Annotated in this window: 49 protein-coding genes, 4 pseudogenes and 1 riboswitch (2 of these 54 only partly in view); of the genes and pseudogenes, 31 read left to right on the forward strand and 22 right to left on the reverse strand. The window is 38.2% G+C overall.

Annotated elements, in window-relative coordinates; all coding sequences use genetic code 11:
- Window positions 1-1,306: the 5' portion of a lysine-sensitive aspartokinase 3 gene (lysC, locus tag AAFX60_001685; protein XDF77950.1), read on the reverse strand. Its footprint begins 47 nt before the window's first position; only the first 1,306 of its 1,353 coding nucleotides appear in the window; it begins with the start codon at window positions 1,304-1,306; its stop codon lies beyond the left edge, outside the window.
- Window positions 1,307-1,371: 65 nt separating this feature from the next.
- Window positions 1,372-1,546, reverse strand: a riboswitch (Lysine riboswitch).
- Window positions 1,547-1,757: 211 nt separating this feature from the next.
- On the opposite strand from lysC, the gene AAFX60_001690 reads away from it, so the two are divergent.
- Window positions 1,758-2,870, forward strand: coding sequence for an alanine--glyoxylate aminotransferase family protein (locus tag AAFX60_001690; GenBank protein ID XDF77951.1), 1,113 nt, complete (start codon window positions 1,758-1,760; stop codon window positions 2,868-2,870).
- Window positions 2,871-2,921: 51 nt separating this feature from the next.
- Here the strand turns inward: AAFX60_001690 and AAFX60_001695 are convergent, their stop codons facing one another.
- The 13 genes and pseudogenes from AAFX60_001695 to AAFX60_001755 form a co-directional block, all read right to left on the reverse strand.
- Window positions 2,922-4,682, reverse strand: coding sequence for a PglL family O-oligosaccharyltransferase (locus tag AAFX60_001695; protein ID XDF77952.1), 1,761 nt, complete (start codon window positions 4,680-4,682; stop codon window positions 2,922-2,924).
- Between the two features lie 96 nt (window positions 4,683-4,778).
- A pseudogene (gene uvrA / locus AAFX60_001700) lies at window positions 4,779-7,603 on the reverse strand (excinuclease ABC subunit UvrA).
- Between the two features lie 168 nt (window positions 7,604-7,771).
- Entirely contained in the window at window positions 7,772-8,641 is an 870-nt protein-coding gene (galU, locus tag AAFX60_001705) for a UTP--glucose-1-phosphate uridylyltransferase GalU (GenBank protein XDF77953.1), read from the reverse strand.
- A gap of 331 nt (window positions 8,642-8,972) precedes the next feature.
- A complete protein-coding gene (locus AAFX60_001710) occupies window positions 8,973-9,224 on the reverse strand; it encodes a hypothetical protein (protein ID XDF77954.1) in 252 nt (83 codons plus the stop codon).
- Window positions 9,211-10,330, reverse strand: a pseudogene (locus tag AAFX60_001715) (glycosyltransferase family 4 protein). The gene AAFX60_001710 and the pseudogene AAFX60_001715 overlap by 14 nt, the downstream one beginning before the upstream one ends.
- Window positions 10,331-10,345: 15 nt before the next feature.
- A complete protein-coding gene (locus AAFX60_001720) occupies window positions 10,346-11,551 on the reverse strand; it encodes a glycosyltransferase family 4 protein (protein XDF77955.1) in 1,206 nt (401 codons plus the stop codon).
- Window positions 11,548-12,546 carry a glycosyltransferase gene (locus AAFX60_001725; GenBank protein ID XDF77956.1) on the reverse strand — a complete coding sequence of 333 codons (999 nt, stop codon included), beginning with the start codon at window positions 12,544-12,546 and terminating at the stop codon, window positions 11,548-11,550. The genes AAFX60_001720 and AAFX60_001725 overlap by 4 nt, the downstream gene beginning before the upstream one ends.
- Window positions 12,539-13,916 (reverse strand): annotated as a pseudogene (locus AAFX60_001730) (capsular biosynthesis protein). Before AAFX60_001730 ends, AAFX60_001725 begins: the two are co-directional and overlap by 8 nt.
- Before the next feature lie 2 nt (window positions 13,917-13,918).
- Complete coding sequence (locus AAFX60_001735; GenBank protein XDF77957.1) at window positions 13,919-15,124, reverse strand: capsular biosynthesis protein; 1,206 nt, start codon at window positions 15,122-15,124, stop codon at window positions 13,919-13,921.
- A 4-nt stretch (window positions 15,125-15,128) separates the two neighbouring features.
- Entirely contained in the window at window positions 15,129-17,309 is a 2,181-nt protein-coding gene (locus tag AAFX60_001740) for a polysaccharide biosynthesis tyrosine autokinase (GenBank protein XDF77958.1), read from the reverse strand.
- Window positions 17,310-17,312: 3 nt separating this feature from the next.
- Window positions 17,313-17,900: a polysaccharide biosynthesis/export family protein gene (locus tag AAFX60_001745; GenBank protein ID XDF77959.1), complete on the reverse strand. Its 588-nt coding sequence runs from the start codon at window positions 17,898-17,900 to the stop codon at window positions 17,313-17,315.
- A complete protein-coding gene (locus AAFX60_001750) occupies window positions 17,901-19,217 on the reverse strand; it encodes an outer membrane beta-barrel protein (protein ID XDF77960.1) in 1,317 nt (438 codons plus the stop codon).
- Window positions 19,201-20,613: an undecaprenyl-phosphate glucose phosphotransferase gene (locus AAFX60_001755; protein XDF77961.1), complete on the reverse strand. Its 1,413-nt coding sequence runs from the start codon at window positions 20,611-20,613 to the stop codon at window positions 19,201-19,203. Before AAFX60_001755 ends, AAFX60_001750 begins: the two co-directional genes overlap by 17 nt.
- Before the next feature lie 312 nt (window positions 20,614-20,925).
- Between AAFX60_001755 and AAFX60_001760 the strand changes: the two genes are divergently transcribed.
- Window positions 20,926-21,459, forward strand: a complete 534-nt coding sequence (locus tag AAFX60_001760; GenBank protein ID XDF77962.1) for a single-stranded DNA-binding protein — start codon at window positions 20,926-20,928, stop codon at window positions 21,457-21,459.
- 84 nt (window positions 21,460-21,543) lie between these two features.
- Here the strand turns inward: AAFX60_001760 and AAFX60_001765 are convergent, their stop codons facing one another.
- On the reverse strand, window positions 21,544-22,233 hold the full coding sequence (locus tag AAFX60_001765) for a hypothetical protein (protein XDF77963.1): 690 nt from the start codon (window positions 22,231-22,233) through the stop codon (window positions 21,544-21,546).
- Between the two features lie 206 nt (window positions 22,234-22,439).
- Between AAFX60_001765 and csrD the strand changes: the two genes are divergently transcribed.
- The 28 genes and pseudogenes from csrD (at window position 22,440) to tldD (ending at window position 51,665) form a co-directional block, all read left to right on the forward strand.
- A complete protein-coding gene (gene csrD, locus AAFX60_001770) occupies window positions 22,440-24,419 on the forward strand; it encodes an RNase E specificity factor CsrD (GenBank protein ID XDF77964.1) in 1,980 nt (659 codons plus the stop codon).
- Window positions 24,420-24,538: 119 nt separating this feature from the next.
- Window positions 24,539-25,492 (forward strand): hypothetical protein, encoded by a 954-nt coding sequence (locus AAFX60_001775; protein XDF77965.1) that lies wholly within the window; start codon window positions 24,539-24,541, stop codon window positions 25,490-25,492.
- On the forward strand, window positions 25,483-26,001 hold the full coding sequence (locus AAFX60_001780) for a hypothetical protein (protein XDF77966.1): 519 nt from the start codon (window positions 25,483-25,485) through the stop codon (window positions 25,999-26,001). Before AAFX60_001775 ends, AAFX60_001780 begins: the two co-directional genes overlap by 10 nt.
- Window positions 25,994-26,632, forward strand: a complete 639-nt coding sequence (gene pilO / locus AAFX60_001785; protein ID XDF77967.1) for a type 4a pilus biogenesis protein PilO — start codon at window positions 25,994-25,996, stop codon at window positions 26,630-26,632. Before AAFX60_001780 ends, pilO begins: the two co-directional genes overlap by 8 nt.
- A gap of 1 nt (window position 26,633) precedes the next feature.
- Entirely contained in the window at window positions 26,634-26,975 is a 342-nt protein-coding gene (locus AAFX60_001790) for a type IV pilus, mannose-sensitive hemagglutinin D (MSHK) (GenBank protein XDF77968.1), read from the forward strand.
- Window positions 26,976-26,986: 11 nt separating this feature from the next.
- Window positions 26,987-28,627: a pilus (MSHA type) biogenesis protein MshL gene (mshL, locus tag AAFX60_001795; protein ID XDF77969.1), complete on the forward strand. Its 1,641-nt coding sequence runs from the start codon at window positions 26,987-26,989 to the stop codon at window positions 28,625-28,627.
- A 12-nt stretch (window positions 28,628-28,639) separates the two neighbouring features.
- Complete coding sequence (locus AAFX60_001800; GenBank protein ID XDF77970.1) at window positions 28,640-29,488, forward strand: AAA family ATPase; 849 nt, start codon at window positions 28,640-28,642, stop codon at window positions 29,486-29,488.
- Window positions 29,485-30,465, forward strand: a complete 981-nt coding sequence (locus AAFX60_001805; protein XDF77971.1) for a tetratricopeptide repeat protein — start codon at window positions 29,485-29,487, stop codon at window positions 30,463-30,465. Before AAFX60_001800 ends, AAFX60_001805 begins: the two co-directional genes overlap by 4 nt.
- Window positions 30,459-30,617 (forward strand): hypothetical protein, encoded by a 159-nt coding sequence (locus AAFX60_001810; GenBank protein XDF77972.1) that lies wholly within the window; start codon window positions 30,459-30,461, stop codon window positions 30,615-30,617. Before AAFX60_001805 ends, AAFX60_001810 begins: the two co-directional genes overlap by 7 nt.
- Window positions 30,617-32,341, forward strand: a complete 1,725-nt coding sequence (locus tag AAFX60_001815) for a GspE/PulE family protein (protein ID XDF77973.1) — start codon at window positions 30,617-30,619, stop codon at window positions 32,339-32,341. Before AAFX60_001810 ends, AAFX60_001815 begins: the two co-directional genes overlap by 1 nt.
- 9 nt (window positions 32,342-32,350) lie before the next feature.
- Complete coding sequence (locus AAFX60_001820; GenBank protein ID XDF77974.1) at window positions 32,351-33,577, forward strand: type II secretion system F family protein; 1,227 nt, start codon at window positions 32,351-32,353, stop codon at window positions 33,575-33,577.
- Window positions 33,578-33,579: 2 nt separating this feature from the next.
- Window positions 33,580-34,035, forward strand: coding sequence for a type IV pilus, mannose-sensitive hemagglutinin protein MshF (locus tag AAFX60_001825; protein ID XDF77975.1), 456 nt, complete (start codon window positions 33,580-33,582; stop codon window positions 34,033-34,035).
- An 86-nt stretch (window positions 34,036-34,121) separates the two neighbouring features.
- Window positions 34,122-34,685 carry a prepilin-type N-terminal cleavage/methylation domain-containing protein gene (locus tag AAFX60_001830; protein XDF77976.1) on the forward strand — a complete coding sequence of 188 codons (564 nt, stop codon included), beginning with the start codon at window positions 34,122-34,124 and terminating at the stop codon, window positions 34,683-34,685.
- A gap of 165 nt (window positions 34,686-34,850) precedes the next feature.
- Entirely contained in the window at window positions 34,851-35,315 is a 465-nt protein-coding gene (locus AAFX60_001835) for a type II secretion system protein (protein XDF77977.1), read from the forward strand.
- A 126-nt stretch (window positions 35,316-35,441) separates the two neighbouring features.
- Entirely contained in the window at window positions 35,442-36,038 is a 597-nt protein-coding gene (locus tag AAFX60_001840; GenBank protein ID XDF77978.1) for a type II secretion system protein, read from the forward strand.
- The gene (locus AAFX60_001845) at window positions 36,035-36,616 is read left to right on the forward strand and encodes a type II secretion system protein (GenBank protein XDF77979.1); all 582 of its coding nucleotides are present in this window, start codon (window positions 36,035-36,037) and stop codon (window positions 36,614-36,616) included. The genes AAFX60_001840 and AAFX60_001845 overlap by 4 nt, the downstream gene beginning before the upstream one ends.
- On the forward strand, window positions 36,616-37,341 hold the full coding sequence (locus tag AAFX60_001850) for a type II secretion system protein (GenBank protein ID XDF77980.1): 726 nt from the start codon (window positions 36,616-36,618) through the stop codon (window positions 37,339-37,341). Before AAFX60_001845 ends, AAFX60_001850 begins: the two co-directional genes overlap by 1 nt.
- The gene (locus AAFX60_001855) at window positions 37,331-37,765 is read left to right on the forward strand and encodes an MSHA biogenesis protein MshP (protein ID XDF77981.1); all 435 of its coding nucleotides are present in this window, start codon (window positions 37,331-37,333) and stop codon (window positions 37,763-37,765) included. Before AAFX60_001850 ends, AAFX60_001855 begins: the two co-directional genes overlap by 11 nt.
- Window positions 37,765-38,223 carry a hypothetical protein gene (locus AAFX60_001860; GenBank protein ID XDF77982.1) on the forward strand — a complete coding sequence of 153 codons (459 nt, stop codon included), beginning with the start codon at window positions 37,765-37,767 and terminating at the stop codon, window positions 38,221-38,223. The genes AAFX60_001855 and AAFX60_001860 overlap by 1 nt, the downstream gene beginning before the upstream one ends.
- Before the next feature lie 191 nt (window positions 38,224-38,414).
- Entirely contained in the window at window positions 38,415-40,817 is a 2,403-nt protein-coding gene (locus tag AAFX60_001865) for a DUF6701 domain-containing protein (protein ID XDF77983.1), read from the forward strand.
- Window positions 40,818-40,939: 122 nt separating this feature from the next.
- Window positions 40,940-41,983 carry a rod shape-determining protein gene (locus tag AAFX60_001870; GenBank protein XDF77984.1) on the forward strand — a complete coding sequence of 348 codons (1,044 nt, stop codon included), beginning with the start codon at window positions 40,940-40,942 and terminating at the stop codon, window positions 41,981-41,983.
- A 23-nt stretch (window positions 41,984-42,006) separates the two neighbouring features.
- A complete protein-coding gene (gene mreC, locus AAFX60_001875) occupies window positions 42,007-42,858 on the forward strand; it encodes a rod shape-determining protein MreC (GenBank protein ID XDF77985.1) in 852 nt (283 codons plus the stop codon).
- The gene (mreD, locus tag AAFX60_001880) at window positions 42,848-43,339 is read left to right on the forward strand and encodes a rod shape-determining protein MreD (protein XDF77986.1); all 492 of its coding nucleotides are present in this window, start codon (window positions 42,848-42,850) and stop codon (window positions 43,337-43,339) included. The genes mreC and mreD overlap by 11 nt, the downstream gene beginning before the upstream one ends.
- 10 nt (window positions 43,340-43,349) lie before the next feature.
- Window positions 43,350-43,925, forward strand: coding sequence for a Maf family protein (locus tag AAFX60_001885; GenBank protein XDF77987.1), 576 nt, complete (start codon window positions 43,350-43,352; stop codon window positions 43,923-43,925).
- An 18-nt stretch (window positions 43,926-43,943) separates the two neighbouring features.
- Entirely contained in the window at window positions 43,944-45,413 is a 1,470-nt protein-coding gene (gene rng / locus AAFX60_001890) for a ribonuclease G (GenBank protein XDF77988.1), read from the forward strand.
- An 11-nt stretch (window positions 45,414-45,424) separates the two neighbouring features.
- Complete coding sequence (locus AAFX60_001895) at window positions 45,425-49,294, forward strand: YhdP family protein (GenBank protein ID XDF77989.1); 3,870 nt, start codon at window positions 45,425-45,427, stop codon at window positions 49,292-49,294.
- 14 nt (window positions 49,295-49,308) lie between these two features.
- Window positions 49,309-50,127 carry a carbon-nitrogen hydrolase family protein gene (locus AAFX60_001900; protein XDF77990.1) on the forward strand — a complete coding sequence of 273 codons (819 nt, stop codon included), beginning with the start codon at window positions 49,309-49,311 and terminating at the stop codon, window positions 50,125-50,127.
- 93 nt (window positions 50,128-50,220) lie between these two features.
- Window positions 50,221-51,665 (forward strand): annotated as a pseudogene (gene tldD / locus AAFX60_001905) (metalloprotease TldD).
- 81 nt (window positions 51,666-51,746) lie between these two features.
- Here the strand turns inward: tldD and yjgA are convergent.
- Window positions 51,747-52,277 carry a ribosome biogenesis factor YjgA gene (yjgA, locus tag AAFX60_001910; GenBank protein XDF77991.1) on the reverse strand — a complete coding sequence of 177 codons (531 nt, stop codon included), beginning with the start codon at window positions 52,275-52,277 and terminating at the stop codon, window positions 51,747-51,749.
- 118 nt (window positions 52,278-52,395) lie between these two features.
- Between yjgA and pmbA the strand changes: the two genes are divergently transcribed.
- The gene (gene pmbA, locus AAFX60_001915; protein XDF77992.1) at window positions 52,396-53,739 is read left to right on the forward strand and encodes a metalloprotease PmbA; all 1,344 of its coding nucleotides are present in this window, start codon (window positions 52,396-52,398) and stop codon (window positions 53,737-53,739) included.
- An 84-nt stretch (window positions 53,740-53,823) separates the two neighbouring features.
- Here pmbA and mgtE read toward each other — a convergent pair whose 3' ends face one another.
- The 6 genes from mgtE to AAFX60_001945 form a co-directional block, all read right to left on the reverse strand.
- Window positions 53,824-55,179 carry a magnesium transporter gene (mgtE, locus tag AAFX60_001920; GenBank protein XDF77993.1) on the reverse strand — a complete coding sequence of 452 codons (1,356 nt, stop codon included), beginning with the start codon at window positions 55,177-55,179 and terminating at the stop codon, window positions 53,824-53,826.
- A 150-nt stretch (window positions 55,180-55,329) separates the two neighbouring features.
- Window positions 55,330-55,608, reverse strand: a complete 279-nt coding sequence (locus AAFX60_001925; protein XDF77994.1) for an HPr family phosphocarrier protein — start codon at window positions 55,606-55,608, stop codon at window positions 55,330-55,332.
- A gap of 18 nt (window positions 55,609-55,626) precedes the next feature.
- Window positions 55,627-56,481: an RNase adapter RapZ gene (gene rapZ, locus AAFX60_001930; GenBank protein ID XDF77995.1), complete on the reverse strand. Its 855-nt coding sequence runs from the start codon at window positions 56,479-56,481 to the stop codon at window positions 55,627-55,629.
- 23 nt (window positions 56,482-56,504) lie between these two features.
- Window positions 56,505-56,948, reverse strand: coding sequence for a PTS IIA-like nitrogen regulatory protein PtsN (ptsN, locus tag AAFX60_001935; protein XDF77996.1), 444 nt, complete (start codon window positions 56,946-56,948; stop codon window positions 56,505-56,507).
- Window position 56,949: 1 nt separating this feature from the next.
- A complete protein-coding gene (hpf, locus tag AAFX60_001940) occupies window positions 56,950-57,237 on the reverse strand; it encodes a ribosome hibernation promoting factor (GenBank protein ID XDF77997.1) in 288 nt (95 codons plus the stop codon).
- 19 nt (window positions 57,238-57,256) lie between these two features.
- Window positions 57,257-57,671 carry the 3' end of an RNA polymerase factor sigma-54 gene (locus AAFX60_001945; GenBank protein ID XDF77998.1) on the reverse strand. 1,055 nt of this gene lie beyond the right edge of the window, so the window shows 415 of its 1,470 coding nt (coding positions 1,056-1,470); its start codon lies beyond the right edge, outside the window — the gene reads right to left on this strand; it ends in the stop codon at window positions 57,257-57,259.

A 57,671-nucleotide genomic window follows, 5' to 3' on the forward strand; every position in this document is an offset into this window, starting at 1 on the left:
ATTCAGACTCATGAAGTAAGAAACATAAGTTATGTTGACTCGCACCATAACAAATCATACGTAAATTAAACTCTTCTAAAGTACCAAACACTTGTTTTGCTGAGCCTTTTGAATGACTCATTTTGTTACCTATTAATGCTATTAAACAAAGATTATGTTCAACTTCAACAGTACACAGCTCTTCTAATTCTTTTTGTGCTTCAAGTGGAAGTTCTGGTGCTTTACCATTGGTGTTTGTTTGATCTAAAGTAAGAGCAACGCTTACTTCTGAAGTTGTAATTAAATCTACAGAAATTTGGTATTTAGCTAAAATCTTGAAAACTTCAGCTAAGAAGCCATATGCATGGAACATACTTGGGCTATGCAGTGTTACCATCGTTTGGTTACAACGAAGGGTTAGCGCCCTAAATAAAGGAGTACTATCAACTTTTTCTTTAATCCAAGTCCCTCCTTTTTCAGGTTCTTTTGATGAACCAACAAAAACAGGAATCTGATGACGAAGCGCAGGGAGAAGTGTTGATGGGTGTAAGATCTTTGCACCGTAATTTGCCATTTCAGAGGCTTCGCTAAAGCTAATTTCTGGAATCGGTGACGCTTTGGGAGCAATGCGAGGATCCGTGGTATAAATCCCTGGTACATCTGTCCAGATTTCTAATCCGCATGCATCTACAGACTCAGCAATCAGTGCAGCACTATAATCACTGCCACCACGACCCAAAGTTGTTGTATTTCCTTCGCTATCAGAACCAATAAACCCTTGAGTCACCACAATCTGTTGTTGACAAAGAGGAGTCAGTTTTTCTTGAGCTAAACGAGATATATCATTAAGTTGTGGTTCACCTTTTCCAAAACGAGAATCAGTGCGCAAAACAGTGCGAATATCAAAACGTACTGCAGGGTTTCCTCGTTCAATGAGTAATTGAGTGAATAAGTGAGTAGACATGAGCTCACCACAAGATACTAGATGATCGGTTAATTTATCATTTGATTGAGATGCTGCCGTTTCTGCTGTTTTTTCAATATCATCCAATATATCTAAGATAGCTTGCTCTGGAATAAGTGGATCTGCGAGCTGATCTAACACAGAAAAATGAATGGTTTTTAATTCTTCAAGAATTGCTTTTTTTCTGTGATTATCTTGAACGCCATTAGCAAGCTCAACAAGAAGATTCGTAACGCCAGAGCAGGCGCTAATCACTACAAGGTGAGTATTTGGATTTTGTTCAATGACACTTGCACTTTTCGTCATTGCTTCGAAATTTGCAACGCTAGTACCGCCAAATTTGGCAACATTAATAGGGTTCACTATCCTGTCTCCCGACTACATCCAGTGTAAAAATAAAGGTGAAGAAGCGATAGCAATAAGAGTGGTTTGCTAGAAGCTCTTCACTTAATAAATTAAGTGACAATCGTTAGGATTCAGCCTAAACGACCGACAATCCTACTCCCAATAGGATCATCTCGGCATTACTCTCCCTCACTTATTTGTGTAGGAGTTTGGGCTCCACAAATTAAGCTACCTAGGTAATGCTCCTCTTCTTTATATTTCAAAAATGAAATACGTTTCAATAATGTGCTTTTTTATGAATCAAATGTCAATTGTTGGTAATGTTTTTTTTACTTTTCTTTTGTTTTAAGTGAAAAGTACCTTTATAGGGCTATTTTTCGTAATTAAGTCACTCTAATCAAATAGTCTAATTGAGTTTAATTTTTCTTATGTCTATTCTTTAATCACCTCATATTGATAGGAGTTTATAATGCAAAGTTTTATACCACCGAAAAGAACCCTTATGGGACCTGGTCCTTCTGACATTTCTCCTCAAGTTTTACAAGCATTAAGCCGTCCCACTATCGGTCACCTTGATCCATTATTTATTAAAATGATGGATGAAGTTAAAGAGCTACTCAAGTACGCATTTCAAACTAAAAATGACTTTACTATTGCGGTTTCAGCTCCAGGTAGTGCAGGGATGGAAACATGCTTTGTGAATTTAGTTGAAGAAGGCGAGAAAGTACTCGTATGTCGTAATGGTGTATTTGGTGAACGAATGCGACAAAATGTAGAACGCTGTGGTGGTATTCCTATTATTATCGATGATAAATGGGGTGAACCTGTTTCATTAGATAAAGTCGCGCAAGCATTGGAAGAAAACCCTGATATTAGCGTTGTTGCTTTTGTGCATGCGGAAACATCTACTGGAGTTCTTAGTGATGCAAAAGCGATTGCACAAATTGCGAGACAATATAATTGTTTAACCATTGTGGATGCAGTGACTTCGTTAGGTGGCGTACCTTTGTTAGTTGATGAGTGGCAGTTAGATGCGGTTTATTCTGGTTCTCAAAAATGCTTATCTTGTACTCCTGGATTATCTCCTGTTACTTTTTCTGATAAAGCAGTTGCTAAAATGAAATCGAGATCCTCGGTAGTACAAAGTTGGTTTTTAGATCAAAGTTTGGTTCTTGGGTATTGGAGTGGAGAAGGAAAGCGCAGTTATCACCATACTGCACCAGTAAATAGTTTATATGCTTTGCATGAATCACTGTTAATGCTTAAACATGAAGGAATTGAGCAGGCGTGGCAGCGTCATGCTGATTATCACCAAGAGTTAAAACAAGGCCTTGAAGCGTTAGGGATTAAGTTTATTGTTGATGAAGAATATCGTTTACCACAATTGAATGCTGTATATATACCGGCAGGTATTTCTGATACTCAAGTTAGAGAGCAGTTGTTAGAGGAATATAATTTAGAGATCGGTGCTGGTTTAGGTGAACTGGCTGGTAAGGCATGGCGTATCGGTCTTATGGGATACGCAGCAAAAAAAGAGAATGTCGCATTGTGCTTAAAAGCATTATCTGATGTTTTAAAGTAAATATTAAATAAAACAGCCACTAAATTCCGTGGCTGTTTATGCTAATAGTTTTTAGTTAGTCATCCGTAATTTCTTATCGAGTTGTACGGATTCAAATTTACTTTTTGGAAAGAGGAATATGGCTTCTCTTCTTATATCTTCCGCTCTTTTTTCATCTCCCAACGCTTGATAAGCAATGATTAAGTTTTGATAAAAAGCAGGTCTTGGTTTGGTTTTTATTAATTCTTGTGACCACTCAATATAGGGTTTAATTAGTTCTGGTTTTTTATTAATAATACCGATTTTTAATTGTGTCGAAAGTACGTCCCAATTGAATCTATCCTCCCACACAACAGGGTTGGTTACTCGACTTAAAATGTCTGGATTCATTGGTTTTGTGGTTTCAAATTGAGTTAATACCCAGTTTGTATGTAGTGTTGATAGCATATAAAAACCAGTCACAATCGGTAGCACTAATGAACTGACACGTAGGGTGATTTTACTGATATCACTGATTCGATATTTTTTGTATTTACAGCTTAATTGGTCAATCCAAAATAAAAGAATAATAAAAGTAAACCAATGAATCATTGAATGATAAAAAGGGTACTCTAACTGACTATGAATAAAAATAGGGGCAATTAAAGCAAGTAGAGCAAATTGAGTATCCAGTTTACTTCGTCGTATTTTGGCTAAGACACCGCCAGCGGCAAGTAATAAACCTAAAATAGCGACAATACCACCTTCAACTCCCCAGTATAAGATCTCGTTATGAGGGTGATCCATTGAAGGTAGACCTGGTTTGTAGTCAGAAGATAATTGATGCTGTTTCGCTGTATAAAGAATGTATTCAGCTTCGTAATTACCGTAACCATAACCTGTGACGGGTTTTTCTAAAAACATATCTAGAGCTTGGGGGAAGGTGTATCTTCTTGGACTATCTAAATCTGCTTTTTGGCTAGCAAGTGATACCTTTGAAATATCATCATTTTTGGATACATCGAGTAGAGCAAAACTCCCACTAAAACCAATTAATAGCGCTAACAACCAAGAAATAAAACGCGGTTTAGTACAGTATTTCCACATATAAGGAACAAGTAGAACTAAACTAAAAGTCGCTGATAACCAACCAGTACGAGAAGCTAAAACAACAATTAAAGGTAGAGTGAATATGATTGTTGCGTAGAGCAAGGTTAATGCAATGATATTTTCTCGATACTTTATAGGCTGTCTTGCAAGGAAATAAGAGGCAATGGCCAAACCGGTTACAAGAAAGCTCGCCATAACATTGGGTTGTTGGAAAATGCCATAAGGGCGATTTGCTATTACGTTATAACCGAATGAATTCCCAGCCTCTAAAAAAAGATATTGAATATAACCAAATAGAGTTTCAATAAGAACTGAACCAATGATGCACCATAACAGCCATTGCTTCTGCTTATTTGAAAATGAAAATTGTTGTAGAGTAATAAAAAAGAGTAATCCAGCCCATAGGCCTAAAAACTTTCCGGTAGCAAGATGTGGGGACGCCTCTTGATAAAGTAACGGAATTGATAATAAACAGACCGAGATGAATAGTACGATGCTTAATGTCGAAAATTTAAGTATGCCTTGCTTTGCTATATGAAAAAGAGCGATGGCTATGGCGATACTCGCAGGGATCCAAGAAGCGGCATTAAATGCAAGGTGAAGGCCTGAACCGCCAGGATTTGGCTGAAAAAAGTGGGCACAAAAAAAGAAAAGAATGGTAAGGCTGAGTAAAAAAGATTTGGTTAGAGGCTTTTTGATTTTTTTTGCTTCTAATAGGGTGCCTTGAGTTAAGAGCGTAGCCATTTTCCAACTATTTCCTTATATAATAAAGCCAACAAAAATGTTGGCCTTATTCTATCTTATCCATAGGTGAAAGTGCGGACTTTCTGCTGAGTTACGTTATTTTAGCATCGGTTTTAAGAAGCGTGCCGTATGAGAGCCCTCAACTTGTGCAACATCTTCAGGTGTGCCTTCTGCTATGATCTCACCACCGCCTTGACCGCCTTCTGGACCTAAATCAACAATCCAGTCAGCTGTTTTCACTACATCCAAGTTATGCTCAATTACGACAATTGTATTGCCTCGTTCACGCAGACGATGAAGAACCGTTAATAATTGTTGTATATCATGAAAGTGAAGACCTGTTGTTGGTTCATCAAGGATATACAGTGTTTTACCTGTATCTCGTTTTGAGAGTTCTCTTGCTAGTTTTACACGTTGAGCCTCACCACCCGAAAGAGTGGTGGCTGCCTGACCTAAGCGAATATAAGAAAGTCCAACATCCATTAAAGTTTGTAGCTTACGAGCAATAACAGGAACTGGCTCAAAGAAGGTATGAGCATCTTCAATGGTCATTTGAAGGACTTCATCAATACTCTTTCCTTTGTATTTTACTTCTAATGTCTCACGGTTATATCGCTTGCCTGCACAAACATCACATGGAACATAAACGTCTGGCAAGAAGTGCATTTCTACTTTGATAACACCATCCCCCTGGCATGCTTCACAACGTCCACCTCGAACGTTAAAGCTAAATCGGCCAGGTTTATAACCACGAGAGCGTGATTCTGGTGTTCCAGAGAAAAGCTCACGTATCGGTGTGAAAATACCAGTATAAGTTGCTGGGTTTGAACGAGGTGTTCGACCTATTGGGCTTTGATCAATATCGATAACTTTATCAAAATGTTCGATACCTTTAATTTTTTTATACGGAGCTGGCTCTGATGTGGTGGCTCCGTTCAATTGAGTATGAGCAATTTTAAAGAAAGTATCATTGATTAAGGTTGATTTACCTGAACCTGAAACCCCCGTGATACATGTAAACAATCCTACAGGCAGCTTTAATGTCACGTTCTTTAAGTTGTTTCCTGTGGCTCCAATAAGTTCTACTTGTTTCTTCGGATCAGCTTTAACACGCTCATTTGGTACCGCTATTTCTTTTGTTCCATTTAAATATTGGCCAGTTAATGATTCTGGGTTTGAAATGATGGCCTCATAATCACCTTCGGCAACAATATGACCACCATGAACACCAGCTCCTGGTCCAATATCAATAATATGATCGGCACTGCGAATAGCATCTTCATCATGCTCTACTACGATAACCGTATTCCCTAAGTCTCGGAGATGATTTAGCGTCTTTAATAGGCGTTCATTATCTCGTTGATGGAGACCAATAGATGGTTCATCAAGAACATACATTACACCAACTAGGCCGGCTCCGATTTGACTGGCTAAACGAATACGTTGGGCTTCACCACCGGATAAGGTATCGGCACTGCGTGATAAATTGAGATAATTAAGGCCAACATTAACCAAAAAGTGAAGGCGTTCGTTAATCTCTTTCATTACTTTATCGGCAATTTGTGCTTTTTGCCCTTGTAACGTTAATGAACTAAAGAAAGCCATTGAGTCTTGAATACTCATTTCGCAGATTTCAGGCAATGTGGTATCACCCACAAACACATTTCTCGCTTCTAAACGTAAGCGTGTACCGTGGCAACTTGAACAAGATTGAGTTGAAATATATTTGGATAGATCATCTCGAACAGCACTTGATTCCGTTTCTTTATAGCGACGATCTAGGGTGTTTAATATTCCTTCGAATGGGTGACGTTTGACTCGTAAATCACCACGATCATTACTGTATTGAAATTCAATTTCCTCATTACCTGAGCCGTTAAGAATAATGTTTTGGAATTTCTTTGAAATGGATTTAAATGGTGCGAATAAATCAAAACCATAATGTTTAGCAAGTGAACCTAGCATTTGGAAATAGTAATAATTTTTTGATCCCAACCTTTAATAGCACCTTCTGCGATACTTAGCTTATCGTCTAAAACGACTCTGTCGGCATCAAAATATTGTTGTACGCCTAAGCCATCACAAGTGCCACAGGCCCCAGCTGGATTATTAAAAGAGAACAGACGAGGCTCAAGTTCTTGCATGCTATAACCACAATGTGGGCAGGCAAAGTTCGCAGAGAAGATTAAAGGATCGTGTTCGCTGTCATCCATATAATCGACAACTGCAATACCGCCTGTTAATTCCAAAGCGGTTTCAAATGATTCTGCGAGGCGTTGTTGAAGATCATCTCTGACCTTAAAGCGATCAACGACAACTTCAATAGTATGTTTTTTATGTAATTCTAATGTCGGAGGATCAGAAAGATCGCAAACTTCACCATCAATACGTGCACGAATAAACCCTTGCGCAGCTAGGTTTTCAAGAGTTTTAACATGTTCACCTTTGCGCTCTTTAACAATAGGAGCTAATAGCATCAGCTTTGTGCCTTCAGGTAGCTCTAATGCTTTGTCTACCATTTGACTGATAGTTTGTGCGGTTAACTCAACATGGTGCTCAGGGCAGCGAGGCTCACCAATACGGGCATAAAGAAGACGCAAATAATCGTAAATCTCGGTAATAGTTCCAACCGTTGATCTAGGGTTATGAGAGGTGGACTTTTGTTCTATTGAAATAGCAGGAGAGAGACCTTCAATGTGGTCTACATCTGGTTTTTCCATTAGAGATAAAAATTGACGAGCGTACGCAGATAAAGATTCAACATAACGTCGTTGGCCTTCTGCATATAAGGTATCAAAGGCTAAAGAAGACTTACCTGAACCTGAAAGTCCTGTAATTACAATCAACTTATCTCTTGGGATAGTTAAGCTGATGTCTTTTAGGTTATGGGTTCTGGCCCCTCTAACTTCAATTTTATCCATGGGAGTCTCACTGCAATAAAAATAACTAAGGGTTAAGTATTGCACAGAGTAAGAAAACAGAAAAGCATTTTACTGGATAAAAAAACAGTGTAGTGGTGGTGGAATAGAAAGATAAAAAAACGCCCCATGTCTAAACATAGGGCGTTATTATTTATTTAAGTATTAGGGTTATTTTTTTCCCGTTACTTTTTTTGCTAATTCTGATGATTTTTTATCTTTTAGATAAATGTTTTCATAACAGTGGTTTGTTGCTTCGATATAACCTTCAACGCTGCCACAGTCAAAACGCTTACCTTTAAATTTATATGCTAAAACACAGCCTGATTGTGCTTGTTTTAGTAGGGCATCGGTGATTTGAATTTCACCACCTTTACCTGGTTCTGTCTGCTCGATTAACTCAAAAATATCAGGAGTTAGGATGTAACGACCAATAATAGCTAGGTTGCTTGGTGCTGTTCCTGGCTCTGGTTTTTCTACCATGTTATCAACACGGTATAAATCATCTTTGATCATTTCACCAGAAATCACACCGTATTTGTGTGTTTCGTTGTCTGGTACTTCTTCTACAGCAACGATAGAACAACGGAATTGCTTGTATAAAGCAACCATTTGAGCCAATACACCTTGCTCTTCGTTCACACATAGGTCATCAGCAAGTACAACTGCGAAAGGTTCATCACCTACAAGTTCACGACCTGTTAAAATTGCATGACCTAAGCCTTTCATTTCACGTTGACGAATATAAGTGAAGTGAGCTGAATCAATCAGTTCGCGAACATCTTCAAGAAGTTCTTCTTTGTTTGTACCACTGATTTGGTGCTCTAATTCGTAGTTTTTATCAAAGTGATCCATTAAAGAATGTTTACCACGGCCAGTAACAATACACATACCGTCCATGCCTGCATTGATTGCTTCTTCAACACCGTATTCAATAAGAGGCTTGTTTACAACAGGCATCATTTCTTTTGGCATTGATTTTGTTGCTGGTAAAAAGCGTGTGCCGTAGCCTGCGGCAGGAAATAAACATTTTTTGATCATAATTCAGTCCTAGAAAGACAATATTTAAAAATTTAGCGGAGGCTTCATTTTGAGCCTCATTATTATCGACGCAGTTTATCGACTTAGGTGCATGAAATGAAGTGCTTTCATCAAAAATAGAGCTCCGTATCATTATTAATGTGATTTTCTCTTTAATAAGCATGAAAACCACATGTAAAACTAATGCTGCATTAACTCTTTAAACCAATCCCAAACACCAAAAGAAAAGTTATGGAAAATATCAATACCTAAGGCCGATTTGATTAGATACAAAGCAAAAATGGCCAGTCCTAATATACAAAAATGCCGATAGATATAAGAAAGGTAAGCATTAATAATGCAAAAGGGACTCTTTACGTAACTGTTGTCGATAATCTCGCCCTAGAAGGAAAACAAAAAAATAGCGCTTATTAAAAACAGAAATACTTTTTCTAATATCAACACGATTATTTGAACCTAACCCCGTCGCAATGATCGCGCGTTCAATGGATTCTTTTTGTTCTTCAGAGAGCTCATCAATGACATTTTCATCTAAAGAAGAATAGAAATGCTCAAGTAACTTTTGTTGTCTATGATTGCTCACTTAATACCTTCTTAGTTAATGCTCTTTGGTAAACAGCCATGGTTTGAGTCGCTATTTTTTCCCAGTCGTAATATTCAAGATAGGATGCATAATTGACGTTGCTATATTCATTTTTAGCATGCTGAGCGAGTTGTAGTGTTAATTCTTCGGTATTACCAACAGAAAAATACGTATCTGGAGTTAGTTTTACCTCTAAGTTAGCCGGAATATTACTTACAATTGCAGGTAAAGAATACGACATAGCTTCAAGTAGAGCGATAGGCAAGCCTTCATGATATGACGGCATTACAAACGTTTTTGCTTGAGAGAAAATGGCTTGCAGTTCTTCACCTTTTAAAAGCCAGTAAGAATAACTCCGTCAACATTTTTTGCCTGTTGTTTGAGTTTTTCACTATAAGGCGTAGGGTGATCGGTATCTCCCATAATAACCAATGGAATATTAAGGTTCGCTTGTTGATAAGCGTCAATGAGGTCATGAAACCCTTTCTCTTCTACAAAACGACCTACCGCAACAAAGTAATTTCCTGCAGTGAGTGCAAATTTAGATAGAGTTGAGTCTATTTTTTCTTGTGGCAATTGTGTAGGTAGTTTTACACCATTATAAATAAGGTGAGCATCGTATCGATTGTATTTTTCTTTAATGATGTCATTGATTACTTCTGAAATAACAATAACTTCATTTGCGTAAGTAGCCGCTAACTTTTCACCTAGCTGAAGAATGCGTTTGGCAAACCCTCCCATTTTTGACGGTCATAATCAGGACCATGGTGGGTGAAAACGACTTTTTTTCCTAATAAGCGTAATAAAGGAACAACTAACCCAGGTCCTATTGCGTGTACGTGCACAACTTTAGAACTGTCAAATAATGTGGTTAACGATGCGAGTGTTGAGTGAATTATCGCTTCAAGGGATTTTTTCTTAGGAGCCCAAACGGCTTTGGTTTGAACCCCTTGATATGAGGATATTTTATAGTCCACATAAGGTGAGCGTGCTATTACGCAGATATCATTATCAAATTGACGATGAATTTCAGGATAAAGGTGTTGGCAATGAGTTTCTACGCCACCTAATACATTAGGGATGCCTCTAGTGCCAATGACGGTGATTTTTCTGTCATGTTATTATCCTTTCAATAGTTCTTGATATAGATTTAGTAAATCGTTTTTATGTTTAGTTAGCGTGTACTTACTTAAAAAACGCTCTCTTGCATTTTTTCCCATATCAATGGTTTTTACAGGTTCCTTCACCAGTAGATCCAATTTATCAGCAAGCGCTTGAGCATTACCAGCCTCAAATAAATAGCCGTCAATCCCATCTCTAATTTGTTCTGGTATTCCACCAATTTTTGAACCTATAACCGGTTTCCCATAAGACATGGCTTCTATCACTGACATCGAGCAGTTTTCATAACACTCTGATGGGACAATCACGGCTTTAGCTTCTTTAATTAGCGTTAAAAGCTCTTTACCACTTTTGAAACCAAGTAGCTCTGCTGTGGGGTAATTCTCTTTTAATTGATTAAATTCAGGGCCATCTCCAACGATTTTTAAGCCTGCTTTCTCTGTCATCAATTGATGAGCTTCTGCTAGCGTAGGAACACCTTTCTCTTGACTTAAACGCCCAAGATAAAGGTAGTAACCATTATCTTTTATTCCCTCTAAAGAAACGTTTTCATCAATGCCATTAACGATGACTTCAATGCGGTTATGTGGCAGTTTTTGTTGAATGAATCGTCCTAAAAAGCGACTTGGAGAAACGATAGCATCTAAATATTGATAATTTTTGCTGATTTTTTGATATATCGCTTCTAAAGACAATAAAAGGCTTTTACTTAGAGAGCCTTCTTGGCAGCGATACTTAGTCGCATTCCAAACTGAGCCATGAACACACGCTTCACATGTATGGCCATTGCGGTACATTGTGTAGCTTGGACAAGCTATTTTAGTATCGTGGGCAGTAAGTACTGTTTTACAGCCAAACTGCTTAGCTACTTTAATAATTGATGGTGTGAGCTGATGATAGATATTATGAAAATGCACCAAGTCGGGCTTTTCTTGCTCTAATAGAGCTTGCAACTTTTCACATGCTTGTCGGTTATGAATAAAATTAATGGCTGTAGCTAGTTTGTCTTTTATGGTTTGCTTCTGATAATAATCGACATTTTGAACAAAAAACTCAGAGTATTCAGATTCAATATTTTTCTCATGCTGCATCGAGAACTCAACAATCTTTACTCCTTCAGAAAGGAGCATATCTCGCTCTTGGAAGTAAACCGTTTCTGCGCCACCTTTCATAAAAAAGAATTTATTAACTAATAGAATTTTCATTTTTTACCCTCGTTAATAACGGTATGTGGTGGTGGTGTTTTTGGATCTTTTAAAGGAATAAATAGCCCTTTAATTAAGCCTGCCGCAAAGACTGAAAGATTTAACACGCTTTGAAGAGCATCTCTAATAGAACGATTTTTTATTGTTTTTAATCCGATGAAAGCGAATAAAGGTAAGGAAGTCGCTCCAATTAACATTGGATTAAATGAAAGTAATGAAGCAAATAAAATGAATAAATAGACTGCAAAGATAGCTTCATTCTTAATGGTTTTTAGGGCGTGTGAAAATAAGGGCGTACCAAAAGCGCCTTTCACTAATTCTCCAGGAGCAAAAAGGTAGCCGCCTTTCCAACGATGTTTCATTAATGCTAATGACGACATGGTGTAGGATGTATGGAAAAAATAAGGAACATCAAGACGATGCAATTTATACCCTGCGTGAGTTAAACGCATTCCTAGTTCTGATTCTTCGTAAGCATGAAGGTTACGATTGGTTAAATAGCCAATTTCATCAATGGCCGCTTTTCGATAAAGGCCTCCGCCACCTAAATGTGAGCAATCACCAATAGGATAAATTTGATGAAGGCGCTGTTTGCGAGATTTAAACTCATAACTATCAACATCATCCATTTCGACAGAGCCCGCAACACCTGCATATTGAGTGTTTTCAAGTAAGAAGGATACACCTCGTTCAATAAATCCTGATTCCAATTCCATATCACCATCAAGAAGTAGCAGGAAATCGCCTTCACTATAAAGGTAACCAAGCTGATGCCCGACACCGCAGCAACGATCCTCTGGCTCAGTAAGAGAAACAACCGTTACGTTCATTTTTGTAGCGATATCTTGAGTGTTGTCGGTAGACAAACTATCAGCAACAATAATTTTATGAGGGAATACCCCCATATTTTTTTTGATGCTGGAGATAGTTTTCTCTATGCCTGCTTCTTCATTATAAGTCTTGATAATGACTGAGATAAATGGAAGTTTAGTCATGGTTTTCTGCCGCCGTGATCAGTGATTTTCGGATCACTAGGTTTGAGCCTAATGATAAGTAAAAAAGAAATTGAAGCATGGGAACAAGCATCAATATTTGACTATATGGAAGGCTTAATAAACACCCAATGGCAAATGCATTAAATGCTGGTGGATAGCTCATTAACCTGATGTCTTCTTTGGCTACATCCTTGCGATTAAATAAGGGGTAGGTTTACAGACCTTAAGGATATAAATTGTCATTGAAATGAAAAAAAGCGTACCTATGATGCCTAATTCCCACAAAAGAACACTGAGAGCTGTTGAATCGAGAATGACATTAAAAACCACATTTAAAAAACCGGGAGCTACAGCACTACCGTGGTTGGTGGTATTTAACCCATAACCAAATAGCGTACTTGGTAAACCGAATAAATCGTTATGCTCTAACCAAAAGAAGATAGTGGTCATTCGACCTAGCTCACCTGATGGCATTATGTAGTTGGGATCAAAAATATATTCTAATGAATCAATAAATATATCTAACGGTCCTTTGGTTGGATCGCTACCAAAAGCGGATGAGTAAGAAAGAGAAAGCAATAAGATAGCAATACTCATAAGTAGTAGCATGCCGCTCACAATAGCTAAGATAATTTTAATATCATAACTTTTCATGCCCTTAATATAACTTGGAGCGAGCCATACATAAGCCAGTAGTATAGGGGATAGTAAAATAACAAATTTAATCTCACCTAAAATACAGAGAGTGAACGCGGCACCAATATGTAAAATTGTTGATTTTATTGTTGTTAAACCATGTTTATATTCTGAAAGTTTTAATAGCATTATCAATAAGCAGAATAATCCCATTGCAGCGGTATTTCCTCCCCCATAGGGTCGCCGCCAAAGGTTCCTACGACGGAATCCCACTTTTCAAACTCACCTTCAGATGCAACCCGTTGGGGTAAAATAACAAACACTTGATATAAGACGACGGGAAATTGAGCATAGAAAATCCAATAGAGTGTTTTCGTGACTCGATAGATTTGTGATTCGCGACAAAATCGAAGTAATAAACAAAACAGTATTAATGAGAGTGCAAGTTCATTCTTTAGACCAACGATTGTTATCGTAACTCCGTTTTGTAAGTAAGTACTAACTAATGCAATGCCAAAAAAACCAAGAAAGAGTATCAATATGATCATTTCTTTATGGTCTAAATTCAGGGGAGAATAACGAACTTGTAGTAATAATAACCCCGTCATGGCGAAAGCGAGCAAAAACGGTAACCATAAAACTGCAGAAACACCTGTGAAATATTGTGTCGAACCGCAAAAAACAAGAGTAAATATGGCGTAGATTTGAAGATATAAGCCCGTATTCATTTTCATTATTAAGCATCTTCCTTAGCTAAAAGGTGTGCTCTTTTGTTTACTTTTAAATAAATAAAGGCGTAACGAATAAAGGATAAAACCGCAAATAATAAAACAGAATAAGCGTAATCTTTGTGGAAGTAAGGAAATACAACAAAAGCGAGCACGATTACTAGTAATTGCTCAATTTGAATGCGAAGGAAATATTTTGGTGAACCAAATACCAATTCAATTACTGTTAGAGGACACACTGCCAGTGCCGGTAATAAATAAGGAAGCATATATCGAGAGGTTGGTACCGAGCTTAGCCATTCATCATTAAAGCCTAATTGCATGATTAAAGGATAAAAAATTAATACACCAGCGGTCGCGATTAAACCTAATACCAATAACATTAAGCGAACTTTTTTAAACTCTTGGAAATTGAAAGTGTTATTTCGAAAATCAATGGACCACTTTGAAAAAATAGAGTTTCTAACAGCATTACCAACAATAGTCACTGGAGCCAAACAAAAGCGATTAACAACAGCAAAATAGCCAGCGGTTAATGGAGAAAACCAAAAGTTAATTAATAGTGTAGGTAGATTATTGTTAGCCATAGCAAGTACTTCAGCACTCCCTATCCCTGATAAATGACTTCGGTTTTCTTTAATAAATGCTAAATTATTTGAAAGCGAAAAGTGAGATATTGAAATTTGAGTAAATGAGACTGAATAGGTCAGCCATGCACAGATAAGGAATAATAATCCGGCAGCCCAACAAAAATAGAATGACTCGATATTAGGAGTAAGGAATATAGCGCCGATAACCAATAATGAAACAGAGATTCGTTGGAAGGCTAATAAACGGATATTTTCTACGCGTAGCAATAAGTTTTCAGATACAAGAATCCAAGCATGACAAAGCGTTAGAACATAGAGTATGTATCCATTTTGCTCAAAAAATAGCGTCATGATGTAGCTGTAAGGAAGAGCAATAAGCATGCTCTGAAGTAATGAGAATACGATATTTTGCGATAAAGTATGGTCATTTTGCTTTGGTAACAATAACTGGGATGCAAAAGTACAAATTTGTGCCCCAATTAAAACAATACTGTACACAAGCGCGTAAATGCCGACTTGTGACATATTGTATTTATGAGATATTAGCCAAATTGAAACAGCACCAATGATCTGAGAAATCACTGATGCTCCTGCTATCGTAGTAATACTTTTTAGCAAGCTCATATTATTAACCTAAAATGTCATCATTTTGGTGGATTAATTGCTGCTTGGCTTCTTCTGTTTCTAATTCGTCGTTTTGAACATCAGTAAGTATTACACCCATAATTGGTGTTTGAACTTGTTTAACTTTTTCAATGTTAGTAAGGATATGATTAGCACTTAGTTCACCTGCTTGCACAGTGTAAATGACACCGGATAGATGACGAGCGATTAGTTGAGCATCTTTGCTTTCTGTCATTGCTGGTAAATTAACGATAACTTGTTCAAATTGTTTGCTTAACTCTTTTAGTTGGCTACCTAGCTCTTCTGAAGCTAAGGTGATTAATGGTGTTTCTGTTAATGTGCCACGAGGTAAAAATGTTAAGTTATTTTCAATTTTTATTAGACAATCGTTGATTGGGTGTTTTTGTTCTAATGCCTCTGCTACACCCATTACTGTGGATGTTGGGACTGTTTCGAAATCATCACTATTCTCTGCTTTTTTAGCATCAATCTCGTTTTTTTTCTGCATTAGGATTGCTTCAGTTAACGAAATTTCCTTTCTATAATCTAAATCAATAAGTAAGGTTGAGCGGTCTTGTGAGAATGAATATGCAAGTAGATAGCTATTTAGTTCATTGCTTTCAGTCGATTCAGTCGATGTTAAACCAATGATAGGCCAAGGCTTATCATCTAAAAGAATGGTTGTACGAATAGCATGAACAGTTTCTGCTGAATAACTATTTTTAAAGAAGTTTTTAGTAAATAAAGCCAACTCATCAATATAATCTAGACTGATTAACTCCCCTATACCTTGTAAGCCTAAGCGAGTATTAACTTGGGTTAAGTTATTGATTGATTTGTTTAATGCTGATTTTATGATGATAAATAGAAGACTAAAAATGATCGTCATAGCACAAACCATAATTAGCAATAGTGCTTTATTAGGTTTACTTGGTTTGTGAGGTGGTGTAGCAGCATCAAGTAAACGAGCAACCGGTTCACGATATAAAACGGTTAGTTCTTGTTCTTTGCTGCGTAAAAATATTTTTTCATACAGTTCTTGAGTCTTATCAAGATCTGCTTTCATTGTATTATAAGTATCTTTTTTTGCTGCTAATGCAGTGAAGTCTTTTTTCTGCTCAGCAAGTAAAGCTCTGTATTTGTTCTCTCTCTCAATCGCAGCTTGGTATTCTTTGTATAACCCTGTTTTAAGTTCTTTTAAAAGAGCGGTTGTTTGGAGTTCAATCGCTTTTATTTGAGCGTTAGCTTCTAATATTTGACGGTTTTTAGGACCATACATTTTTTGAAGATCGAATAAGGTGCGTTTTGCTTGAATTAACGCAATTCGAAGATCTTGTAATTGAGCGTGGTTAGAAATACTTGGTAAAGTAGCTACGTCTTCTAGGGGGTAACCGAGAGCTTCGCTTATTGTGTTGTAATTAGCTTTGGCTGTGATCCGTTTTTCTTTTGCGGTTGCAAGTCGATCGTTAACTAACGCTAGTTGTTCTGTTTCAAAGCCATCGACACCTTGATAGGTAAGTAACCCATTATCTGACAAGAATTTATCAATATCGGCTTTTTGTTGTTTAATTTTCTCTTTTAGTTCGCTCATACGAGTGTTATTCCACTGTTGAGCTTGTTGAGTTTTTTCTATTTTTCTTTGTTCTTGCTGCTCGATATAGCTTTCAACGACAGCATTAGCAACTAATGCTGACATATCGGAGTCTTTAGATTCATAAGAAACATGAACTAATTGGCTAAAACGTACTGGAGAGATAGAGAGCTTTTTCTTTATTGCTTTTACTATTGAATAGAGGTGCTCTTCTTCGGATTGAGGGATATTTTCGTCTTTATCCTCGGCTTCGAAGATCGGGCTATTAATAAGATCTAATTTTTTAGCTGCTGCTTCAATAACGGTTTTTGATTGAAGTAACTCGGCTTGAGTTGGGTAATATTCAGCTTGCGTTGCATCAAAATCTTCCACTTGGTCAATTGGAGTGGAGTTATCTGTTTTGGCTTTTAAAACGATAGTTGCCGTTGCTGTATATTGAGGTGTCATTCCGTTAATTAGCGGAAACGCAGCCAATGTTATAGCTAAAACAACGAGTAGCACGCGCAGACGATATTTTTTAAACTCTTTTAAAAAGTTCGAAAAATCGATTGTACTTTCTAGCTTTTTGCCATTTTCAATAATTGATAGTGCCATAATTTAGAAAAAACTCTGTTCAATGATAACTACATCGCCCGGACCTACAGGATAGGTTGGAGCCACATCTTCGATTAACTCATTTGTTGCTGCTGAGCGTACGTTTATAGAATCTCGATCTGATCTGTCTGTGAAGCCACCAGCCATAGCAATAGCTTGCTCAACAGTTAAACCAGGCTGAAATTCGTACCCATTTGGGTTTGCCACTTCACCACTGATAAAGAACTTACGAAATGCTTCAATGCTGACGGTTACCATTGGTTGTAGAATATAGCCGTCAGCTAATCTTGCTTCGATATCTTCTTCAATTTGCGTCGGGGTTCTACCAGATAATTTAATTTCACCAAGGTAAGGGAAATTAACATAGCCTCCACGGTGTATTTTTAGGCGTGTGGTCATTTCTGGCTCTTTGAAAACTGAGATTTGAATAGTGTCTCCGGCACCTAAAATATAACCAAGATCTTCTTTCTGTTGGGATTGTTCAGTTTTTGCTTTTTCTTGTGTATCAGAAGGCGTGTCTTGAGCTTCAGATGCAAATGCATTAGAAACAAAAGATAGAAATAGGCAAAAAGAAATAAATAAGGGTTTCATCTAAATTTGCACCTTAGTTGTAAACATAATAAGTGATTTATCATAGCCTAACGTTTGAGTAACCGTTTCGACTGAATTAATGGTGAAATCATCGAATTCCTTATTGGACTCATTCACAAGTTGTTGGTAGCTCAGTTCAAATTGAATCGAAGGTCTAAATTTATAGGTAATTTTAGCTATAGCTTCTGTTTTTGTTTCAACTTTATCTGAGCTTTTATCTTTATCTGCGCTGGTTTTATAGCGGTAACCCAATGTGGTGGAAAGTCTACTCGACCACCAAAAATGTTCCCAGTTAGTTCCATATTCAGTATTTAGAACATAACCACCAACTTCTGTTGGATCCTCTACTGATTGATCTGTGTAAAAGTGAAAGCTAGAGTGTCTTACTGGGCTCCATTTGATGTCTATATCCCAGTTTAATCCCCCAAAATTCTCTGAGTCAGGGTTGTTGGGGAAATCTTTATAAAGCCAAGCAATATTGGCATCTATTGTTGTTTTTCCTGTTCTGATCGTTTTAATGCCAGCGATAAAAAACGTTTCATTAGTGTCTTTAAGGTTATTAATTTTGTAGTGCCTTAAGTTACTAACGATAGAATAACGAAACCGAGTTCGACTGGATGCTTGATCAAATAGTTCAATAGTGAATGTTGTTTGATCCCACTCTTGATCTTCGATGTATTGGTTAAAGTTATAGATACTTCCAGATGTAAAATTGGAAGTTCTGTCATCATAAGTAAAGTCTTTGTACTGAACTGCAAAGCTTAACTTTCCAATACTATCTTGCTTATCAATACTGTAGCGTAATTCAGTATGAAACATGTTTGTTTCTAAAACATCAGTAATACCATATTTTTGAAACTGTTCAGCTGATAAACCATCAGTTAATCCTTCGCCTCGGTTTTCATGACCAATCGTATTTTCTATGGTGAAAAGTAAATCGTTGTTCAATCCTTTTTTCCAAGCACCAATCAATGCAATGTGGTGGTCATAGTAATCATCGGATGTATTATTTTCTTGGTATTGTCTATAGTCGCCTGTGTATTGCAAGGTATAGACATCTGCATTATGAACCCCTTTTAGTTGCACAAATGGCTTAACATTAAAGAAATCAGATTGTACATGTGGTGTATGGTCTGACTGATAATTTACGTTATCATCATAGCCATAATCTACAGCTACATTACTTTGGTATTCTACGCCTGCCGGGCCGATATGTGGTTTTGGTGTTAAATAAGCATAACAAGAACTGCTTACTAATGAAGTAGTAAGCAGTATAAGTTTGTTGAAAGATATTGGCGTTTTAGTAGGCCGTATCACTCACAAATCCTTTGAAAACAGTTAAGAAAATAATCTTAAGATCCATTGATAAAGACCAGTTTTGTAAGTATTTAATATCATACTCTACACGCTTTTCCATCTTATCTAATGTATCGGTTTCTCCACGGTAGCCATTGATTTGTGCTAGCCCAGTAATACCGGGTTTAATTTTATGTCTTACCATGTAATTGTCGACTAACACGCGGTACTCCTCATTATGTGCAACAGCATGAGGTCGAGGGCCAACAATAGACATACTTCCTTGTAATACATTAATAAACTGTGGGAGTTCATCTAATGATGTTCTGCGGATAAAACTTCCAAAGCGAGTAACCCTAGGATCATTTTTAGTTGCTTGAGTAACTACTTCAGAATTTTCCATTACTTTCATTGAACGGAACTTCCATACTTTAATTTTTTTACCACCTAGGCCATACCTGTCCTGTTTAAATAGAATAGGACCTGGAGAGCTTAATTTCACACCTAAAGCGACAAGACACAGAACTGGTAGAATTAATAATGTGATCAATGAACCGATAACAATATCTTCAATGCGCTTAATGACAGCTCCCAACCCTTCGAATGGTGAACTGAAAATACTAAATGTATGTACATTTCCAATGCGCTTTATTTGCGAAACACTTAACTTATAAGTATAGAGATCTGGAACAATGTAAGCATTCACCGTCGAGTTTGATAATTGGTGAATGATGTCTTTTATACGATCTTTAGCCACCATAGGCAGTGCAATATACACACTTTGAATTTCGTCATTTTTTACTTTTTCAATCAGTTCTGACACTTTACCGGCATAACCACTTTTATTTACATAACTAAAGCGACTGCTTGAACGGTCATCATAAAATTCAATACTAACTTTTTGATTCTTATATTTTGAAATTAACGCTTGCTCAATTGAAAGACCTGCTGGGGTTAAACCAATAATCGCGATCTTATTTATCTTTAATCTCGGTATGACAATAAAGGTGTAGCTTAAGGTGCAAATTGTTCGAGAAAGAGAGAGAGCACCCCAAACACAAATATACCAAAGAAGGGATATATGAGAGTTTAGGTTGCTGATCTTCATGCCTTCTAAATTTGCAAGGCGAAGCTTTAATATAAAAAATACTGATACTGTAAGGAGTAAAGAGAAAGTTAGTCTTAAAAGATATTTCTTTAACTCAACTTTTGTATTGATGGTGTACAGACCTGAGTATTCACTAAGCAGTAAAAAAATAGTAGAAAATAAAAGGCCAGCAGAGAGATCGACTGCTGTTTCCTCAAGTCCGTGAACAGATAGGATAAAGGTCAGCAATAAGTTAATTGCTATAAAGTCAAATGCCTTTGTTAAGGTACGATAACTATCACTTATCATTTTTATATTTTGTTGTTTCATATCGCTCCTGGGCATTAGGGGGAGTAATCACCATTATAAATGATGAATAAACTTTTAAAGTTAGCTTTTCGTCAAAAAAATGGCATCATATATTTTGATAGTTGGGAGCGCAATCTCATCTTTTGCGAACTTGATGAATTTTCTAATAAATTGAACGTTAAATTGTGAGAAATTACTCTCTAATTTTTATTACTATAGTATGCTTTCTCCGTTTAGGGGTATCAGATTTCACAACGAACGTGTTAGACTGATGACTACTGTATATATAACCGGGTGAAAACCGTTTTCCCCCTTAATAATCTGGAGCAAACTATGGCCAGCCGTGGTGTTAATAAAGTTATCCTTGTTGGTAACTTAGGGCAAGATCCTGAAATCCGTTACATGCCAAGTGGCGGTGCGGTAGCGAATATTACAATTGCAACGTCTGAAACTTGGCGTGACAAGGCAACTGGTGAGCAACGTGAAAAAACAGAATGGCACCGTGTTGCTCTGTTTGGCAAATTAGCAGAAGTTGCTGGTGAGTACTTACGTAAAGGCTCTCAAGTTTACGTTGAAGGTCAATTACAAACACGTAAATGGCAAGACCAGAATGGTCAAGACCGTTTTACAACAGAAGTAGTTGTTCAGGGCTTTAACGGTGTAATGCAAATGCTTGGTGGTCGCGGACAAGGTGCTCCAGCTGGCGGTCAACAACAGCAAGGTAATTGGGGCCAGCCTCAACAACCGGCACAGCAGAATAATTTTGCGCCTCAACAACAGCAGGCTCCTCAACAACAAGCTCCACAAGCTGCTCAACCTCAATACAATGAGCCGCCAATGGATTTTGATGATGACATCCCGTTCTAATAATTGGACGTGTGTTAACTGATTTAAAATAAAAAAGCCTCGATAATATCGAGGCTTTTTTCTATCTGTTAGTTATCTAGTGTTCTAATCTTTAATTTGAACAGAAAGAGTTGGAAACTGCTCAGATATATAGGTTGTTGCTGTGTAGATTAATGTTGCAATGCCTAGCATCTCAAGTGTTTCTTCGATAGTGTAGCTGATGGCATATATCAATGCATCGGTACCGTGTTGTTCTGCAATTTTACCGCCGATAAGCTCCATAACTAGAGCTCCAGAAACATAAATAATACCAGCAAGAATTAATCGGTTTCGAGTATTGGTAGGAAGTCTAAATAAAAATTTGAAATAGGTTAAACCAAAAACCAAAAGTAGTGCTGCATAAGGGATTACCCATGCAAAATAAAGAATACCTGTTGTATTTAGAGAATTACGAACTGGTCCTACTAACATCTCATGCAACTCAGTCATTTCATCTAAAGCTAAAAACAGAAAGATAGCACTTAATCCTGCCCAAGCTAGGTATTGTTCATTTTTATTGAAGTGCACGTAGGCTATTAGTGCTAATAACACACTCGCGAAAATCATAGCGCAAGATGAATACAGGGTTGGAACGTTCATTTCTTTATCGACGTTAAAGAGACGAATAATAGTTTCCATATGAGAGTATGATAAAAAATGCTCAGAAATAATGGCAAAGCCATTTGCGATAACAAGGAATACGATAATTGAAATAAAAAACATCAATAGCTTTTTCGAGTTAAGTTCAATATTCACGTTAATACCTTAAATGTGTAGGTTGATTAATTGAGTAGAATTACTCTGGTTTATGTAAAGTTTAGTGTTAGCAACGGTGCGTATTGTATAGAGTTATTAGTAAAATATTTGTATTATATCTAATACGTATTTAGAGAATGTTCTAAATTTATCAATGAATTTGTGTATATATTCACAATCTATTTTCTTCAAGGAAGAAGAGGTTAATGAGAAAAACGCCTAGTTTACGTTTAAGTAACCGCTTAATTTCGTTTGTTACTTTGATGGTTTCTGCCGCAATATTTATATTATTTATTGGGGGTACTATCTCAGTTAAGCAAATTGGTACAGAGTATCTAGATCATTATTTAACAGGGGTTGTTACCGTTGTTGATGAAGAGTTAGTCAATCCTGAAAAAGCGAAATCCATGGAAACGTGGCTACCAAAACTGCTGAAAGCCAGTAATGTGGTTAGCATGGAGCTGTCTTCTTCTACTGGGCCTGTATACTCTTTTCAAAGCTTAGCTATTATTCCTGATGATAGTTTGTTGTACCATAAAACACTTCCACTACAAATCAATAAAGGATATGAAATTTCCTTTAAGTCAGTACCTCCTTACAGTGCTTTTACTTATTCATTGGGAGCTCTATTTTCTATTACTGCTGCCATTGCAGTTATCGTTGTTTCACTCTTATGGGGTGTTGTTTGGCTGAGAAAACAATTACATGGTTCTGAGTTATTAGAAGAAAGAGGTCGGATGCTATTGGCTGGGAAACTTGACGATTACTCTATCGGTAGCGAAGAAGAATGGCCAGCCACAGCAAGTTTAGCATTAGATAATATTATTGCGGAATTAAAAGATGCAAGAAAAGAACGCAGCCGTTTTGATACCTTTATTCGAACTCATACTTTTTTAGATCAATTAACTGGCTCAGCGAATAGAGTGTTATTTGATAGTAAATTAGAGTCTATTTTGCAGGAATCTCAAAGCCAAGGGGTTCTATTATTACTCCGTATTAATGGCTGGGAAGAATTAGTTGAAGAGCAAGGAAGTGCTGTTGGTGATGAATTAATTGTTGAGGTAGGAAAGCAATTAAATAATATAATGCAACGTTACAGTGATAGTGTTCTTTCTCGTTATTATCAATCAGACTTTGCTTTATTGGTTCCCCAACAATCATTGAAAGAGGCGAAATCACTAGCTGCTCAATGCCTAAAATTAATAGAAAAAATTAATCCACCTCGTAGCTTGGACCGTGATAACTGGTGTCATATTGGGGTGAGTATGTTTGTAAGCGGCGAACGACGTGGCCGTTTGATGGAAGAGCTTGATATGGCTCATCGTAGCGCCTTACTTCAAAACAATAACACTTGGTCGTTATTTAAAAAGCAGCAGCAATTAGCAGAGAGCTTGGGTAGCGTTCGATGGAGAACCTTATTTGATGCTATTTTTCAGCAAGATAAATTAATTATTTATAAGCAGCCAACTTTTTTATTTGAGGGTAATGAACTTGTACCTCTTCATTTAGAGTTATTTTCACGCATAAAAGATGAAAATGGTGTTCAAATTAAGGCTTCACGTTTCTTACCTGCAATTAAACAAGTAGGGTATCAAGTCAAACTTGATAGTGCGGTCTTAAAACAAGTGTTCCCTTTATTAAGTGACCCTGAATTAAATCATCATTCGTTCTCAGTTCATTTACAGGTTAAGAGCATTACTAATGCGGCATTTATCCGTCAATTAAGAAATCGTTTATTGCAAACGCCAAGAGCACAGCTTCAACGACTAAGTTTTGAGTTAATTGAAGGTCAGGTTGTTACCTATTTAGATGCTGTAAGACCCGTCGCAAAAATGTTAAAAAGTTTTGGTTGTCAATTGGTCGTAGAGCAAGCGGGAAGAACGATTGTAAGTACTCATTATATTAAAGATTTGAATGTTGATTTTGTAAAACTCCATCGTAGTTTAATGAAGGACATTCATCAGAGATATGAGAATCAGTTGTTTGTTCGTAGCTTGTTAGGAGCGTGTGAAACCACGGGAGCTCAAGTAATTGCTGTTGGTATAGAAAAAGAAAAGGAATTTAGATTATTAAAAGATCTTGGCGTTGAAGGTGGGCAAGGGCGGTTTTTTGAATCAGAAACGGCTCTACATCATCGCCAAGAAAAGGTATCTATACCTAAGCGAAGAAGCCGTTGGGGTAAATAAAATTCTCTTATTTTGTTAATAACGGTCGTATCCTAAAAGAATAGAATGTTGTATGATTGCGCGTCACTTGTGTTCTTTATGAGAACGTTGTAAGTAAAGTAAGAAAAGTCGAGCAATCAATGAAAATTATGGATGCACTGAAAAAGCTGAAACTATCTCGTTCAGTAAAAACCACCACGTCAATTGTGATTTTACAAGGTGGTGTTTATATTGCGAAAAGTGATGGATTTGATGAGCTTCAAGAGCATTATTTTACGCCAATAAATCAACCTCAATCATGGAAAGATGTGATTGTTGAAGCGTGCGAGAAAGCTGGAGTAACCAATTCTAGTGCCAGTGTTATTTTAGGTTCTCACCTGTATCAATCTTTTCAAATAGATAATCCTAATTTACCAAAAGAAGAGTTGGCTGGAGCGTTACCTTTCTTAGTGAAAGATCTTATTACCGATCGTATTGCTGATATTGTTGCTGATGGTATAGAAACGATAAATGGCAAGCTTCAGGTTTATATATCTCAAGTTACTACGCTTCATACATTGATTGACTCATTAAGTCCTCTATCGATTCAAATAAATAATGTGACGCCAGATGAACTACTTTGGGCTTACTCTCAGCCTGAAGACGGTAGCTTTATGTTATTAAATCATAGCCAGTCTGCTGATTTTAAATTATTGGCGTTTAATAATGGTCACTTACATTTAAACCGCTCTTTACGTGGTATTACTGCACCATTAACTGGGGAGCAAGCTAATAGTTTTCAAATGGACAGCTTGGCATTAGAGCTACAGCGCTCACTTGACTACTTAAGCTCTCAATTACATGGCGTAAGCATTAATAATTTGTTTTTTCGTTGTGATGATGAAGACGATGCCCTTCTTGCTCTTGAGTTGCAAAATCGATTAGGCGTAAAGGTTGCTTCATTACTTGTTGATGAACCAAGAGCTTTTCGTTCTGGAGAAGTTTTGGCGTGGTTAGCTTTATTTAATACGCCAAGTATCAATTTGTTTCATGAAACGTTAAAACCTAAAACAGATTATTTTACATTACAAAATGTGATGATCAGTTGGGGGTAGGGTTAGCGTTAAGTATTGCTGTTGTTGGGTATTACCAATGGCAAATTTACAATTTAGAGACAACGATAAACGCAAATTCATTAAAAGAAAGTAATTATAAACAAGAATTAGCTACGTTAAATAAGAAATTAGAGAGTCACAAACCTTCGGCAGCTAAGTTAGCTGCGATTAAGCGATTAAATGATGATATTCAATCGAAAAAAGCTTCATTAAAGGTGATTGATAATTTTGACGAGGGAATGCAAGTTGGTTACTCGGGAGTGATGAGTAGCTTGACTCAATTAGGTAAAGGAAACATCTCGCTTAATAAAATCTATATTTCTGGCGATAAGGTTAACTTTGCTGGTTATGCTCGTACGCCTGATGTTATTCCTCGCTGGGTTCAGAGCTTTGATAGTGAATTGCATTTAGTTGGACGTACTTTTGATCAACTTGAAATAAAAACAGACGATAAAGGTCTGGTGTCATTTATTTTAAATACTAAGGCATCAGAGGGTAATCATGAGTAATTGGAATCAAGTAAAAGAGAAATTTGGTGCTTTGTCGCAAAGAGAAAAAGTACTCATTACATTGGTTGGCTGGGTTGCGGTAATCTTCATTTCATTAAGTTTGTTTATTGAACCTAAAATTGAACAATATCATCAATCCCAACAAAAAGTGGTGCGTATTACTAATTCGATTTCATCTCTAAAACAGCAGATAGAATTAGCTGAATTTCGTTTAAAGAAAGACCCTAATGTTGAAATTAATAAACAATATCAGCAATTAATGATCGAGAGTCAGGATTTAGCTGATCTGCTTTTTAGTCGTGTCGCGTCATTGGTTTCCCCAAGCCAAATGGCTTCTTTATTAGAAAAAGTATTAAAGAAATCGTCAAAGTTAAAGTTACAGTCTATGACCACATTGCCATCTGAACGTTTACTTGATGAAAATAATAATGCTGGTTATTACATTCACCCGGTGAAGATTGTGTTGTCTGGCGAATATTTTGATATTGAAGAGTACCTCTCTCACTTAGAGGCGCTTCCTGTAAAATATTATTGGCGAAACTTTCATTATGAAGTGAAAAAATACCCTATTGCAGAAGTCACAATTGAAGTTTACACCCTTGGTTCAAGTCGTGGGTTTATTGGTGGTTAATATGAAAAATCGCTTTTTAGTTTTTATTCTTATGTCTTTACCACTTTCTGTATCTGCATCTGAAGCGGTATTGGGGCATGATCCAACAGAACCATTAAGTTGGAGTACTCCTGCTCCAGCTCAAAAAAAGGTAATAAAAAAACGTCAATATTTCCCTTCTTTGCAAGCAATAAATTGCAATGCAAAGTCTGATTGTTATGCCGTATTAGATGATAAATCAATGAAAAGAGGCGATAAAGTCTCAGGTTATACATTATTAACCATTGGTGAAGAAAGCGTTTCGATTGGTCGTGCGGGTAAGCAATGGCAACTTTCTCTATTTCCACAAAATATTAAAAATTAAGGTTTGCAGTAATGAAAGTACGTAATGTCATCATTGGTTTCATGGTTGCCTCTTTAACAGGTTGCTCAATGGGTCATCGTGATCCTGTTGAAATTAAACAGACCTTAGATAAATCCATTAATGAAAATGGCGGGCAGCTACTTGCTGATTTACCCGCTTCAGTACAAGCTGATTTAATGCCTGAGCTAAACACGCCTCATGTTGAGGTTGAAGAGCCTGTGAAACGTTTCAGAGTCAGAGCAAATGGAGTAGGCGCAAAAGCATTTTTTACGAGTTTAGTGAAAGGAACGGAATACAGTGTCGTTATTCATCCTCAGGTTTCTGGTCGTATTACGATGAACTTGAGTGATGTGACTATGGATGATGTTCTGTCATCGGTTGAAGACTTATATGGGTACGATATCGTTAAAGCAGGAAAAGTATTACAAGTTTATCCCGCGACGATTCGTACAGAGACTATTCCTGTTGATTACTTACAGCTTACTCGTAAAGGACGTTCATTAACGACGATTACAACAGGGTCGATTACCAACTCGGACAGTAATTCATCAAATAACAATAACTCAAGTTCTAAATCAAACAATAATTCATCATCGTCGTCATCTTCTGCTACGGGTGGAACAGAGATTGAAACAACGAGTGAGAGCGATTTTTGGAAAGAGTTAGAAACGGCTATTTCTGTGATGATAGGAAATGGAGCGGATCGAAGTGTTGTTGTATCTCCTCAAGCGAGTGTTGTCACTATTACAGCCTCTCCTGATGAATTACGTAAAGTTAAACAATTTTTAGGAACCTCTCATAAGCGATTACAACGTCAAGTGATCCTAGAGGCTAAATTACTTGAAGTCACATTAAGTGATGGTTATCAGCAAGGTATTAATTGGTCGAACCTAACAGCATCATTAGGTGGTACAGATGTTGTCTTTGGGCAGACTTCTGGCCTTGTTCAAGGTGCATTGCCTGGAATGGATACCATTGGAACATTGTTAGGTGGCCAAACAAACATTACGGTTTCAGATGGTAACTTCCAAGCTGTATTAAGTTTTATGGATACACAAGGTGACTTAAATGTACTTTCAAGCCCGAGAGTGACTGCTGCAAATAACCAAAAAGCGGTGATTAAAGTCGGTCGTGACGAGTACTACGTAACTGAAGTATCAAGTGTTACTGGTAGTGGTGATAACTCTAATGCTTCTCCAGAAGTAACATTAACGCCTTTCTTCTCTGGTATTTCTTTAGATGTGACCCCTCAAATTGATGATAAAGGTAATGTCATGTTACATGTTCACCCATCAGTTATTGATGTGGAGAACGAGGTAAAAGAGATTGATTTAGGTGATGTTGGTGGCGTACTGAAATTACCATTAGCAAAGAGCTCAATTCGTGAATCAGATTCTGTGATTCGAGCGAAAAGTGGTGATGTGGTCGTTATTGGTGGCTTGATGAAATCACAAACGGTTGACCAAGTATCGAAAGTGCCATTATTAGGTGATGTTCCTGCATTAGGGCATTTATTTAGAAATGTCAGTCAGCTAACTCAAAAAACGGAATTGGTTATTTTATTAAAGCCAACGGTTGTCGGTGTAGATACTTGGCAAGAAGAATTAGAACGTTCTCGTGACTTATTACAAGAATGGTTCCCAGACGAGTAATCAAAAACTGACATGTATGAAGCTCATTTTGGGTTAAAGCAGTTACCATTTACGCTGACACCCAATACCTCACTGTTTCATGGGTTATCGCCTCATTATGAGGCGATTCATACCGTGTTGTCTGCGATTTCGATGGGGGAAGGGATCATCAAGGTTACAGGTGAGGTAGGAACCGGAAAAACATTAGTCTGCCGAATGTTGATTAATGAGTTACCTTCCAATGTGGAATTACTTTACCTTCCGAATCCGGTAATGAATGGCCATGAACTTCGACAAGCTTTAGCAAAAGAGTTATGGCTTGATCAAAGTGGTGATGATATTGCATTGATTGATCGTATCCATGAGAAAATTATTGATCTACATGCGGAAGGAAAATTAGTTGTAGTATTCATTGATGAAGCTCAGGCTCTAAGTGATGAAGCATTAGAAACATTACGTTTGTTTGGCAACTTAGAGACAGACTATAAAAAATTGTTACAGATAGTGCTGTTTGGGCAACCTGAATTGGACGAGAGATTACAACAACATAACTTAAGACAATTAAGGCAACGAATAACGTTTTCTGCTTTATTGAGAGCATTAAATATGAATGAAACCGTCGCTTACATTCGATATAGGATAGCTGAGTCTGGATGTGAGAATAATCCATTTTCGCTTGTTCAAATGAAAGCGATATGGAAGGCAACAAATGGTATTCCTCGCTTAATTAATCAGGTTTGTCATAAATCTTTGTTAATTGCCTTTTCAGAGCAAGTGAATAACGTGCCTTCAAAAGCCGTGTTTAACGCCATTATTGATACGGCTGATACTGTTAAACCTAAGCATTACTTCCCAACATTTTGGGGATGGAGAGTTTCGTGAGTGTGACTAATAAAGCGTTATTAAATATAACTCGACAAGATGAAAACAAAGAAAAGCAGCACTTATTATCTCCTGCGGATATACCGAATGTTGAGTCAAAATATAAAGCATCGTTTTTCTTTGCTATCGGTGTACTTAGTTCTTTGTCGCTAATTGGTTGGTCAACATTAAGTGGAACGACAGAACAAAATGTAGAGTTGAAAGTGAGTGAGCATACTCAACAACAAGCTCTAACGAATGAAGTGAGTGAACATGCTTTGAGCAATATTAAAACAGCTCAATTATCGATTTCACCAACGAAAAAAGAATCAACATCAGCGGTAAGTTCTATTTATGCCGAGAAGCCAATATCGGCGGATAAGATTGAAGTGACAGCTTCGGTTCGAACTCAGTCTACTCAGAATCGCTCTATAGTGGATAAACCACAATTGATGACATCGACAGAGGTTGTTAAACCAACATCAAAATCGACATCAATTGTTCCGGCAACGCCAAAAGAGCAAGCACAAGCTAATGAAATGTTGCAAGTTGAAGAAGTGGAATTGTTGCCATCAGAGCTAGCTCATAGAAGTAGAGAAGCGGCTAAAAAAGCATTGGATAGATCTGATTTTAAAGCGGCGATGAAAGAGTATTACACCGTACTTAAGTATCAACCTAGTGATGAAGAGTCACGAAAAAGACTCGCAGCTTTGCTTTATGGTAAACGTGATGTAAGTGAAGCAGCGGCCATTCTTCAACAAGGTATAAAGCTTAATGATGACAGTGTAGAGCTAAGGTTAGCGTTGTCGAGTCTATTACAAAAAGAGCAACAGCCAGAAGCTGCTCTTTCTGTATTGGAATATATTCCTGTTGGTGCGTCAGTTGATTATCTTGCAACTCGTGGTGGCTTAGCTCAACAGTTGAAGTTGATGGACTTAGCAAAAGAAAGTTATCAGATGTTGGTTAACCAAGAACCAGATAATGGCCGTTGGTGTTAGGTTTAGCGATCGTTTATGAAAGAGAAGCAAAAGTAAAACCGGCTTACGAAGCATACCAGACAGCATTAATTAAGCCGGGTTTATCTCGCTCGTCTCAAGCGTTTGTTCGTGATCGAATTAAATTATTAGCAACAATGGAAGGAATTGAGTAATGCGTCTTAAGTTAAGAAAAAGACTTGGTGATCTATTAGTCGAAGAAAACATTGTTACTGAAGAACAAATCGAACAGGCTCTTTCGACTCAAAAGAAAACAGGGCGAAAGTTAGGGGCAACATTAATTCAGTTAGGTTTCCTGAGTGAAAAACAAATGTTGACGTTTTTATCTCAGCAGTTGGGTGTCCCTTTAGTTGATTTGAACCGTGCTGAAATTGATGCGGCAGCCGTGCAGTTGTTGCCTGAAGTACATGCTCGTCGCTTACGTGCATTAGTTCTTAGTCAGCAAGGTAATACGATTCGAGTAGCAATGAGTGATCCTGCTGATCTGTCTGCTCAAGAAGCGTTGTTTTCACAGCTTCAGCAATATCAGGTAGAAATGGTTATTGCTTCTGAAAGACAGCTTGTTGATAGCTTTGACCGTTTCTATCGTAGAACCAAAGAAATCGCTTCATTTGCTGAGAAGTTGCATTCAGAACACCAAGTAAACGACGATTTTAATTTTGGTATATCAGATAACGATAATGAAGAAGTAACCGTTGTTAAGCTGATTAACTCATTATTTGAAGATGCGATTCAAGTTGGTGCTTCAGATATACATATTGAACCGGATGAAAGAGTCTTGCGTTTACGTCAGCGTATTGATGGGGTATTACACGAAACATTATTAAATGAAGTTAATATCGCATCAGCACTGGTTTTACGTTTAAAACTGATGGCGAATTTGGATATTTCTGAAAAACGTTTGCCACAAGATGGACGATTTAACATCAAATCTCGTGGTCAATCTGTAGATATTCGTTTATCGACAATGCCTGTTCAATATGGTGAATCGGTTGTTATGCGTTTATTGAATCAGACATCTGGCGTTCAAGAACTAGAACAATCTGGATTACCTGAGCATTTACTTACTCGTCTGCGTAAACAACTCCGTCGTCCACATGGCATGATCTTAGTTACGGGGCCAACAGGTTCTGGTAAAACGACAACATTGTACGGCGCTTTAAGTGAATTAAATCAGCCAAGCAAGAAAATCATTACAGCAGAAGATCCGGTTGAATACCGTTTACCTCGTGTTAATCAGGTACAAGTAAATAGCAAAATTGATTTAAGCTTTTCAAAAATTTTAAGAACATTCTTGCGTCAAGACCCGGATATTATCCTTATTGGTGAGATGCGTGATCAAGAAACCGTGGAAATTGGTTTACGTGCCGCTTTAACGGGTCACTTAGTGTTATCTACATTACATACGAATGACTCGGTTGATAGTGCATTACGTATGATGGATATGGGAGCGCCAGGTTATCTGGTTGCTAGTGCCGTTCGTGCGGTATTAGCGCAACGTCTAGTTAAAAAAGTGTGTCCAGAGTGCTCCGCTCCTGATGAGTTAGATGAAGCGAGAAAACAGTGGGTACAAAGCCGTTTTCCAAATCAAGTTGGAGTAACTTTCCAACGTGGAAATGGATGTCAAAGTTGTAATTTGACTGGCTACCGTGGCCGTATTGGCGTGTTTGAATTGCTAGAGTTGGATCAGCCAATGATGGATGCATTAAGAGCAAATGATGCGGTTGGTTTTTCACAAAAGGCACGTCAAAACCCTGATTATAAGCCATTGCTTGCTTCTGCAATGGAGCTTGCGATGAGTGGTGTGATTAGCTTGGATGAAGTGATGGTATTAGGTGAAGGAGATAATGCATCTTCTCATCAACCAATATTGATGTAGGCATAAATCATGGCAATTTTTAAATACAGCGGAAGAAACCTTCGAGGTGAGTCAGTTTCTGGCTCAATTGAAGCGACATCTCAAGAATCTGCTGCTGAACAGTTGATGAATGATGGAGTGATTCCTACTGGGATAAAAGCCAATAAATTTGGTGGAACATCTCGCGCCATGGACTGGAAAAAATGGTTGCAGCCAAGCATTCCTTTAGAGGTTTTAGTTATTTTTTGTCGTCAAATGTACAGCTTAACTAAAGCAGGCGTGCCTTTACTGCGAGCAATGAATGGTTTAGCTCAGAACAGTAATAACAAATTATTAAAAACAACATTGGAAGAGGTGACTGCTGATTTAACTAACGGGCGAAGTTTGTCTGTATCTATGCAGCAACACCCACAAGTGTTTAGCCCTTTGTTTGTTTCAATGATCCATGTTGGTGAGAATACCGGTCGATTGGATCAATCTCTCATGCAATTGGCTAATTACTACGAACAAGAGATGGAGACCCGTAAGCGAATTAAGTCAGCAATGCGTTATCCCGTATTTGTTTTAACTTTTATTTTGCTTGCGATGTTTGTACTAAATATCAAAGTGATCCCTCAGTTTGCAGGGATGTTTGCTCGTTTTGGTGTGGAATTACCATTGCCAACTCGAATACTTATCGCAACATCGAGTTTCTTTGTTAATTATTGGCATTTATTAATTGGCGCAATGACTGGCGCGATGTTTGCTTTTCAAGCTTGGATTAGCCGAGCTGAAGGCCGAGAAAAATGGGATAAATTTCGATTACGCTTACCGATTGTTGGTGGAATTGTCACTCGAGCTCAAATGTCTCGTTTCTCAAGAACATTTGCGCTGATGTTGAAGTCGGGGGTTCCATTAAATCAATCCCTTGCATTATCAGCAGAGTCTCTAGGGAATAAATATTTAGAGAACCGATTACTAGAAATGAAAGCTGGCATTGAATCGGGTACCAGTATGTCTGCGACAGCGGCACAAAGTGGAATCTTTACTCCTTTGGTACAACAGATGATTGCGGTTGGCGAAGAGACGGGTCAAATAGACGATTTACTATTGGAAGTCTCTGATTTTTATGATCGTGAAGTGGATTATGATTTGAAGACGCTAACTGCACGAATTGAACCTATTCTATTGGTCATTGTGTCGGGGATGGTATTGATTTTAGCATTAGGTATTTTCTTACCGATGTGGAATATGTTGGATGTAGTAAAGGGAACCTAATTATGTCAGCAACCCGGATTTTATGGGGCGCGCTTGTCATTATTTTACTGGCTGTGATTTTTATTAATTGGGAAAAAATCGAACCCGAAGTAGAAGATACAGCAGTCATTATGACAAGTAGAGAGATACTCTCTTCGGCAAATGAGTTTAAAAATTATTGGGTTGTTAATGGGCAACCTAAGACAATGGTAAAAGATGATATAGAAGTCAGTTTCAGCTCTTTAGGGTGGCCGATAGCACTTAAAGAAAATGATGAGATTGACTGTCTGCAATGGTTACATCTTTTGTTACCCAATAAAGATAAAATTTATGCGGACAGCATCGAAATTAAAAAGCCGGAATTAGCAAAAAAAGAGCAGTATCGTTGTGACTATAGTACGGCAAATGGTAAGGTGGTTTCGGTAATGTTAGTAAAAGATGCATTAAAAGTAAGTGTCGGATTTATAGAAAAAAAATAAGTGGCAAATTTTTGACGAACGCCGTATTTTTTTTTGTATAATCCCTTACAATTCATGGAAAAATTAAGATAGAGAGAAGCAGTACAATGAAGACACAAAAAGGTTTCTCACTGGTTGAGCTAGTGATTGTAATTGTTGTAATTGGTCTATTAGCTACAGTGGCATTACCTCGTTTTTTAGATGTCAGTCTTGAGGCGAAAAAAGCAAGTATTGAAGGTGTCGCAGGTGGCTATGCCACGGCTGTTCTTTCTGCAAGAGCACAATGGGAAGCGGAAGCTCGACCAAAAACCGACGGTTACAATGCGGTTAGTTATGATGGTACTGAATTTTGGCTAACGGATCCTTCCCAAGCAAATCAAGCAAACTACCGTCCAGGTTATCCAATTGCACCAAGAGAAGATTTAGATGGTAATGATACGGGGAGCTATCCAGCATCACTAACATCAAAAGAGTGTATTTTACTGATGGAAATGTTGTTACAGAATGCACCGCATGTGACTGACGATAAAAATGATAATGAAGGTAAATATCTTGCTGAAGTGATCAGTGAGAATAGCCGTAGTCAATGTAAATACACACAACAAGAAAATGAAGGTCATTTTTTTACTTACGAGCCTGAATCAGGTCGTGTTGTTGTGACATTACAATAAGTAATTTAAGCGCCAGTAGATGAGCTAGGATAGCGATGTGCGGGTGAATAAATCTGTTTTAACCGATGGCGTTTTGACAGTTTGCGTTAATAATTTTTTGGGTTTTAACAATAATGATGGCACTGGTTTGGTGCTATCGATTTTATAATAAAAGAGAGAAGTGACATGAAAAGACAAGGTGGTTTCACCCTTATCGAGTTAGTGGTTGTTATCGTGATTTTAGGTATTCTTGCAGTAACTGCAGCACCTAAATTCTTAAACCTGCAATCTGATGCGCGTGCATCATCTCTGCAAGGTCTAAAAGGTGCAATGGCTGGTGCAGCTGGTATCGTTTATGGTAAAGCCGCGATTGATGGTAAAGAAACAGCTTCAACAGAAACTGATGTTGATGGTATTGCTACAAAATACGGTTATCCAATGGCTAAAGATACAGGTATTGCTGAAGCGGTAGTTGGTCTATCTGAAGACTGGAGCAGTGCTACATCAGGTGCTACAACTTTAGTTGTTGGCTTTAAATCAGATAACGCAACTGCAGCATCAATTGTTGCAACCAACTGTTTTGTTACATACGGAGAAGCAACAACGGTATCTTCTGGCGTATCAACAATCGTTACTGATTCAGGTTGTTAATCTAATTTAACCTCTTTAGTTAAAAACCAGCGATCTCCGCTGGTTTTTTTGTATCTAAAAATAACAAACCATTCGCTATATCTATAATTTCCGTTATCCTAGTAACAGGAGATTATAAGGTAATGGATGATGACTTTTCCTCTCAAAAAAAATCAAATAAAACAACGACAAAATAGGAATGGCTTTACTTTGGTTGAGCTCATCGTTGTGATCCTGCTACTTGCTATTATTGCTGTTTACACCGCCAGTAAATATATGGGAGCAAGCCGTTTTTCATCGGCTGCAGCTCAAGAGCAAGTTTTGTCTATTTTGCGTCATGTTCAAATTGCATCAATGCAAACTAACACCTCTCATATTAATAATGCGTGTCGTTCGGTTCTTACATCATCGAATCAATTTGGTGTGGACTCTGCGTGCCAAAACCAAGGTATGGCGAGTACGGTATTATCAGATTACTCCAAAGAAAATGATCGTGAAAATCTGGATATGATCCGGTTAAGTTATGCCTTTAATACGGCAAGTGGTGCAGTAGCAATTTCAGCTCTTTCGTTTGATTTATTGGGGAGACCAATAATTCCGGTATCACCAAATTTGATTCTCTGCACCCAAGAAGATTGCCGCATCACGATTACAACCCCTGCAACAAATGAAAGTCGTTCAGTCTGTATCAATAACGAAGGCTTTATGTATCGTTCTTTGCAAAATATGAGTTGTAAAATATGAAAGGAAGCCTGAATACACAACGAGGTTTAACCTTGATTGAGTCGATCGTAGGTATTGTGATCTTAGGGTTTGCATTATCGGTATTGGTATCTGGTGTGTTTACTTCTTCTTCCACTTCTCATAAAGCGACTTATCAAGCACAAGCTGCCACGCTTGGTCATTCTGTAGTGACGGATATTTTAAGTCGTCAGTTTGATGAAAATAGCGATCCTAATGGTGGAAAATATCGATGTGGTGAAAAGAATGGCAGTGGTACGTTAATTAACTGTTCGTCGAATTTAGGTAAAGATGGGGTTGAAACCATCGCAGTCACATTCAATGATGTTGATGACTTCATTGGTTGCTGGGGAGAGGTTTCTGTATGTTCTTCAACTAGCTTGCCACAATACCAATTAGGTGATCTTATTGGTGTTTCTAATGCCGATGAATACAAAAATTTTACGGTTGAAATTGCGGTTAATTATAGCAATGTTGACGGTTCAAATACGGTAATAACACCGTATAAGCTTATTAGAGTAACCCTCTATGGAAGCAACCACGCTAAGTACACTTTTAGTGCGTATCGAGGTAATTACTAATGAAACGAGCATTAGGGTTTACGTTAATTGAGCTTATTTTAACCATTGTCGTTGTTGGGCTTGTAGCCTTGGCGGCGAGTAATACATTACAACTTGGCTTTCAAAGTTATAACGACAGCATTGATCGTCAAGATAATCAAATGCAGGCTAAATTCTTAATTGAAAAGTTAAGTCGTGAATTACGTCACGCCGTTCCCAATAGCGTTGAAGTTACTTTAAATAATCAGTGTATTAGTTTTGTTCCTATTGAAAGTAGTGCATTTTATTTGTCTTTTCCTTTGATAAATCAAAAAACAATCGATGTGGTTGTATTATCAGAACTTTCTTTAAATACGAATAATCTACGTTTGATAATTAACCCAAGCACCCAAGATGATTTACTTCAAGAAGAAAACCATAGATACGTAACGGTAGATACCATTGCTCTTTCTGGTGGAGTATCAACAGTTACCTTCTCAAGCAATAATAATCCCGCTTTCATATCAAATTCCGTTTCTGAACGTGCATTTTTCTATCATCCAAATCCTATCGAATATTGCATAGTGGGAGATGGTGTTTTTCGTTCAAATACACAACTAATTAATCAGGTTCATAGCGGTCATTTCTCTTTTGAAAAAGCATCAATTCAACGTAATAGCATAATGAAGTTAGTGTTGGCTTTTAAAAATGACCTTGGTGAAATGACTCAATATCAACATGATGTGCAGGTGATAAATGTTCCCTAATAAAAGAAAGCAAAAGGGTAATTTGTTGGTTATGTCCATTGTTGTCATGGTGGTGGTGGGCTTTTTATCTCTTAATTTATTAAAAGTGGAAAGCAGCAATCATGACACGCTTTCTAAAGAAGTATTGGGGACTCAAGCATGGTTTTTAGCGCATTCGGGGGCTGAATGGGGATTAACTCAACTTTTTCCTCTTGGGGCTTCAGGTGCTGATACAAGTATCTGTAATGGCGTGGTTCGTCGCCCTAGCATGAGATCAGATGAGAGCGGCTGTAAACAAGAACCAGAAGTGGTATGCGTGAGAAATACGGTGAATTATCACAGTGAAGAGATTCAATATTTCAAAATTACAAGTTCAGTAACTTGTGGTTCTGGTATTGATCAAGTTACACGAGTTCAAGAAGTATGGGCAAAGGAGATTAATTGATGAATAGAATTTGTATTTACTTTATTAGTTGTATTTCCTTATTTTGCTTTTCTATGAATTCTAATGCAGAAGTAAAGAAAGAATTAAATACGATTGATGATATGTGTCAGTATTTTCCATCTACTGCTCAAACTTGGTTTGATGGTGGTGGCTCAAAACAATTAATCGTTGATGGTGAAAAGGGACGTAATCGTTCTTACATTGAGACTCCGAATCGAAAGGTTGGATTTCCTCTTAGTTCTATGAACTTAAAGTCTGGAAATACATGTGAAGACGGTAACGGAGAAAGTGGCGATTGTATTGCAGATCCTTCTTTAATGGTTCCTCAGTTATCAATACCACTTGAGTTTACAGGAGCGGATGGCTCTATTGATGGGATAGATGATATTACTATTACCCCTGGTCATTATACATCGATAAATTTGAGGGGGGGAATGCTGCTGATTATATTCAGGTAGTTATTGAACCTGGGGTTTATTGGGTTAATCAATTTTATGCGACGGGTTTTGCGGATATATATTTTTCAAATATAGAAAAAACTATCATTCATGTTCAAAAATGGACAGATTCTGGTAGTGTCGTTTATAACCATGAAGCAAAGCCAGATAATCTATTAATTTTAGCTCATGGAATTAATACCGATATAATAATGTCGGGATCGAATTTATTAAAAGCGCATTTATATAGTGAAAATAAGGTAACTCTTAACGGTAATATTTCTGTTCATGGGGCGGTTACAGCAAAGAAAATAAGTTTATCATCTAATTCTCGAATAATCGGCGAAAGTGAGTGCATCAACCCAAGCAATGATATCCAACTCGTCATCTCTCCAACTTCAGGTAAAGGTCTCGCTTGTGACGGTATAGAAATTGATTTTTCTCTTGTTGATTCAAATGGCGATGTTGTTGAAGGTAAAGGACAAGAATTACAAGTAACCAGTGAACCTGTTGCTACTGGAGATAGAAACTCAGCGTGTTGGAGTGACGATGGAAACATTACAACTCCCGAGTGTAACCATGCTGATGACAGCCGTTTTGAAACGGTGTTTCCATCAAATGTCCCAGCAGTGGTTACTCGATATATTCATAGCAAATTTTTAAACTCTTATAACGTTTCAGCCAGTGTTAGTAGTGAAAATCTAACTACGACCGAAGGACCGTATGAGTTTATCGCTAAAGCAATCAGCATTGTTCCATCTGAAGGAGTTGATGGTTCTGATAGTAATCAAGTAGCAGGGCGCCCTTATCCTTTTAGATTGAAAATTCGTGGTAAAGAAAACGGAAATGGCAACATGTTAAATTGTCATATTATTAAAGAAACGAGGGACATTAATGTTACTTTTTCGAATTCAGTCTTACCTGCGACAAGTAATGAGAGCATTGAAATCAAAAAAGAAGGCAGCAGCTGGGCTGAAGCAAACAAAAGTTTATCGATTTCATTTGTGAATGGTGTTGCTGGTGGAGATGAAAATCAAGCTGATGGTTCTCTTCAAGCTCGATTGAATGATGCTGGAAAGGCAAAGTTAACAGCCAGTGCAAATATTCAAGGTGATACGTTTACGACCTCTGAGCAATTTTATTTTCGTCCTTTTACCGCAGCATTGTGTGATCAATCATCTGCATTACCGTCTTATACCGATGAGCTTAATGGCGCTTACTTGACTTCTGGAACTGATTTTAATGCTTACTTAAAAGCGGTGAATTGGATTAAAGAGTTAGATTCTGGAACTTATGGGAATGGAATTCCTGATCATGATAATCCATCTTTAGTTTGCCGTCAGACTGTGACGCCAAGCTATATTACTCATAGTGAAGGGAGCGCTCACTTAAATCTATCTTCTCAATTAGATTACCCATTATCAGGTGCTATGGGCGTCATTACTGTTGATGGGCAACCTATTGCGGATTTTAATAAAGAAGTGACAAGTGAAAATCAAAACTCATCAACTAAGATAAATTGGAATGAAGTAGGTACATTAAGTTTTGATGTGTTCCAAAATGATTACTTTAATCGTTCTGGATTTAATATTCCGTCAACGGCTTCTAAGGTGGGGCGCTTTTACCCTGCATATTTTTCTATCACAAATACCGAATGGGATTATCCTCAAAAGCAAGGCACATCAGAGGGTAGTTTTGTATATATGGACCAATTTTTTAAAAATGTTGATTTTCAAGTTACAGCTTATAGTGCTTTAGATTCAGAGGTCACCAACTATGGTCTGTTTAACAATGAGTTAAAATCTAGGTTCTCATTGGGTGGGGAATATGCTTCTCGCTTAAATATTACTGATGTGGATTTAGATGAAACACATTGGAGTGATAAGGCTGTATGGCAAGTTACAAATTTAGATCATGCTGTGACTTGGTCAAAAAAAGAGGGGACACCTTCATTTGGAAATCGTACTACGGTGGTCGATGGTCCGTTTAATGCGTCGGGACACTCAAGTTCAGAAAGCACAAGTTTAGGCTTAAAAATTAGTGGTGCAGATCCTGTTACCTTCATTAAAGATCAACAATCAGCTGAGGCAGAACTTTTATCTCAACCTGATGTTCGTTATGGGCGAATGGCATTGGATAATGTAGGTGTTGCTTCTGGGCAATCTGTATCAGTGCCTCTTAGAGTCGAATATTGGGATGGTCAGCGTTTTATTTTAAGTAAGGATGATGACGCTGCGATGTTTAATGGTTCATATCATTGTAAGCAAACAATTTGGCCTGAACCTGATAAGGAAAGCGCTGCGAAATTAATGGGAACTGGTGGCATTAAATCTGGTCTTAACTCGATGGATCTAATAGCAGAACCCGATAACAATCAGTTAAGAGAGCAGATCCGCTTCTGGTTGCGCTTATCTGAAGGTTCGCCACAATTAAGTGAAAAGCATACATATTGTGAATCAAAACCATCGAGTTTATACCTACAACCTTGGTTACAATTCAATTGGCGGGGCAAAGGAGATGAAGATCCTTCGACGCTTGTCACTTTTGGGATGTATCGAGGTAATGATCGTGTTATTTTTCGTGGTGAAAGTAACATTATTGGTACTTCTAACTAAAAAATGAATAAAAATCCTGATTTGCTTCAGGATTCTGTAGCAATACCTTGCTGATTCGGCTAGGCATTGGTACATTTAATAAAATTTATCTTATTCTCACGTTTTCAGGAAATACGAAGATTATGTTCAAGAAACTTCGTGGCATGTTTTCAAACGATCTATCGATTGATCTAGGTACTGCCAACACACTTATCTATGTAAAAGGTCAAGGCATTGTTCTTGATGAGCCTTCAGTGGTTGCTATTCGTCAAGATCGTTCTGGTTCAGCTAAAAGTGTAGCTGCCGTTGGTCATGATGCAAAACAGATGCTAGGCCGTACTCCTGGTAACATTTCTGCAATCCGCCCAATGAAAGATGGCGTTATTGCTGACTTTTACGTAACAGAAAAAATGCTTCAGCACTTCATTAAGCAAGTGCATGACAACAGCGTGTTACGTCCAAGTCCTCGCGTATTAGTTTGTGTTCCTTGTGGTTCTACACAAGTTGAGCGTCGTGCTATCCGTGAATCTGCACAAGGTGCGGGCGCGCGTGAAGTGTTCCTTATTGATGAGCCAATGGCTGCTGCTATCGGTGCTGGTCTTCCTGTATCAGAAGCAACAGGTTCAATGGTGGTTGATATCGGTGGTGGTACAACAGAAGTTGCTGTTATCTCTCTAAACGGTGTGGTTTATTCATCGTCTGTACGTATCGGTGGTGACCGTTTTGATGAAGCAATCATTAACTACGTTCGTCGTAACTACGGCAGCTTAATTGGTGAAGCAACTGCTGAGCGTATTAAGCATGAAATTGGTTCAGCTTACCCTGGTGATGACGTATGTGAAATTGAAGTTCGTGGTCGTAACCTTGCTGAAGGTGTGCCTCGTAGCTTTACACTAAACTCGAACGAAATTCTTGAAGCTCTTCAAGAGCCTCTATCTGGTATCGTATCTGCAGTAATGGTTGCACTAGAACAGTGTCCACCAGAATTAGCTTCTGATATTTCAGAGCATGGTATGGTATTAACGGGTGGTGGCGCACTACTTCGTGATTTAGACCGTCTTCTAACAGAAGAAACTGGTATTCCGGTAGTGGTAGCTGAAGAGCCTCTAACATGTGTAGCTCGTGGCGGCGGTAAAGCATTAGAAATGATCGATATGCACGGTGGCGATCTATTTAGTGAAGAGTAATAACAGCTAACGGGTGAGTGGATATGACTCCAATCTTTGGTAGAGGTCCTTCTCTACAATTTCGCCTGTTTATTGCAGTAATGGTATCGGCTAGCCTAATGTTAGCCGATAGTCGTTTAAACGCCTTTTCCGACATACGTTACCTATTAAATAGCTTTGTTTCCCCAATTCATTATGCGGCAAACCTTCCTCGTACAATGTTTAATGGCATGTATGAACGGTTTAATAGCCGTAATACCCTCATGCTTGAAAATCAACGTCTTAAGCAAGAAATGTTTGTTCAAAACAGCAATTTGTTGCTCATGGAACAGTTGAAACAAGAAAATAGCCGTTTACGTAATTTACTTGGTTCACCATTTATTCGTGATGAAAAAAAGATGGTAACGGAAGTAATGGCGGTGGATTCTGCTCCTTATACACATCAAGTGATGATCGATAAAGGATCCGTTGATGGTGTATATGAAGGTCAGCCAGTTATCAGTGATAAAGGTATCGTTGGGCAAATTAACTATGTTGGGGCACATAACAGCCGAGTGTTGTTATTAACGGATGCCAATAATGCAATTCCGGTGCAGGCAGTTAGAAATGATATTCGTGTTATTGCATCGGGTAAAGGTCACTTAGATACGATGCAACTTGAGCACATACCAACAAATACTGACTTAAAGGTTGGGGATTTATTGGTAACTTCTGGCTTAGGTCAACGTTATCCTGAAGGGTATCCTGTGGGGTATATTTCTAAAATAGATAATGATAATAAGCTTCCATTTGCTTCTATTGATATAGAAACTACGGTTGAATTTGATAAATTGCGTTATTTATTACTAGTATGGCCAACTGGAAAAGCACCAAAGGAGATATCTGATGGCGAGTAGTCATTTAATGCGTGGAAGAGTCATTATTTGGCTTTCCTTTTTAATCGCATTAACCTTGCAAGCTGCTCCTTGGCCTGGCGCTTTAGAGGTTCTAAGGCCGTCGTGGATCATTTTAGTTACTTTTTATTGGGTGCTAGCTTTACCACATCGAGTTAATGTGGGAACGGCAATGGTCCTTGGTATTTTATGGGATTTATTACTAGGGACTACCCTTGGTATTCGCGGTATGACCATGGCCATATTGGTTTATTTGGTCGCTGCTAACTTTAAGGTTTTGAGAAACTTAGCCTTATGGCAACAAGCTGCAATATTCTCTGGTTTGACCCTATTAGGGAAAGTATTAGAGTTTATGGGGGAGTTTTTAGTTCATGATGTGTCCTTTAACGCACATTTTTTATGGGCAGGCGTGTTAAACTTCCTACTATGGCCTTGGTTGTTTTTGTTAATGCGAAGAGTTCGCCGTCATTGGTCAATTCGATAGGAAAGCAAGAATGGAAGCGCAAGTTTTCTTAGCGTCAGGTTCTCCGAGAAGAAAAGAGTTGTTAACGCTATTAGGTTATCAATTTGGTGTGTTATCGGTAGATGTTGAAGAGATACATCAAGAGCATGAGACGCCATTGATGTATGTAGAGCGTTTATCTATAGATAAGGCTCAAGCTGGCGTTAAAGCGATAGAAAAAACAAAGAATAAATATATCCCTGTATTGGGCTCTGACACCATCGTTGTTATCGATGGTGTTATTTTAGAAAAACCAAAAGATTTTAAAGATGCTAAGAGAATGCTCTTAGCACTGTCTGGTCGTCAACATCAAGTAATGACTGCTGTAACGATTGCCACACCTGAAAAAATAAGAACCAAAACAGTAATCACTCAGGTATGGTTTAAAACACTTTCTGAACAAGAAATAGAACAATATTGGGAAAGTGGGGAGCCTTGCGATAAAGCGGGTTCATACGGTATTCAAGGTAGTGGTGGGCGATTTGTCTCGCGTATTGATGGCAGCTATCACGCTGTCATGGGACTGCCTTTGATGGAAACAGATCAGCTCTTACACCAATTTTTGTAAAATTAGTGAGGTGCTCCAATGAGTACAGAGTTGTTAATAAACGTAACCCCGAGTGAAACTCGAGTTGCGATGATTGAAGCCGGTGTGCTTCAAGAAGTTCATGTAGAAAGAGAAGCAAGGCGCGGTATTGTTGGTAATATTTATAAAGGCCGTGTAAGCCGAGTATTACCGGGGATGCAAGCTGCGTTTATTGATATCGGTTTGGATAAAGCCGCATTTCTTCACGCCTCAGATATTGTCCCTCATACTGAATGTGTTTCTGAAAATGAAAAACGTCAATTCCAAGTAAGGGATATTTCACAGCTTGTCCACCAAGGGCAAGATCTCGTTGTACAAGTAGTAAAAGATCCGCTTGGTACAAAAGGTGCTCGCCTGACAACCGATATTACTCTGCCTTCTCGTTACTTGGTGTTTATGCCTGGGGCAAGTCATGTTGGTGTATCTCAACGCATTGAAAGCGAGAAAGAGCGTAATCGTTTAAAAGATACCGTCTCTGATTATTGTGATGAGTTTGGTGGTTTTATTATTCGAACCGCAGCTGAAGGAGCGAGTGAAGCTGAGATCTCACAAGATGCCGCTTTCTTAAAACGTTTATGGCATAAAGTAATTGAACGTCGTAAAAAGAACAAAACGAAGTCAATGCTTTATGGTGAGTTGGGTTTAGACCAACGTATTTTACGTGATTTTGTGGGCACAGAGCTTGATCTGATTCGTGTGGATTCAAAGCTAGCATTTGAAAAGCTAAAAGAATTTACAACAGAATTCGTACCTGAATTAACAAAGAAATTGGAATATTACTCAGGTGATAAACCTATTTTTGACATGTATGAAACTGAGAATGAAATTCAACGAGCACTTGATCGTAAAGTAGAATTAAAATCTGGCGGTTATCTGATTATCGATCAGACCGAAGCTATGACCACCGTGGACATAAATACCGGTGCTTTTGTTGGTCGACGCAATTTAGAAGAAACCATTTTTAATACCAATATTGAAGCTACACAAGCGATAGCTCGTCAACTTCGCTTACGGAATTTAGGTGGGATCATCATTATTGATTTCATTGATATGCTAAGTGAAGAGCATCGCCGTCGCGTTCTCCAGTCTTTAGGCTCTGCTTTAGAAAAAGATCGTGTAAAAACCAACATCAATGGTTTTACACAACTTGGTTTAGTTGAGATGACTCGTAAACGAACTCGAGAAAGTATTGAACATATATTATGTGGTCAATGCCCTACTTGTGAAGGTCGTGGAGCGGTGAAAACAGTGGAGAGCGTATGTTATGAAATTTTACGTGAAATCACGCGTGTAAATCGTGCGTACGACTCTGATAAGTTTGTTGTTTATGCATCTGTAGCTGTTGCTGATGCCCTTGAAGGGGAAGAGTCTCATGCATTAGCTGAACTCGAACTCTTTATTGGTAAACAAGTTAAAATTCAAGCTGAACCTCTTTATATCCAAGAGCAGTTTGACGTCGTTATGATGTAAGAGAAAAATAAGTGACCACTAAGTTAATTCGTTTTGAACGTTGCTTGATGGGATTATTGCTGCTGGTATTTTTACTAGCAGCATTAGTCATTACCAGCCTGCGCCTTTTTCTACCTACTCTCAACCAATACCAGCCCGAAATTGAAACTTTTCTTTCAGAAACGACAGGGTTTTCTATCTCAATTGGTGAAGTTAAAGGACGTTGGAGAAATACCAACCCGTCATTAAATCTTAGAAAATTGACTGCAGTTGATCCAAGTACTGGCGATGAAATTATCTCAGTGGGTGCTGTTGAAATTCAACTTAATATTTTATCCTCATTATGGGCACAACGACCTCAATTTGCGGATTTAAGAATTGATAAATTAACGGCTGATCTTACTTCGCTAGGGCCTTCAAGCTTAGGACAAAGTGAAGAAGATGCAAAAGCTGAGCAAGAGAGTGATGAGTCTTTAGCTAAACGTTTAGAAGACTTATTTCTTGTGCGCTTAAATCACTTTTCCATAAAGAGCTCTCAAGTTGCATTTATGGCGCTTGATGGTAAAGAAAAAACCATTCAAATCGATTCACTTCAATGGCGTAATGAGCGCAGAAAGCATTTAGCTGAGGGCATTGTCAGTGTTATTGGTAGTGAAATCAATCAGCTAAAAGTGATCGCTAATTTTAAAGAAAAAGGTTCATTTAAGAGTTTAGATGGCCATTTTTATGTTGAAGCGAAAAACATCCAAGTGACCCCTTGGATAACTGAGTCTATACAAAAAGAGTATGGGATCACTCAAGGTGAAGTTTCTGTAAATGCTTGGTTTTCTTTTAAAGATGGCCAACCTATCGATGCATTGGTTGAAGCATCACCTTCTTATTTAAATTGGGTTGAAGATAAAAATATTCATCAAGTTAGCGTTGAAGGTGGTGTATTTGAACTTCAACCAGACGACGCAGGGTGGAAGGTCTTTGCAACCGATGTTCAAGTTAAGCATCAAGGTAATAAATGGCCCGAAATTACTGGTAGTTTTTCTTGGCAACCTGAGAAATGGATTTTGAACTTAGCTCATATTGATTTGCAAAGTGCATTAGGGCTGAAGACATTATTACCTCCATCTCAAGATTATGTGACGGATTTACTAGCAACGTTAAACCCTAAAGGGAGTGTTAATGACATTCGCGTAGAATCAGATACTACGACAGGGTTGAGTTATTCCGCTTCTATTTTATCTGCTGGAATGAATCAATGGGAGCTGCTTCCTGGCTTTCATAAATTAGATGTGTTGATTTCAGGTGATGAAGAAAAGGGTAAAGCAAAATTGTCTTTGGTTGATGACACATTACCTTATGGTGACGTGTTTCAAGCCCCATTAAATATTAATGATGGAGATGTTACTGCTTATTGGGAAGTGAATGATGATGGTTGGCGTTTATGGTCTGATTACATTTATGTCTCTACACCTGATTTACAAGCAAGAGGTGAATTTCGTTTAGATTTCCCAACCGATAAACCATCCGTACTCTCTTTTTATGCGGAAGCTGATGCATTCAATGCAGATCAGACATGGCGCTACTTACCTACATTAGCATTGGGACAAGATCTTACCGATTATTTATCCGCAGCGGTACAAGGCGGTAATGCTAAGACTGTTCAACTGCTTTGGTATGGTGAATTAAACGATTTTCCTTACACGAAATATGATGGCATTTTTCAGGTTAAAGTTGGCTTAAAAGATGCGCAGTTTGCTTTTGATACTGCTTGGCCTCCATTAACTAATCTTCAGTTAGATTTGATGTTCCAAAATGCATCAATGTTTTTAAGCTCGCATTCAGCGGATCTTATGGATGTGCACGCCACTCGAGTGACTGGTCGTATTGCCAATTTATCAGAAGATGGGAAGTTAACGATTCGAGCAACAGCAAACGGCTCAGGTAAAGCGGTTCGTGAATACATGACAGCTACGCCATTAGTTGATTCTGTGGGCGCGGCATTAAATAGCATACAGGTTGATAATCGTGTTGATGCATTGCTGCGTTTAGATATTCCATTCTCTGGTGAGGATGTTCGAGCGTGGGGCTATGCTGATTTAGCGAATAATCATATTGAGTTGCAGTCGCCTAATATCGTATTGACTAATGCTAAAGGGCGCATCGAATTTGATAATGATGTTGTAAAAGCAAGTGGAATTAAAGCTTCGTTGCTTGGACAGCCTGTTTCATTATCTTTCCATGGTGAAGACCAATCTGATTACTATGGTGTGAAAATAGAAACCAAAGGTAATTGGAAAATTGCACCACTTAAAAACTATATTGATTCACCTATGATGGATAAGGTGAGTGGTACGTCTTCGTGGAACTCAAATATTAATCTTCAAGTAGCGGATGTTGGCTTTACTTACCAGATTGGCGTTTATGCGCAATTAGGTAATATGACTTCAAGCCTTCCTTATCCTTTAGCATTAGAGAAAGGAGCAAATGAAAAAGCATCGCTACAAGTTTCTGGAAATTCTGAAAAACTATCAGGGCGATTAACTTTACCTGATACAAAATATCAAGCTGAAATAGATATTACGGGTAAAATTCCAGAGATTACAGCGAGCCATGTAGTTGTTGGTGAAGGGAATTATAAGGTTAGCCCTATCGTTGGTAATTCGGCATCAATTAATACTAAGTATTTAGATGCTGATGCATGGATTGCAGAGCCTATTTTAAGTAAAGAATCTAATAAAAAACCAAAAAGTGTAGCTATGTCTCACTTCCCTGTTATTCCTGTGCCTACAAGAATTGATTCAAATATTAAATCTCTTCATTTGGCATCGCTAGATTGGAATGATGTGAATGCTGATATTCGTAAAAAATCTCAAGGCTGGTATGCGCAGGTTCGAAGCCAAGAGGTTGATGGTAAGGCGAGCTGGAAAGATAATGATGAACTGTTAGTACAATTGGATAATTTGCATATATTTATTCCAAGTCTTGATAAGCCTGAAAATCAAAGAGGATTAAATCGAGCAAAAGAAAATGAGCCGCTAATATCTTCTTTTGACCGTGAGTTCTTCCGTTTAATGCCAAATCTAGAATTAACGATTAAAGATGCGTGGATTCAAGGTTACAAACTGGGGAAAGTTGATACTAAACTGCATAAGAAGGGCGATATTTTTTATTTAGATAAATTGAAAATTACCAGCGGTGAAAATAAATTAGCTATGTCTGGTAATTGGTTGTTAGATAAAGAAAAGAGTCATTCAACCTTTAAAGTGAAAGCGTCTGGTGAAAACAACTCAGAATTGTTAGCTCGATTTGGTATCAGTTCAGGCATTCAAAAAGCCAGCTATAGTATGGATGGTGATTTAAATTGGGATGGTGCTCCATGGAGTATTCGAACAAATACATTATCTGGTGAGTTAGCATCTACTTTAGGTGAGGGGGTGATTACCGATGTAAAAGGTGCTGCTCGTTTCTTAGGTTTATTTAGTATCGATTCTATTATCCGAAAAATGCAATTGGACTTTAGAGACGTATTTGATGATGGTATGGCCTTTAATTCAATTACAGGTAGCGGCAAGATGCGAAATGGTATCTTTGTTAGTAATAATCTAACGATGGATGCTGTCGCTGGTGAGATGAATATAAAAGGTAAGGCGGATCTAAATACTCGCTTAGTTGATGCAGAGGTTAGCTTTACGCCAGATCTCACATCGGGAATACCAATTATTACTGCATTTGCTGTAGCACCACAAACTGCAATTATTGTTTTGGCTGTAGCGACGGCGATTGCTCCTGTTATTGACGTTATTACACAAGTTAATTATAAGGTTGAAGGGCCACTAGATTCACCTACAGTTAAAGAGCTATCTCGTAGCCAAGGTGAATATCAATTACCTGAAAAAACGGAAAAATAAGAAAAGGACGTATTATGAGTAAAGTTGGTATTGTTCAGATGACTTCGGGAGCGGAACCTGATGAGAATATTAAGCAGCTAAAACTCAAACTAAAAGGGCTACAACTACAAGGTGCTAAGTTAGTTTTAACGCCAGAAAATTGCATCGTATTTGGTCAAAAAGACGATTATGAGCGATATGCCGAGCCAGTAGGCAAAGGTGTATTACAAGATCAATTGTCAGCGCTTGCTCGTCACTATCAATTGTGGCTTGTGATAGGTTCATTTCCTACAAGAAATGAAAATGGTAGTTTATCGACAACCAGCCTTGTATTTGATGATAATGGTCATTTAGTCGAACATTACAATAAATTGCATATGTTTGATGTTGATGTCGAAGATAGACATCAGAGTTACCGAGAATCCGATACTTTTACGGCTGGTAATGACATTAAAGTCGTAGATACGCCTATTGGGAAAGTCGGGCTATCTATTTGCTATGATGTTCGTTTTCCTCAGTTGTACAGTGAATTACGTAAACAGGGTGCTGAAATTATTCTTGTTCCCGCGGCTTTTACTAAAGTTACCGGCTATGCACATTGGGACATATTATTACGCTCAAGAGCCATAGAAACTCAGTGTTGGGTACTTGCTGCAGGGCAGTGGGGTAAACATGGCGCTGGACGTGAAACATGGGGGCATTCAATGATTATTGACCCGTGGGGTAATAAAGTGACCGCACAACAAGAAGGCACTGGTGTTATTATTGCTGAGATAGACCTTGAGCAAATGAATCAAATCCGCAAAAAAATGCCCGTAGCGCAACACGCTCGTTTAATTAGTTATCTACCTTAAATACAGAAAAGAGTGAGTTTAGCCTATAAAACTCACTCTTTTTTCTTCATAATTAAACGATAGATTTTCAATTCTTAAAAAAGAGTATTCCTAATGAGTTTGCAAGAAGTAGAACAATCCTTATTGAGTCAAGCAGGGATCGGTCAGCAGGAACTGTCTCAGACCTTAAGCACCATCGCAAAACGAGACGTAGACTACGCTGATATCTACTTTCAATCATGTTGGCATGAGTCATTGGTACTTGAAGACAGTATTATTAAAGATGGGTCTTTTAATATTGACCGTGGTGTTGGCATTCGAGCTGTTGCTGGAGAAAAAACAGGGTTTGCTTATTCAGATCAAATTAATCTTGAAGCATTAACTCAAAGTGCTAGAGCGGCTCGTGGTATCGTTCAGCAAGGTGGTGAAGGCAAAGTTAAGACATTCTCATCGCAGTCTATTCCTCAATTTTATCAGCCTGTAAATCCGTTAAATAGTTTAGATAAGCAACAGAAGATCGCGTTGCTTGAAGAGATCGACGCTTATATTCGAGCGAAAGAACCACTAGTTCAAGAAGTGTCTGCAAGCATAAGTGGTGTTTATGAGCAAATGCTTGTTGCAGCTTTAGATGGTACCTATGCTGCCGATATTCGTCCATTGGTACGCCTTTCTATTAGCGTATTAGTTCAGCGTGGTGATAAGCGTGAACGTGGTAGCGCTGGTGGTGGTGGCCGCTATGGTTATGATTACTTCTTAACAGAAGTGAATGGTAAATCTATTGCGATAGAGTTTGCTGATGAAGCGATTCGTCAAGCATTAGTTAATCTTGATGCTGACGCAGCACCGGCTGGTATGATGCCTGTCGTTCTTGGTTCTGGTTGGCCGGGGTTTTATTGCATGAAGCCGTAGGACACGGTCTTGAAGGTGACTTTAACCGTAAAGGTTCGTCAGTATTTGCTGGTAAAGTTGGAGAGAAAGTAACGTCTTCTGTATGTACTATTGTTGACGATGGCACTATGGTTGATCGCCGTGGTTCATTAAATGTCGATGATGAAGGTGTTCCTGGGCAATACAATACACTAATCGAAAATGGTGTATTAAAAGGCTACATGCAGGATAAGCTTAATGCTCGATTAATGGGTGTTGCACCTACAGGTAATGGTCGTCGTGAGTCTTACGCACATTTACCAATGCCTCGTATGACAAATACTTATATGCTGCCTGGTGAGTATGCTCCTGAAGAAATCATCTCAACGGTTAAAAAAGGTATTTATGCTCCTAACTTTGGTGGTGGCCAAGTAGATATTACCTCTGGTAAGTTTGTTTTCTCTGCATCAGAAGCGTATTTAATTGAAAATGGTAAAATTACTCGCCCAGTAAAAGGGGCTACATTAATCGGTTCTGGCATTGAAGCAATGCAGCAAATCTCGATGGTTGGTAATGATTTATCTCTCGATCGTGGTGTTGGTGTGTGTGGTAAAGCTGGTCAGAGCGTACCTGTTGGTGTTGGTCAACCAACGCTTAAACTAGATGCGTTAACGGTTGGTGGCACAGAGTAGCAGCAATCTGAATGAATAAAAAAAGCCAAGTATCATAAAATACTTGGCTTTTTTATTAACAAAAATATGAATTCAAAAGAATTACAGATCTTCGTTTAGGTATAGATCTTTTAAGATTTGGAAAATTTCACGGAACGCCTTTGGTGGCTTGTTCGATGCTTTTTCTTTTTTAGCTTGGCGCGCAAGTTGGCGGAAACGCTGACGATCGGCGTCAGGGTATTTCACCATTACTTCTTCAATTACTGCGTCACCTTCTTCGATCATACGATCTCGAAGTGTTTCTAGTTTATGAAGTGCGGCTGTTGCTTGTGAGTGCTTGTTGCGAATTTTATCTAGAGCTAATTGGATTGGCTCTGGATCTTCATTACGCATTAGCTTACCAATGAATTGCAGTTGACGACGTTTCGCTTCATTTTTAAAACGCTGAGCATCATTGATCGCTTCTCTCAGATCGTCTGAAAGAGGGAATTTAGCCAGAACAGATGGTTTTAAACCAACTAACTCTTCGCCCAATTTTTGTAAGTCTTCCATGTCGTTTTTCATCTCGGTCTTACTTACCCAGATGATCTCTTCTTCCTCTTCCCAAGGAGCTTTCTGATTTTTTCTTGCCATGATCTTCATTCTTTAATGGGTGATTGACTCTATTTTAGCAAGATAAATGAATAATTGGGCGCAAATTTATCACATAGAATGTTATTCTAGTAAAAATGTATCTATTTAGTCAGATGTTATGGGCGCAAAACAGCAAATGATGAATCAAAAAATTGAACTCGAAGCAGCGGTAGCTAAAGCTTTAGACATGGCGACACAGCATGCAAGTGCAGCAGAAGTTGCTATTACAAAAACGACGGGCATTAGTGTATCAACACTTATGGGTGAGGTTGAGAATGTTGAATTTAACCGTGATGGAGCGTTAGGCATCACTGTATACCGTGGTCATCGTAAAGGCAGCGCATCAACATCTGATCTAAGTGATAAAGCGATTCAACAAACTGTTGCTGCAGCACTGGATATTGCAAACTACACATCTGAAGACCCGTTTTCAGGTCCAGCACCGAAAGAGTTAATGGCGAAAGACATTCCTGATTTGGATTTATTTCACCCAGATGAGCCAGAGCCTGATTATGCCGCACAAAAAGCCATTGAAGCTGAGCAAGCGGCTTTAGAGTATCACTCATCAATTAAGCAAAGCGACGGTGCTAGTTACGATAGTCATTATGGCATTAAAGTTTATGGTAACAGCCATGGTATGTTGGCAAGTTACCCTTCAAGTCGTCAAAGCATTAGTTGTAGTGTGATTGGTGTTGATAAAAATGGCGATATGGAACGTGATTATAGCTACACCGTTGCTCGTCATCGTGATGATTTGTGGGATGCTAAAAAAGTAGGTTTAGAAGCCGCAAAACGCACAGTAAGTCGTTTAGATGCGAAAAAACTAGATACTATGAAAGTACCTGTAATGTTTGCTGCTGACGTTGCTACAGGCTTATTAGGGCACTTAGTTATGGCGATCAGTGGTGCTAACTTATACCGTAAATCGACATTTATGCTTGATAAGCTAAATGAGAAGATTTTACCTGAATGGTTTAACGTAAGTGAGCGTCCACATATTTTAAAAGGACTGGCAAGTAGTCCATTTGATAGTGAAGGCTTATATACTCAAGACCGTGAAATCATTACCGATGGTGTATTAGCTACATATCTACTAACTAGCTATGCTGCACGTAAATTAAACATGACACCAACAGGCCATGCTGGTGGTATCCATAACTGGTTTGTTAAATCTACAGGTCAAAGCTTTGAGCAAATGCTGAAAACCATGGGTACAGGCCTTTTAGTGACAGAGCTTATGGGACAAGGTGTGAATACGGTAACGGGTGATTATTCTCGTGGAGCTGCAGGTTTTTGGGTTGAGAATGGTGAAATTCAATATCCGGTCTCTGAAATTACCATTGCGGGTAATCTTGCTGACATGTATCACAATATTGTTGCTGTAGGTAATGATGTAGAAACTCGCTCTCAAATCCAAATGGGTTCTATTTTGATTGAATCAATGAAGATTGCTGGTCAGTAGTCGTAATGTGAATAAAGTATAAATAAAAAAGCGCGCAATCATTAAATGAGAGCGCGCTTTTTTTATGTCATGTAAAAATCAAAATTACATCAGAATGGTTGCTAGGCCAAGGAAAGCAAATAGGCCGATAACATCGGTAATGGTTGTTAATGCCATACCACCTGCTAATGCAGGATCGATATTCATTTTTTTAAGAATCAAAGGAATCGATACACCCGCAACACCGGCTACAGTAAGGTTAACCAACATAGCAGCAGAAATAATAGCGCCAAGCATGATGTCGCCTTTCCAAACCATCACTATACCGCCAATGATAGCAGCCCAAAGAATACCATTTAAGATACCGATCCCCGCTTCTTTCATAAGCAGTTCTTTTTTGTTACTGTCACCGATATGACCCACAGCTAAACCACGAATAACCAGAGCAACGGTTTGGTTACCAGCAACACCGCCCATTGAGGGTACGATTGTCATTAAAACTGCAATAGAAGCCATTTGTGCTAAGGTTGCTTCAAACATGTTTGACACAGATGCCGCTGCAAGTGCTGCAAGTACATTCATACCAAGCCATACACTACGACGACGTGCTGATTTTACTACGGGTGCAAAGGTATCTTCTTCGTCATCCATACCGGCCATACTCATCATTGAGTGTTCAGCATCTTCACGAATAACATCGACAACATCATCGATAGTGATACGACCTAAGAGTAAATTATTTTCATCAACGACCGGTGCTGAAACCCAGTTACGACGTTCAAATAAATTCGCAACTTCACCATCATCCGTATTTACAGGAATGGCTTCATCGGCGTCTTCCATTACATCGCTGACAAGAACATCTGGTTGGGCGGTAAGAATTGTTGTTAAAGATAAATGACCAATTAAGCGGCTTTCTTCATCTAATACGTACAATGCATCGGTGGCTTCTGGTAATTCACCTTTCATACGAAGGTAACGAAGAACTACATCGATCTCTACATCAGCACGAATCGTAATGAAGTCGGTATTCATCATACCGCCAGCGGTGTCTTCTGGGTACGATAGAGCGGTTTCAACGCGGAAGCGATCAACCGTATCCATTTGACTTAATACTTCACGAGAGACATCGTCAGGTAAGCTACGAAGAACGTAAGCGACATCATCTGTCTCCATACCTTCCGTTGCTTCAGCAATGCTTTCTGGAGCCATTTGAGAGACGATACCATCTTTTACATCTTCAGATAGCTCATCAAGGATCTCACCGTAATCTTCAGGATCGGTTAGCTGCCATAATACGTTACGGCTTTTTCTGGGCGAAGCTTCTAATAAATGGGCAATATCCTCGGGTTCCATGTCCTGTAGTAAACGACGAACATGGACAAACATCCCACTATCAAGTGCATTAGATACTTCTTGAAGAGTTTGATGGGTTTGATCGAAATCTTGTAGCTCTTGCATACTCTCCCCCATAGAAAACCGATTTCTAACTCGAATAATGAGTATAGACAATCTAGATTAGATAATGGGCTGAATAGTAACGCAATTTGGAAGGCACGATAAGTGAATTTTGTAAGGATTGGGTTAAACAGGTGTTGAGATGAGTATTATCTACTCATCTTCATCAAAACCCGCTTCAATAAGCTCACAAATGGCATTGAGGGCTTGCTCTGCATCAACGCCATCAGCAGAAACATCTACGTATTGCCCTTGTGATGAATCAAGCATTAAAAGCCCCATAACACCATCTGCCGTTGCTTGAGTGTTCTCTTCATTGGTTAAGGTAATCACAGCCTCAAAGCTTTGTGCCATCTCAACTAATTTTATTGCGGCGCGAGCATGCAAACCTAATCGATTTTTTATTAATAAGTGGCGAGATGAGATTGGCATAATTAAGGCTCTTTAATATTAATGTCTTTCTAGGGTTTTATGACGGATCTGAACTTGTTTACCTTGCTGTTTAAAGTATTCACCTAATTGTTGGGTAATATAAACAGAGCGGTGTTGACCGCCAGTACAACCAATCGCTACGGTTAAATAACTACGATTGTTTTTTTCAAGAGCAGGTAGCCAAGTGGTCAAAAATTGTTGGATTTGCTCTTTAAGTTGGATTACTTCTGCGTGTTTTGCTAAATAGTCAGCAACGGGTTTATCTAACCCTGTCATTGGGCGTAAACTTGGTTCCCAATGAGGATTAGGTAAGAAGCGTACATCAAAAACATAATCAGCATCGGTGGGTAAACCGTGCTTAAATCCAAAAGATTCAAATACCATCACCAACTCTTTAGATTCTCGACCTAGGATCCGTGAGCGTAGGGTTTCACTTAAATCATGAATCGATTTTGTTGTGGTATCTAAAACAAGATCAGCTTCTTCTCTATAGTCACTTAATATGCTTTTCTCAAGTGTTACGGCTTGCTCTAAAGAACACTGCTCACCAATTAAAGAGAGAGGGTGCAAGCGGCGAGTTTCACTGTATCGTTTAATTAATTCTTTATCTTCAGCATCTAAAAAGATAACCGTAACATCATGTGTTTTCTTTAATAGTGCTAAGGTGTTTTTTAATAATGCAGGATCTTTAGGTAGGTTGCGGATATCAACACTAACAGCGACATTTTGACTGCTATGTTGAATGGACTCTACAAACTGCGTGAGTAAATCAATCGGTAAATTATCAACACAATAATAACCAAGATCTTCTAATACACGTAAAGCGACAGATTTGCCTGCTCCAGAGCTTCCGCTAACTACCATGAGTTTCATTATTATGACCTTAAAAGAGATGCCTAAGATGTGATGATTTGATAAAGCTCGTTATCATTTTCCGCATGGCGAAGCTGACGTAATACTTGTTTATCATTGAGTTTTTCAGCAACACTAGAAAGTGTTTTTAGATGAAGCTTACATTGTTCATCAGGAACGAGAAGTGCAAAAAGAATATCAACAGGACGATTATCAATAGCATCAAATTCTATAGGCTCTTGGCATTGAATAAGTACAGCGACGGCATTATCACAATTGAACATTCGGCCATGGGGGATAGCTATCCCATTACCTATGCCAGTACTTCCCATTTTCTCTCGGTTTAATAAGCTTTCAAAAAGTTCTTGAGGGCTTTGGCCAATTTGAGGAGCGGCAATCTCACTAATAAGTTCTAATGCGCGCTTTTTGCTTGTGCATTGGACTGCACTTTTAGTGCAATCCAATGAAAGAATGGTGCTTAATTGCATGTTAATGACTACTTAGTTTTTCTTTATGTTTATTGAGTTGGCGGATCAACTTATCAACCAAACCATCAATCGCTGCATACATATCTTCTGCGTCAGAATGAGCGTGTATGTCACCTTGATTTACGTGAAGTGTTGCTTCTGCTACATGTTGTACTTTTTCTAATTTCAACACGACATGTACATTATTAATGTGTTCAAAAAAACGCTCTAATTTTTGGAATTTGGTATTCACATACTCACGAAGGCTATCGGTTAGTTCGACGTTTTGACCTGCGATGTTTATTTGCATAACACTTCCTTTTTATTAATTAAAGTAAACGCTTACGCTGATTTGATGGTGCGATACCAAGTGATTCACGATATTTAGCAATGGTACGGCGTGCTACTTGGATCCCTTGCTCAGCCAGTAAGGTTGCAATTTTACTATCACTTAACGGCTTAGCTTGATTCTCAGCCGCAACCAATTTTTTCACTAGTGCTCGGATTGCTGTAGATGAGCATTCACCACCATTATCCGTACTAACATGACTAGAGAAGAAATATTTCAATTCAAAAATACCTCGAGGGGTATGCATGAACTTCTGTGTTGTTACTCGTGATATGGTGGATTCGTGCATATCGACATCTAATGCGATGTCATTTAAAACCATAGGTTTCATTGCTTCTTCACCATATTCGAAGAAATCTTGTTGATGTTCAACTATACAACGTGCAACTTTGAGC

The organism is Aliivibrio fischeri (assembly GCA_038993745.2).
GTDB classification, from domain to species: Bacteria; Pseudomonadota; Gammaproteobacteria; order Enterobacterales; family Vibrionaceae; genus Aliivibrio; species Aliivibrio fischeri_B.

Excerpts from the sequence above, each read along its gene's own strand:
- AAFX60_001695 (XDF77952.1), bottom strand. The coding sequence starts at position 4,682 with ATGGCTACGCTCTTAACTCAAGGCACCCTATTAGAAGCAAAAAAAATC.
- mreC (XDF77985.1), top strand. The coding sequence starts at position 42,007 with ATGACTCCAATCTTTGGTAGAGGTCCTTCTCTACAATTTCGCCTGTTT.
- AAFX60_001745 (XDF77959.1), bottom strand. The coding sequence starts at position 17,900 with ATGAAACCCTTATTTATTTCTTTTTGCCTATTTCTATCTTTTGTTTCT.
- AAFX60_001735 (XDF77957.1), bottom strand. The coding sequence starts at position 15,124 with ATGAGCTTGCTAAAAAGTATTACTACGATAGCAGGAGCATCAGTGATT.
- mreD (XDF77986.1), top strand. The coding sequence starts at position 42,848 with ATGGCGAGTAGTCATTTAATGCGTGGAAGAGTCATTATTTGGCTTTCC.
- AAFX60_001820 (XDF77974.1), top strand. The coding sequence starts at position 32,351 with ATGGCAATTTTTAAATACAGCGGAAGAAACCTTCGAGGTGAGTCAGTT.
- AAFX60_001860 (XDF77982.1), top strand. The coding sequence starts at position 37,765 with ATGAATAGAATTTGTATTTACTTTATTAGTTGTATTTCCTTATTTTGC.
- AAFX60_001725 (XDF77956.1), bottom strand. The coding sequence starts at position 12,546 with ATGACTAAACTTCCATTTATCTCAGTCATTATCAAGACTTATAATGAA.
- AAFX60_001755 (XDF77961.1), bottom strand. The coding sequence starts at position 20,613 with ATGAAACAACAAAATATAAAAATGATAAGTGATAGTTATCGTACCTTA.
- AAFX60_001900 (XDF77990.1), top strand. The coding sequence starts at position 49,309 with ATGAGTAAAGTTGGTATTGTTCAGATGACTTCGGGAGCGGAACCTGAT.
- AAFX60_001690 (XDF77951.1), top strand. The coding sequence starts at position 1,758 with ATGCAAAGTTTTATACCACCGAAAAGAACCCTTATGGGACCTGGTCCT.
- AAFX60_001760 (XDF77962.1), top strand. The coding sequence starts at position 20,926 with ATGGCCAGCCGTGGTGTTAATAAAGTTATCCTTGTTGGTAACTTAGGG.
- mgtE (XDF77993.1), bottom strand. The coding sequence starts at position 55,179 with ATGCAAGAGCTACAAGATTTCGATCAAACCCATCAAACTCTTCAAGAA.
- AAFX60_001855 (XDF77981.1), top strand. The coding sequence starts at position 37,331 with ATGTTCCCTAATAAAAGAAAGCAAAAGGGTAATTTGTTGGTTATGTCC.
- AAFX60_001835 (XDF77977.1), top strand. The coding sequence starts at position 34,851 with ATGAAAAGACAAGGTGGTTTCACCCTTATCGAGTTAGTGGTTGTTATC.
- AAFX60_001800 (XDF77970.1), top strand. The coding sequence starts at position 28,640 with ATGTATGAAGCTCATTTTGGGTTAAAGCAGTTACCATTTACGCTGACA.
- mshL (XDF77969.1), top strand. The coding sequence starts at position 26,987 with ATGAAAGTACGTAATGTCATCATTGGTTTCATGGTTGCCTCTTTAACA.
- AAFX60_001865 (XDF77983.1), top strand. The coding sequence starts at position 38,415 with ATGTCGGGATCGAATTTATTAAAAGCGCATTTATATAGTGAAAATAAG.
- AAFX60_001885 (XDF77987.1), top strand. The coding sequence starts at position 43,350 with ATGGAAGCGCAAGTTTTCTTAGCGTCAGGTTCTCCGAGAAGAAAAGAG.
- rng (XDF77988.1), top strand. The coding sequence starts at position 43,944 with ATGAGTACAGAGTTGTTAATAAACGTAACCCCGAGTGAAACTCGAGTT.
- AAFX60_001740 (XDF77958.1), bottom strand. The coding sequence starts at position 17,309 with ATGGCACTATCAATTATTGAAAATGGCAAAAAGCTAGAAAGTACAATC.
- rapZ (XDF77995.1), bottom strand. The coding sequence starts at position 56,481 with ATGAAACTCATGGTAGTTAGCGGAAGCTCTGGAGCAGGCAAATCTGTC.
- AAFX60_001775 (XDF77965.1), top strand. The coding sequence starts at position 24,539 with ATGAAAATTATGGATGCACTGAAAAAGCTGAAACTATCTCGTTCAGTA.
- AAFX60_001850 (XDF77980.1), top strand. The coding sequence starts at position 36,616 with ATGAAACGAGCATTAGGGTTTACGTTAATTGAGCTTATTTTAACCATT.
- AAFX60_001720 (XDF77955.1), bottom strand. The coding sequence starts at position 11,551 with ATGAAAATTCTATTAGTTAATAAATTCTTTTTTATGAAAGGTGGCGCA.
- AAFX60_001790 (XDF77968.1), top strand. The coding sequence starts at position 26,634 with ATGAAAAATCGCTTTTTAGTTTTTATTCTTATGTCTTTACCACTTTCT.
- AAFX60_001925 (XDF77994.1), bottom strand. The coding sequence starts at position 55,608 with ATGCCAATCTCATCTCGCCACTTATTAATAAAAAATCGATTAGGTTTG.
- pilO (XDF77967.1), top strand. The coding sequence starts at position 25,994 with ATGAGTAATTGGAATCAAGTAAAAGAGAAATTTGGTGCTTTGTCGCAA.
- AAFX60_001830 (XDF77976.1), top strand. The coding sequence starts at position 34,122 with ATGAAGACACAAAAAGGTTTCTCACTGGTTGAGCTAGTGATTGTAATT.
- ptsN (XDF77996.1), bottom strand. The coding sequence starts at position 56,948 with ATGCAATTAAGCACCATTCTTTCATTGGATTGCACTAAAAGTGCAGTC.
- AAFX60_001825 (XDF77975.1), top strand. The coding sequence starts at position 33,580 with ATGTCAGCAACCCGGATTTTATGGGGCGCGCTTGTCATTATTTTACTG.
- AAFX60_001870 (XDF77984.1), top strand. The coding sequence starts at position 40,940 with ATGTTCAAGAAACTTCGTGGCATGTTTTCAAACGATCTATCGATTGAT.
- galU (XDF77953.1), bottom strand. The coding sequence starts at position 8,641 with ATGATCAAAAAATGTTTATTTCCTGCCGCAGGCTACGGCACACGCTTT.
- yjgA (XDF77991.1), bottom strand. The coding sequence starts at position 52,277 with ATGGCAAGAAAAAATCAGAAAGCTCCTTGGGAAGAGGAAGAAGAGATC.
- csrD (XDF77964.1), top strand. The coding sequence starts at position 22,440 with ATGAGAAAAACGCCTAGTTTACGTTTAAGTAACCGCTTAATTTCGTTT.
- AAFX60_001840 (XDF77978.1), top strand. The coding sequence starts at position 35,442 with ATGATGACTTTTCCTCTCAAAAAAAATCAAATAAAACAACGACAAAAT.
- pmbA (XDF77992.1), top strand. The coding sequence starts at position 52,396 with ATGGGCGCAAAACAGCAAATGATGAATCAAAAAATTGAACTCGAAGCA.
- AAFX60_001815 (XDF77973.1), top strand. The coding sequence starts at position 30,617 with ATGCGTCTTAAGTTAAGAAAAAGACTTGGTGATCTATTAGTCGAAGAA.
- AAFX60_001845 (XDF77979.1), top strand. The coding sequence starts at position 36,035 with ATGAAAGGAAGCCTGAATACACAACGAGGTTTAACCTTGATTGAGTCG.
- hpf (XDF77997.1), bottom strand. The coding sequence starts at position 57,237 with ATGCAAATAAACATCGCAGGTCAAAACGTCGAACTAACCGATAGCCTT.